58 protein-coding genes and 4 pseudogenes (1 of these 62 only partly in view) are annotated in these 51,906 nt (G+C 44.9%); 36 read left to right on the top strand and 26 right to left on the bottom strand.

Annotation, left to right across the window (positions count from 1 at the left end; all coding sequences use genetic code 11):
- The coding region (locus HH682_RS15995; RefSeq protein WP_250318498.1) for a transposase at nucleotides 1-85 on the bottom strand (85 nt) is incomplete at its 3' end.
- Between the two features lie 250 nt (nucleotides 86-335).
- On the opposite strand from HH682_RS15995, the gene HH682_RS01425 reads away from it, so the two are divergent.
- The 3 genes from HH682_RS01425 to HH682_RS01415 all read left to right on the top strand — a co-directional run bounded on the left by HH682_RS01425 (nucleotide 336) and on the right by HH682_RS01415 (nucleotide 2,000).
- Nucleotides 336-515: a hypothetical protein gene (locus tag HH682_RS01425; protein WP_214235516.1), complete on the top strand. Its 180-nt coding sequence runs from the start codon at nucleotides 336-338 to the stop codon at nucleotides 513-515.
- A gap of 53 nt (nucleotides 516-568) precedes the next feature.
- Nucleotides 569-844 carry a hypothetical protein gene (locus tag HH682_RS01420; RefSeq protein ID WP_214235515.1) on the top strand — a complete coding sequence of 92 codons (276 nt, stop codon included), beginning with the start codon at nucleotides 569-571 and terminating at the stop codon, nucleotides 842-844.
- 241 nt (nucleotides 845-1,085) lie between these two features.
- Nucleotides 1,086-2,000 carry a bestrophin family protein gene (locus HH682_RS01415; protein WP_214235513.1) on the top strand — a complete coding sequence of 305 codons (915 nt, stop codon included), beginning with the start codon at nucleotides 1,086-1,088 and terminating at the stop codon, nucleotides 1,998-2,000.
- Nucleotides 2,001-2,111: 111 nt separating this feature from the next.
- Here the strand turns inward: HH682_RS01415 and HH682_RS01410 are convergent, their stop codons facing one another.
- From HH682_RS01410 to HH682_RS01395, 4 genes are read right to left on the bottom strand one after another with little or no spacing between them, the layout of a single operon-like run.
- Nucleotides 2,112-2,951, bottom strand: coding sequence for a GNAT family N-acetyltransferase (locus tag HH682_RS01410; protein ID WP_250318474.1), 840 nt, complete (start codon nucleotides 2,949-2,951; stop codon nucleotides 2,112-2,114).
- A gap of 38 nt (nucleotides 2,952-2,989) precedes the next feature.
- Nucleotides 2,990-3,442 (bottom strand): phenylacetate--CoA ligase family protein, encoded by a 453-nt coding sequence (locus HH682_RS01405; protein ID WP_214235509.1) that lies wholly within the window; start codon nucleotides 3,440-3,442, stop codon nucleotides 2,990-2,992.
- 30 nt (nucleotides 3,443-3,472) lie between these two features.
- Nucleotides 3,473-4,861, bottom strand: a complete 1,389-nt coding sequence (locus HH682_RS01400; RefSeq protein WP_275957696.1) for an acyl-CoA reductase — start codon at nucleotides 4,859-4,861, stop codon at nucleotides 3,473-3,475.
- Between the two features lie 58 nt (nucleotides 4,862-4,919).
- A complete protein-coding gene (locus HH682_RS01395; RefSeq protein ID WP_214235505.1) occupies nucleotides 4,920-6,047 on the bottom strand; it encodes a LuxE/PaaK family acyltransferase in 1,128 nt (375 codons plus the stop codon).
- A 572-nt stretch (nucleotides 6,048-6,619) separates the two neighbouring features.
- On the opposite strand from HH682_RS01395, the gene rutR reads away from it, so the two are divergent.
- The 6 genes from rutR (at nucleotide 6,620) to yjjJ (ending at nucleotide 13,231) form a co-directional block, all read left to right on the top strand.
- Complete coding sequence (rutR, locus tag HH682_RS01390) at nucleotides 6,620-7,252, top strand: HTH-type transcriptional regulator RutR (RefSeq protein ID WP_214235503.1); 633 nt, start codon at nucleotides 6,620-6,622, stop codon at nucleotides 7,250-7,252.
- Between the two features lie 367 nt (nucleotides 7,253-7,619).
- Complete coding sequence (locus HH682_RS01385; protein ID WP_214235501.1) at nucleotides 7,620-8,648, top strand: NADP-dependent oxidoreductase; 1,029 nt, start codon at nucleotides 7,620-7,622, stop codon at nucleotides 8,646-8,648.
- Nucleotides 8,649-8,775: 127 nt separating this feature from the next.
- Nucleotides 8,776-9,945: an MFS transporter gene (locus HH682_RS01380; protein WP_214235499.1), complete on the top strand. Its 1,170-nt coding sequence runs from the start codon at nucleotides 8,776-8,778 to the stop codon at nucleotides 9,943-9,945.
- A gap of 153 nt (nucleotides 9,946-10,098) precedes the next feature.
- Nucleotides 10,099-11,148, top strand: a complete 1,050-nt coding sequence (locus HH682_RS01375; RefSeq protein ID WP_214235496.1) for a glycosyltransferase family 9 protein — start codon at nucleotides 10,099-10,101, stop codon at nucleotides 11,146-11,148.
- Between the two features lie 78 nt (nucleotides 11,149-11,226).
- A complete protein-coding gene (locus HH682_RS01370; RefSeq protein WP_214235494.1) occupies nucleotides 11,227-11,721 on the top strand; it encodes a tetratricopeptide repeat protein in 495 nt (164 codons plus the stop codon).
- 205 nt (nucleotides 11,722-11,926) lie between these two features.
- Complete coding sequence (gene yjjJ / locus HH682_RS01365; protein WP_214235492.1) at nucleotides 11,927-13,231, top strand: type II toxin-antitoxin system HipA family toxin YjjJ; 1,305 nt, start codon at nucleotides 11,927-11,929, stop codon at nucleotides 13,229-13,231.
- A gap of 761 nt (nucleotides 13,232-13,992) precedes the next feature.
- Here yjjJ and HH682_RS01360 read toward each other — a convergent pair.
- From HH682_RS01360 to HH682_RS01330, 8 genes are all read right to left on the bottom strand, one after another.
- Nucleotides 13,993-15,072 carry a secretin N-terminal domain-containing protein gene (locus HH682_RS01360; RefSeq protein ID WP_250318473.1) on the bottom strand — a complete coding sequence of 360 codons (1,080 nt, stop codon included), beginning with the start codon at nucleotides 15,070-15,072 and terminating at the stop codon, nucleotides 13,993-13,995.
- Nucleotides 15,073-15,079: 7 nt separating this feature from the next.
- Nucleotides 15,080-16,174, bottom strand: a complete 1,095-nt coding sequence (locus HH682_RS01355; protein WP_214235491.1) for a zonular occludens toxin domain-containing protein — start codon at nucleotides 16,172-16,174, stop codon at nucleotides 15,080-15,082.
- A complete protein-coding gene (locus HH682_RS01350; RefSeq protein ID WP_214235489.1) occupies nucleotides 16,175-16,516 on the bottom strand; it encodes a DUF5455 family protein in 342 nt (113 codons plus the stop codon).
- Complete coding sequence (locus HH682_RS01345; protein WP_214235487.1) at nucleotides 16,516-17,745, bottom strand: attachment protein; 1,230 nt, start codon at nucleotides 17,743-17,745, stop codon at nucleotides 16,516-16,518. The genes HH682_RS01350 and HH682_RS01345 overlap by 1 nt, the downstream gene beginning before the upstream one ends.
- 47 nt (nucleotides 17,746-17,792) lie before the next feature.
- On the bottom strand, nucleotides 17,793-18,032 hold the full coding sequence (locus HH682_RS01340) for a major coat protein (RefSeq protein ID WP_046359125.1): 240 nt from the start codon (nucleotides 18,030-18,032) through the stop codon (nucleotides 17,793-17,795).
- Nucleotides 18,033-18,156: 124 nt separating this feature from the next.
- Nucleotides 18,157-18,243 (bottom strand): tail virion protein G7P-2, encoded by an 87-nt coding sequence (locus tag HH682_RS16070; protein ID WP_420826171.1) that lies wholly within the window; start codon nucleotides 18,241-18,243, stop codon nucleotides 18,157-18,159.
- A 9-nt stretch (nucleotides 18,244-18,252) separates the two neighbouring features.
- The gene (locus HH682_RS01335) at nucleotides 18,253-18,531 is read right to left on the bottom strand and encodes a single-stranded DNA-binding protein (RefSeq protein ID WP_214235485.1); all 279 of its coding nucleotides are present in this window, start codon (nucleotides 18,529-18,531) and stop codon (nucleotides 18,253-18,255) included.
- A gap of 12 nt (nucleotides 18,532-18,543) precedes the next feature.
- Nucleotides 18,544-19,659 carry a phage/plasmid replication domain-containing protein gene (locus HH682_RS01330; protein WP_214235483.1) on the bottom strand — a complete coding sequence of 372 codons (1,116 nt, stop codon included), beginning with the start codon at nucleotides 19,657-19,659 and terminating at the stop codon, nucleotides 18,544-18,546.
- A gap of 143 nt (nucleotides 19,660-19,802) precedes the next feature.
- Between HH682_RS01330 and HH682_RS01325 the strand changes: the two genes are divergently transcribed.
- The 4 genes from HH682_RS01325 (at nucleotide 19,803) to HH682_RS01310 (ending at nucleotide 21,269) form a co-directional block, all read left to right on the top strand.
- The gene (locus HH682_RS01325; RefSeq protein ID WP_046359129.1) at nucleotides 19,803-20,018 is read left to right on the top strand and encodes a hypothetical protein; all 216 of its coding nucleotides are present in this window, start codon (nucleotides 19,803-19,805) and stop codon (nucleotides 20,016-20,018) included.
- Between the two features lie 109 nt (nucleotides 20,019-20,127).
- Nucleotides 20,128-20,550: a hypothetical protein gene (locus HH682_RS01320; RefSeq protein ID WP_078005114.1), complete on the top strand. Its 423-nt coding sequence runs from the start codon at nucleotides 20,128-20,130 to the stop codon at nucleotides 20,548-20,550.
- Between the two features lie 7 nt (nucleotides 20,551-20,557).
- Entirely contained in the window at nucleotides 20,558-20,905 is a 348-nt protein-coding gene (locus HH682_RS01315; protein ID WP_214235482.1) for a hypothetical protein, read from the top strand.
- A 19-nt stretch (nucleotides 20,906-20,924) separates the two neighbouring features.
- Complete coding sequence (locus HH682_RS01310; protein ID WP_214235480.1) at nucleotides 20,925-21,269, top strand: hypothetical protein; 345 nt, start codon at nucleotides 20,925-20,927, stop codon at nucleotides 21,267-21,269.
- Nucleotides 21,270-21,634: 365 nt separating this feature from the next.
- On the opposite strand, the gene HH682_RS01305 is transcribed toward HH682_RS01310, so the two are convergent.
- The 5 genes and pseudogenes from HH682_RS01305 to HH682_RS01290 all read right to left on the bottom strand — a co-directional run bounded on the left by HH682_RS01305 (nucleotide 21,635) and on the right by HH682_RS01290 (nucleotide 23,528).
- A complete protein-coding gene (locus tag HH682_RS01305; RefSeq protein ID WP_214235478.1) occupies nucleotides 21,635-22,018 on the bottom strand; it encodes a hypothetical protein in 384 nt (127 codons plus the stop codon).
- Nucleotides 22,009-22,326: a peptidoglycan recognition protein family protein gene (locus HH682_RS15945; protein WP_338049289.1), complete on the bottom strand. Its 318-nt coding sequence runs from the start codon at nucleotides 22,324-22,326 to the stop codon at nucleotides 22,009-22,011. Before HH682_RS15945 ends, HH682_RS01305 begins: the two co-directional genes overlap by 10 nt.
- Before the next feature lie 71 nt (nucleotides 22,327-22,397).
- Entirely contained in the window at nucleotides 22,398-22,631 is a 234-nt protein-coding gene (locus HH682_RS15940) for a peptidoglycan recognition protein family protein (RefSeq protein WP_275957694.1), read from the bottom strand.
- A 27-nt stretch (nucleotides 22,632-22,658) separates the two neighbouring features.
- Entirely contained in the window at nucleotides 22,659-23,141 is a 483-nt protein-coding gene (locus tag HH682_RS01295) for an Hcp family type VI secretion system effector (RefSeq protein ID WP_214235476.1), read from the bottom strand.
- A 26-nt stretch (nucleotides 23,142-23,167) separates the two neighbouring features.
- Nucleotides 23,168-23,528, bottom strand: a pseudogene (locus HH682_RS01290) (helix-turn-helix domain-containing protein).
- Between the two features lie 51 nt (nucleotides 23,529-23,579).
- On the opposite strand from HH682_RS01290, the pseudogene HH682_RS01285 reads away from it, so the two are divergent.
- Nucleotides 23,580-23,855 (top strand): annotated as a pseudogene (locus HH682_RS01285) (Tn3 family transposase); the annotation flags it as partial.
- 203 nt (nucleotides 23,856-24,058) lie between these two features.
- Here HH682_RS01285 and HH682_RS01280 read toward each other — a convergent pair.
- Nucleotides 24,059-24,487 carry a WapI family immunity protein gene (locus HH682_RS01280; protein ID WP_214235474.1) on the bottom strand — a complete coding sequence of 143 codons (429 nt, stop codon included), beginning with the start codon at nucleotides 24,485-24,487 and terminating at the stop codon, nucleotides 24,059-24,061.
- Between the two features lie 8 nt (nucleotides 24,488-24,495).
- Nucleotides 24,496-24,750 (bottom strand): hypothetical protein, encoded by a 255-nt coding sequence (locus HH682_RS15660; RefSeq protein ID WP_250318472.1) that lies wholly within the window; start codon nucleotides 24,748-24,750, stop codon nucleotides 24,496-24,498.
- 430 nt (nucleotides 24,751-25,180) lie between these two features.
- Here HH682_RS15660 and HH682_RS15990 point away from each other — a divergent pair.
- The 4 genes and pseudogenes from HH682_RS15990 to HH682_RS01265 all read left to right on the top strand — a co-directional run.
- Nucleotides 25,181-25,444: pseudogene (locus HH682_RS15990) on the top strand (hypothetical protein); the annotation flags it as partial.
- A 155-nt stretch (nucleotides 25,445-25,599) separates the two neighbouring features.
- Nucleotides 25,600-25,847: pseudogene (locus tag HH682_RS15655) on the top strand (recombinase family protein); the annotation flags it as partial.
- Nucleotides 25,837-27,138 carry a M20 family metallopeptidase gene (locus HH682_RS01270; protein WP_214235472.1) on the top strand — a complete coding sequence of 434 codons (1,302 nt, stop codon included), beginning with the start codon at nucleotides 25,837-25,839 and terminating at the stop codon, nucleotides 27,136-27,138. The pseudogene HH682_RS15655 and the gene HH682_RS01270, both read left to right, overlap by 11 nt.
- 155 nt (nucleotides 27,139-27,293) lie before the next feature.
- Complete coding sequence (locus HH682_RS01265; RefSeq protein WP_214235470.1) at nucleotides 27,294-27,992, top strand: acetolactate decarboxylase; 699 nt, start codon at nucleotides 27,294-27,296, stop codon at nucleotides 27,990-27,992.
- Nucleotides 27,993-28,026: 34 nt separating this feature from the next.
- On the opposite strand, the gene HH682_RS01260 is transcribed toward HH682_RS01265, so the two are convergent.
- Complete coding sequence (locus HH682_RS01260) at nucleotides 28,027-28,758, bottom strand: SDR family NAD(P)-dependent oxidoreductase (protein WP_214235468.1); 732 nt, start codon at nucleotides 28,756-28,758, stop codon at nucleotides 28,027-28,029.
- A 303-nt stretch (nucleotides 28,759-29,061) separates the two neighbouring features.
- Here HH682_RS01260 and HH682_RS01255 point away from each other — a divergent pair, with 303 nt between their 5' ends.
- Both HH682_RS01255 and HH682_RS01250 read left to right on the top strand, forming a co-directional pair.
- Nucleotides 29,062-30,957 carry an NAD(P)-binding protein gene (locus HH682_RS01255; protein ID WP_214235467.1) on the top strand — a complete coding sequence of 632 codons (1,896 nt, stop codon included), beginning with the start codon at nucleotides 29,062-29,064 and terminating at the stop codon, nucleotides 30,955-30,957.
- Nucleotides 30,954-32,150, top strand: a complete 1,197-nt coding sequence (locus tag HH682_RS01250; protein WP_214235465.1) for a cytochrome c — start codon at nucleotides 30,954-30,956, stop codon at nucleotides 32,148-32,150. The genes HH682_RS01255 and HH682_RS01250 overlap by 4 nt, the downstream gene beginning before the upstream one ends.
- A 34-nt stretch (nucleotides 32,151-32,184) precedes the next feature.
- Here HH682_RS01250 and eco read toward each other — a convergent pair whose 3' ends face one another.
- Nucleotides 32,185-32,679 (bottom strand): serine protease inhibitor ecotin, encoded by a 495-nt coding sequence (gene eco, locus HH682_RS01245; protein ID WP_214235463.1) that lies wholly within the window; start codon nucleotides 32,677-32,679, stop codon nucleotides 32,185-32,187.
- Nucleotides 32,680-32,857: 178 nt separating this feature from the next.
- Between eco and hpxO the strand changes: the two genes are divergently transcribed.
- Entirely contained in the window at nucleotides 32,858-34,015 is a 1,158-nt protein-coding gene (gene hpxO, locus HH682_RS01240) for an FAD-dependent urate hydroxylase HpxO (RefSeq protein ID WP_214235461.1), read from the top strand.
- A gap of 4 nt (nucleotides 34,016-34,019) precedes the next feature.
- Here the strand turns inward: hpxO and guaD are convergent, their stop codons facing one another.
- The gene (guaD, locus tag HH682_RS01235; protein WP_214235459.1) at nucleotides 34,020-35,339 is read right to left on the bottom strand and encodes a guanine deaminase; all 1,320 of its coding nucleotides are present in this window, start codon (nucleotides 35,337-35,339) and stop codon (nucleotides 34,020-34,022) included.
- A gap of 174 nt (nucleotides 35,340-35,513) precedes the next feature.
- Here guaD and ydfG point away from each other — a divergent pair, with 174 nt between their 5' ends.
- From ydfG to HH682_RS01220, 3 genes are all read left to right on the top strand, one after another.
- Entirely contained in the window at nucleotides 35,514-36,260 is a 747-nt protein-coding gene (gene ydfG, locus HH682_RS01230; protein WP_214235457.1) for a bifunctional NADP-dependent 3-hydroxy acid dehydrogenase/3-hydroxypropionate dehydrogenase YdfG, read from the top strand.
- Between the two features lie 79 nt (nucleotides 36,261-36,339).
- A complete protein-coding gene (locus HH682_RS01225; protein WP_214235455.1) occupies nucleotides 36,340-36,675 on the top strand; it encodes a DUF1283 family protein in 336 nt (111 codons plus the stop codon).
- Between the two features lie 15 nt (nucleotides 36,676-36,690).
- A complete protein-coding gene (locus HH682_RS01220; protein WP_214235453.1) occupies nucleotides 36,691-36,966 on the top strand; it encodes a DUF1161 domain-containing protein in 276 nt (91 codons plus the stop codon).
- A gap of 32 nt (nucleotides 36,967-36,998) precedes the next feature.
- Here the strand turns inward: HH682_RS01220 and bioD are convergent, their stop codons facing one another.
- On the bottom strand, nucleotides 36,999-37,676 hold the full coding sequence (gene bioD, locus HH682_RS01215) for a dethiobiotin synthase (RefSeq protein ID WP_338049288.1): 678 nt from the start codon (nucleotides 37,674-37,676) through the stop codon (nucleotides 36,999-37,001).
- 338 nt (nucleotides 37,677-38,014) lie between these two features.
- On the opposite strand from bioD, the gene HH682_RS01210 reads away from it, so the two are divergent.
- The 6 genes from HH682_RS01210 to HH682_RS01185 all read left to right on the top strand — a co-directional run bounded on the left by HH682_RS01210 (nucleotide 38,015) and on the right by HH682_RS01185 (nucleotide 45,196).
- A complete protein-coding gene (locus tag HH682_RS01210; RefSeq protein WP_214235451.1) occupies nucleotides 38,015-39,235 on the top strand; it encodes a sugar transporter in 1,221 nt (406 codons plus the stop codon).
- A gap of 106 nt (nucleotides 39,236-39,341) precedes the next feature.
- The gene (locus tag HH682_RS01205) at nucleotides 39,342-40,283 is read left to right on the top strand and encodes a LysR substrate-binding domain-containing protein (RefSeq protein WP_338049287.1); all 942 of its coding nucleotides are present in this window, start codon (nucleotides 39,342-39,344) and stop codon (nucleotides 40,281-40,283) included.
- Between the two features lie 382 nt (nucleotides 40,284-40,665).
- Nucleotides 40,666-41,418 carry an FNR family transcription factor gene (locus tag HH682_RS01200; protein ID WP_214235449.1) on the top strand — a complete coding sequence of 251 codons (753 nt, stop codon included), beginning with the start codon at nucleotides 40,666-40,668 and terminating at the stop codon, nucleotides 41,416-41,418.
- A gap of 125 nt (nucleotides 41,419-41,543) precedes the next feature.
- Nucleotides 41,544-42,464 (top strand): universal stress protein UspE, encoded by a 921-nt coding sequence (gene uspE, locus HH682_RS01195; protein ID WP_214235447.1) that lies wholly within the window; start codon nucleotides 41,544-41,546, stop codon nucleotides 42,462-42,464.
- Nucleotides 42,465-42,633: 169 nt separating this feature from the next.
- Nucleotides 42,634-43,587: a DUF1471 family protein YdgH gene (gene ydgH / locus HH682_RS01190; RefSeq protein WP_214235445.1), complete on the top strand. Its 954-nt coding sequence runs from the start codon at nucleotides 42,634-42,636 to the stop codon at nucleotides 43,585-43,587.
- A gap of 211 nt (nucleotides 43,588-43,798) precedes the next feature.
- Nucleotides 43,799-45,196, top strand: coding sequence for a basic amino acid/polyamine antiporter (locus HH682_RS01185; RefSeq protein WP_214235443.1), 1,398 nt, complete (start codon nucleotides 43,799-43,801; stop codon nucleotides 45,194-45,196).
- A gap of 35 nt (nucleotides 45,197-45,231) precedes the next feature.
- On the opposite strand, the gene HH682_RS01180 is transcribed toward HH682_RS01185, so the two are convergent.
- Nucleotides 45,232-45,633, bottom strand: a complete 402-nt coding sequence (locus tag HH682_RS01180) for a hypothetical protein (protein WP_214235441.1) — start codon at nucleotides 45,631-45,633, stop codon at nucleotides 45,232-45,234.
- 167 nt (nucleotides 45,634-45,800) lie between these two features.
- On the opposite strand from HH682_RS01180, the gene rstA reads away from it, so the two are divergent.
- The 6 genes from rstA to HH682_RS01155 all read left to right on the top strand — a co-directional run bounded on the left by rstA (nucleotide 45,801) and on the right by HH682_RS01155 (nucleotide 50,979).
- The gene (gene rstA, locus HH682_RS01175; protein WP_214235439.1) at nucleotides 45,801-46,529 is read left to right on the top strand and encodes a two-component system response regulator RstA; all 729 of its coding nucleotides are present in this window, start codon (nucleotides 45,801-45,803) and stop codon (nucleotides 46,527-46,529) included.
- Nucleotides 46,526-47,851: a two-component system sensor histidine kinase RstB gene (rstB, locus tag HH682_RS01170; protein WP_214235437.1), complete on the top strand. Its 1,326-nt coding sequence runs from the start codon at nucleotides 46,526-46,528 to the stop codon at nucleotides 47,849-47,851. The genes rstA and rstB overlap by 4 nt, the downstream gene beginning before the upstream one ends.
- On the top strand, nucleotides 47,848-49,332 hold the full coding sequence (locus HH682_RS01165; RefSeq protein WP_214235435.1) for a carboxypeptidase M32: 1,485 nt from the start codon (nucleotides 47,848-47,850) through the stop codon (nucleotides 49,330-49,332). Before rstB ends, HH682_RS01165 begins: the two co-directional genes overlap by 4 nt.
- A gap of 125 nt (nucleotides 49,333-49,457) precedes the next feature.
- Nucleotides 49,458-49,916: an acid resistance repetitive basic protein Asr gene (gene asr / locus HH682_RS01160; RefSeq protein ID WP_214235433.1), complete on the top strand. Its 459-nt coding sequence runs from the start codon at nucleotides 49,458-49,460 to the stop codon at nucleotides 49,914-49,916.
- Between the two features lie 77 nt (nucleotides 49,917-49,993).
- Nucleotides 49,994-50,074, top strand: a complete 81-nt coding sequence (gene ydgU / locus HH682_RS16200) for a small membrane protein YdgU (RefSeq protein WP_476705554.1) — start codon at nucleotides 49,994-49,996, stop codon at nucleotides 50,072-50,074.
- 92 nt (nucleotides 50,075-50,166) lie between these two features.
- Nucleotides 50,167-50,979, top strand: coding sequence for a trypsin-like serine peptidase (locus HH682_RS01155; protein ID WP_214235431.1), 813 nt, complete (start codon nucleotides 50,167-50,169; stop codon nucleotides 50,977-50,979).
- Nucleotides 50,980-50,992: 13 nt separating this feature from the next.
- On the opposite strand, the gene hrpA is transcribed toward HH682_RS01155, so the two are convergent.
- Nucleotides 50,993-51,906: the 3' portion of an ATP-dependent RNA helicase HrpA gene (hrpA, locus tag HH682_RS01150; RefSeq protein ID WP_214235429.1), read on the bottom strand. 2,989 nt of this gene lie beyond the right edge of the window; the window shows 914 of its 3,903 coding nt (coding positions 2,990-3,903); the start codon falls outside the window, past its right edge — the gene reads right to left on this strand; its stop codon occupies nucleotides 50,993-50,995.

Here is a 51,906-nt window from a genome sequence, read left to right as displayed (position 1 = left end):
GGCACAGTTCAGGAACCGGAGTACCCGCTTCAGCTTGCTTGAGAATGGCAATGATCTGGCTGTCAGTAAAACGTGATCGTTTCATAGAAATCTCCCCTGAGTTCAGGTTAGTAGAAAATTCTACTTATGAACACACCGATTTTTCGGGGGGATTACCCAATGACCATCATACTTGTTCAAACATCCGGTAATACTTTTGGTAGAAGCGCTTTCCGTATACAGGATGAAAGAGTTCATGGTGTTCTGGGGTGGGCTTCTGAAGGTTGTATCATCATAGGGCCGGGAACACGTAGACGCATCCTTGACTCAAATGATACTCGTCTGGAAGTGGTAAGATGAGGCGCTTTAATACTGCTACATTAGCATTATTATTTTCATGTGCCAGCCATGCTATGGCGACGAACCCTTTTAATTTAGATGTTGTTATTAATAGTGTTAGTAGAGGTGATCATAAAGCGTTAAATGATGTTCCATCATTAACTGAAAAATTAGCATCGAAAAAAGCAATGATTTAAGAAATGCGCTTTCTCATTCACTTATCATATCCACACCTGAAACACTTGATGCTTTGAATGTAATTGATAAGAATATTTCTGAAAAAGGTCATTCTTTTTTAAGGGATAAGTTCGGAACTGACTCTATTTGTTCTTATGTTATTGATAGTAAAAAATATGATAGAGAGTCATTTTTCAAATATTATTCGAAAGCTAGGTTAAATCTTGAAAAAATTGGTGGTAAAGGTAAGTCATGTCTTGATTTAATGAATTCGTCAGTAGAGGAAATAACCAACGAAGAAAAACAGGGTAAAATAAAATGGGGTGTTGATAAATACAATTTTGATTGAATAAAATCCCCAAAAGGGGCTTTCGTATTAAGTTGACTATCACCTGATTGGCGACAGGTTGATGTGATTCGCGTCGAGTGGTTGAGAAGGGAGAGCACATAACTTTCTGCAAGAAACTTCGCGAGATCTTTCGATTTCATGCAAGCTCTCCATCAGTTAAGCTAATTGCACAATAATAAGGGATAAGCGCAACGGCTGACCGCGCTAACCTTTAGCTCTTCTCAAGTGTTAGGAACCCGTGATGATTGTTCGTCCCCCACAACATTGGTTTGTTCGTCTTTTCACCTGGCATGGTTCGGTAATGCCGCAAATTTTATTCCGTTTACTGCTTAACCTGGGCATGTCACTCATCGCCTTGTTGCTCTATCCATGGCTTACCCAATTAAATGCTCATCTTACCTTGCCCCCCTTTAGTTTATTGGGGATTGCGATCGCCATCTTTTTGGGTTTTCGTAATAATGCCAGTTACAGTAGATACGTTGAAGCCAGAAAAATCTGGGGCTCCATGATGATTACGAGTCGCAGTCTGATTCGTCAAACACTCTGTGCGGTAAATGAAGGGCAAAGTGCAAAATTAGCCGCCAACTTACTGATTGCCTATGCGTGGTCGCTCAATCACAGTCTACGCGAGACCTCTGCACGGGAAGATTTACAGCGGTTAATGGGACACTCACAGGCTGACGCCATACTGAGTCGGCATTCACTGGCCAATATGATGTTGCTAAAGATCGGTGAGTTTTATGCTGATTTATTACGGCAAGGCAGGGTATCAGAAATTAACTATCGCAATATTGATGAAAATCTTAACGAATTATCTCACTGCTTGGGCGGTTGCGAGCGTATTGCCACTACGCCGGTTCCTTTTGCTTATTCTCTGATTCTACAACGCACTGTTTACCTATTTTGTACGTTATTACCCTTGGCGTTAGTCGCGGATTTACATTGGCTCACCCCCTTTGTATCAGTCTTTATTTCCTATACTTTTTTGTCGTGGGATGCGGTTGCCGAAGAGATGGAGCACCCTTTTGGTGAGGGGGCCAATAATCTTGCGCTCAATGCCATTTGTACCGGTATTGAGCGCAATCTTTTAGAGATGACGGAACAACGCCCATTACCGCCATTAAAACAGGTCGACCGCTACTATAATCTGACCTAAGCAGCGAGTGACATTGTCACTTATTCTCACTATCAGGCTCTCAGCCAAGGCACCACTGGGCTTTGGGGAGCAATGAAATAGTAAACGTTGCTAAGTAGCCATTTTAAATGGCTACAAGAATAGCTGGTTTTGCAACATTTGGGCTGTAGGACAGCATAGCTGGAGGTCATGTCGCCTGAAACCGCGCTGAAATAACCAAAACCAGCCTCCCTTGTTATCAGGGATCAGGCCCATATCTCGATACTCCGCCCGATAAAGCGTGGGAAGAGCCTCTGCCAGTGCGCTGTTGAGCCGAACACGGAGATAGATAAGTCGGCAGCGCGGAAGACGAGTTATCTCATCTATCATCTTGCGTGTCAGTTGGTGGAGGGTGACTTCTATGCGATCGCTAACGTCGGTAATGTCAAGAGGTAAGATAGTCTGCAGGGAAGGAGAAGGTTGCGTATTGCCAAAATGGGAACTAAGGCGTGATAGCCAGAGATACTGTCCTCTCATTTCCACTATCTGAGGGACTGGTCGTGGCTGTAAAGCCAGAACGCCAACTATAACGCTTTCACGATCGTCTGATTTGAATGGCGACACGACGTAATCCCGTAACAGGGCTGTGGTATGAAAACCCAGATTTTTCGCCACCCGTTGTGAATAAGGATGGCTACATACCATTTTTATCGTGAGTGTGGACAATTGCTGTTTACGTGCCTCATGACAGAGATACCTCCCCAGTTTCGTGGCTATACCACAATGTCGGGCTTCAGGATGAGTAGCAAACATAGCCAGTTCGGCACAGGAATCATTATCATGCAGCCATAAAGCTGCATGCCCTATGATGCAGTTGTTTTTTACTGCTACCGCGCTGCGCCAGTTGTGTTGTGCGTTGTTCCACTCGATCATAGTCGGTACGTAAAGGTCAGAATAGACGTAGCGATCACCGTATACTTCACGAAACAGCATGCTGATACCCTCAGCATCCTTTGCCTGGAAACTCCTTATTACGAGCATTTTTCCACTCCAGTTGTCATATACGTGCGTCTGTCTATGACCCGCTGTAATTTTCCGGTACGGGAGTTGCAGATAAGCTCATCCTGTCTGCACCACTCAATGATCAGGCGTAACTGACCTGCCTCACACAATTCAGCAAGTGAGTGATCCTTTTCCAGTATAGAATTACACAGAGCATCCGCATCGTTATCACTGCCGGTAAAGACAATGCGTAGAGTTAACTGATCGCAATAATCTTGATGATCTAGTACCATCTGCCACTGTTGCCTGCCAAATATTTCGGTAATCAGAGTGTCGAATTCATCAGGAAAAACAGAAGAAAAACCTACACGAATACGTTGCCCGAGGCTGCTCCTTCCTTGCAAAATGAACTTACGCGCGGTTTTTCCCAGCGGTTCACTCCAGGCAGCAATATCGCCAACAGGATAACGAATCAGCGGCATGAGTCGACGTGTTAGATTTGTGACGACCAACTAATCACGATACGTAAAACCGGCCAGTTTAGGTACGCCGCTGCTGCCTCCGCTGCGAAAAAACAGCTTTGCGCTGGGCTGGATCATGTTTTCAATGAAGTCAGATTTATTCATGATCGGCTGAGCGATGGGCAAGTCTGGCGCCCGGAGCGGAAGATCGAGCGTCGCTAATCCGGGTAACGAATCGGCATCAAGGGTGACAGTAACCCGTCGCACCAGTTGGTTTAATGCGAACATACCGTCGTGCGGTTCGCCGCTATAGCTAGAATGCATGCCTGCAAGCGTCGTAATGCGATTAACACCAGCAGCCAGCAGAAGTTGGCTGAGGAAGACCGTGTCATTTGCTGTCGCCGCCAGGCTACAGGTTTGCAGATAAGTACGCCAGGGGCGTAGTGTCTGAATCAGCTTATGACGGGGCATCGGGCGTAACAACAAAGTGCGATAGAGTGGAGAGGGTTCAAGCCCGACCGTATCTTGCAGCAAAATACGCCAGTTTTCACCGCTCCAGCAATGGTTATGGCCATTGTTAAAAATCTTGTCAAGTTCGCTAAAGGCTTGCGCGCTGGTGATATCTGCTGCCGACTTTTCGTCCGGTTGGTTAAAGGACCAGCGTGCGCAACGACGATGCATTGCCTGCGCCAGGTTTTCACCAATTTCTGTTAACGTAGACTGCGACTCGGTATCGACAAATATGACTTGCGAGCTGGAACATGCCAGCTGATTGAAACGGCAAATTTCATCCGCCAGTGCATCAAGCTGTCTGTCTTCAACCGCATTCGGAATCAGCCAGGAAAAGCTAATTTTATGTCCCCATGGGATCCAGCGACAGCCGCCAGGAAGCTGATGACGTATAGCGTTAAGCGCCGCATCACCGCCCCATGCCGAAACGCCATCCACATGGGCCATCAGCAGAGCGAGCTGATCGGCCTCCACTGGCAGAATGGCGAAGTAGTTCGCCAGCGTATTTGTCGCATCGCAGTCAAGAAAGGCCTGTAACAGTTCAAGGGTCAGACCTTGTTCGCTAGTGCTGGGACGCAGCCAGTTAATATTGCCCACCAATATGCTTTCTACTATTGCCAGAAAAGGGAGCGACTCCGCATTAGCCGGAGTGACATGCAACACGACGCCTAGGGGGCGCCAGCTTTCGAAATGCGACTGCGATAGATTAAAACGGCGTAGCGAGAAGGGGGCATCCCCCAGCTCATGTTCAAGCTTGAAGCGCAATGCATCTGGCTGGCAGAACTGGCTCACATCTTCCCTGACCACAGCATCAAGTCGGGGTAAAAATGCACTATCTTCCAGCCGCTTCACAAAACGTCTCGCACAGGCAAACAACGCATCTGTCGGCAGCGGCTGGCTCAGCGTATCGTGCAGCGTCTCTGTCAGCATGCTTAGCGCCTGTTCCGTAGTGGAGGAGGAGTAGCATTTACCATAAATAAAATACATATTACTTTCCTTGTATTAACTCCGAGGCCGCTAATGCACAGCTCCGGGCTGTATGCTGACTGGCGCGGCCAAGCAGTTCAAACCAGTCTGTATCAGTTCCACACCCGCATTCATGGGCGCGATGCAGGATGGCTAAATCGCTCATCACAATACTATGGGCCGGGCTGGAGGTAATATACGGCGAGACAAATTGCAGAAATCCCCTCGATCCGTAGCCTTTAATCTCAAATGTGCGGGTATCGCGGATCCATGCTCTGGCATATACCGGGATATGAAAGTGGTGATGGGCGCATTCGACATAAGGAACACAGTGTTCAACAGAGCCATAGCCATCCCGACAATAGGCATCAGGTAACCCCAGTTGTTCACCAAGCCGTGCATATAATGTTGCCTTTGGTATTTCTTTGTCCGCATGCGTTTTCCAGCCGCCGCCGAAAAATGTTAATGAACCTGGCGGCAGGGTGAGCGGCGGCAAATTCATCTCGCGCATTCTTTCAAGAACGAACCACATAAACGCAGGGAACCCTAGAATACGTACGGGTGCATCATCCCGTGAGAAGGTTTGTAGCGCCTGAATAACACCAAATGGATCGAACTCATGACCTTTCCCGGTATCTCTCAGAGCATACACAGCCTGTTTGACTGGCGCATATTTACATAAAAATTGGTCGGTGTAGGCCGTACCTAACGTAATGATATCGTTAGGTTCGTAACTCAGCAGGAGATAATTACAGGGCGTATCTGGTTTAACCCAGCCATAGTGATGAAAGATATGGTCGACCATACCTTGTGCGGCTTTTATGCTACGCTCGTCAAAACGCATTCGGCTTTTTTGCCCACTAGTCCCTGAGGACGTCAGTTCCAGCGCGTCCTGGCCGGTATTACTGAGCAAAAGATGACGCTTGAAATAATTAGCAAATATCGGCGGCAGATCGCCCCATGAGTTCAGCTGTGGATTGTCTGGGTTTATGTGGTGATGGGTTAACCATTGCGCGTACCCCGACGTATTTTTCACATGAAAAGAAACAATCTCCAGCATCGCGTTATGGAACAGCTGCTCACTACTTGAATCACACTGATACGGGCGAGTGAGCGCACACAGCCCATCGACGGCAGGGACAGATATCACGTTATAATTCCTTTATAGTTGTTACGTCCATTGATTAATCAGAAGTTATGCGGTTGAGGAACAATGTTAGCGTTATCTCTATGTCGTAGTAGTTTACTGATAAAACAAGAACCAAAAAATGATGGGATTACTACGGCAATGATGTAGCCGCTCAGACTATTGACTGCCCCAGCTATCGTCAGCAGTGATCCGCCTACACTAATGGAACCACTAAAATTAACACCCCATCACTGGTTCAGGCCATAGGAGTTATTCATACGATAGACAGTATTTGTGTAATATCACCAGCAATTACGCAGGTGTCGGATACCCGTGTAGCAGCTCTGACACGCTATGCTTTAACGACCAAAACAACAGCAATTCAGCGATTGTCAGAAAAAGGAAACTGGCTACTCTCGTTTAAAAAAGCCTTATCGATGAGAGTGTTAATCATTTATACTGCTATTCATTGGAGCATTTGGTCTAAACTAGACCGTTTGGTTAAACCGTAACGCACAATTATTGCACCGCAATGGGCAAGGGCGGTGCAGTCAGCTGCTAACCCTTAGCCTAGCGTAGAGAGGAGAGTGTCTGTGAGTGAAACCAAAGTCAGTAATTCACGGCGTTCACGCGCTGCAAATCAGAAACGTCGCACCATTCTTTCCGCGGCATTGACCCTGTTTTCCCAGTTTGGGTTACATGGCACATCCTTAGAGCGTGTAGCCGAAAGTGCCGACGTTTCAAAAACCAATCTTCTTTACTATTTTCCTTCTAAGGAAGCCTTGTACATTGCGCTGTTGGAAGATTTGCTGGAGGTGTGGCTGGCACCTTTAAAAGCGTTTGAAGCAGACCAGCACGCCATCCCTGCCATTGAGCACTATATTTTGCTGAAGTTAACTGTCTCGCGGGATCACCCCGAGGCCTCCAAACTTTTCTGCTTGGAAATGCTGCAGGGCGCTCCGTTGTTAACACAGACACTCCATACTGCCTTGAAGAAATTGATCGACGAGAAATCGGCCATTATTCAGGGGTGGATCGATGCACGGCAACTTGCGCCCATCGATCCGCTGCATTTATTATTTACGCTGTGGGCGACCACACAACACTATGCTGATTTTGGCGTACAAGTCGCGGCCATCAGCGGTAAAACGTTGGATGATCCTGAGTTTTTTCAACAGACTTTTGAGAATGTAAAAAAAATCATCCTGCAGGGTATCGCCTGTTAATCAGGTGTTGACACAACACGATCCATACGTTTGGAAGGCGATAAAAGGTTTGCTGAAGTCTAAGCTCGTCATCGACGCCATTCTCATAGGCGAAGAAGGTATATCGTAGCCGCCATCCCGTGATTAGCGTACTAATTCTCGCCTGTTCACTGATCGTTGGATCAGTCCATTCAGAAAATACCAAAATCGGGGTATGGCATATCAATATCTTACGCGAAGTGTATCGTCACCCGTAAATCCCTAAGACTCATTAGTAGTGCAGAGCGCCATATTCGCTGTCGCATTAAAGGATAAGCGCTCTCGCTAGCGGGTAAGCAGAAATTTCGCTAGGCTTGAAAGATATTATTAATATTCTTAAGGAGTCACTATGTCCACTGCAGAAAAAACCTATCAGGGCTGGCAGCTTACTCAACGCCCTAGTGGAGAGCCTACTGAGCAGTGCTTCTCGTGGGTGACTGGTGAGCGGCCGAGCCCGAAACAAGGAGAACTACTTCTTAGTACCGAATACCTTTCGTTAGACCCCTATATGCGCGGCAGAATGAATGACGGTGAATCCTATGCTCCGCCCGTTCAACTCGGTGAAGTGATGGTCGGTGGGACAGTATCACGGGTGGAGCTGTCCACCGTGGAAGGCTTCGAGGTGGGCGATTGGGTCCTGTCTCAAGGAGGCTGGCAGAATTATTCTCTCGCCAAACCGCAAGAGGTGGTGAAGCTTGGCCAAACGCTAGCACATCCCTCCTATGCGTTAGGAATACTCGGCATGCCTGGCTTCACCGCCTATATGGGGCTGACCGATATTGGTAAACCGAAGGCCGGTGACACCTTAGTGGTAGGTGCCGCAACGGGTCCGGTTGGCGCGACCGTCGGTCAATTAGCGAAACGCTTCGGTTGCCATGTTGTTGGGGTCGCTGGTGGCGAAGAGAAGTGTCGCTATGCAGTAGAAGTATTAGGTTTGGATCACTGTATCGATCATCGTGCTGAAGATTTTGACCAGCAATTGGTAAAAGCCTGTCCACAGGGGATCGATATTTACTTTGAAAATGTGGGCGGAAAGGTGTTTGAAGCCGTGTTCCCTCGTTTAAATCCTCGGGCTCGTGTTCCCGTCTGTGGCGCAGTCTCTTATTACAACCACACTGAGTTACCTGCTGGTCCAGATAAAACGCCTTACATCCTTACGCAACTCATTAAGAAGCGTATTTTGCTACAAGGCTTTATTATTTTCGCGGACTACGCTGATCACTACGCCAATTTCTTATCAACCATGACGCCTTGGGTTGAGGAGGGCGAAATCCATTATCGTGAACAAGTGATCGAAGGCCTCGAACAGGCTCCAGAAGCATTGAACAAGGTTTTACGCGGCGAAAGCTTCGGTAAAATGGTCATTAAAGTTTCGTAATCGCTTATTTTAGTTTATTCCTTGCCGTTGCAGTGAATACTGGCAACGGCTTACCTCACAGAGCACAAATTTTCTTCCAAGCGGCTCATTGATCCGCTTATCGACCTTTTCACGTTAGGGTACTCTTATGTCTTACTCTTCGCAGAGACCAAACTGGCCTGCAGTGTTCGCTATTGCATTTTGTGTGGCCTGTTTAATTACCGCAGAGTTTTTACCGGTAAGTTTACTTACGCCGATGGCAGCAGATCTTCATATCAGTGAGGGGGCAGCCGGGCAAACCGTAACAACCACGGCGTTAGTGGCCATGTTTGCCAGTATCATTATTACATCATTAATAAAGAACACCGATCGCCGTTATGTGGTCATTGCCTTTGCGATATTACTCTCCTTGTCCAGTTTAATTGTCGCATTCTCCACTAACTTTTTCTTACTTTTAGGTGGGCGTGTAGTATTGGGTATTGCACTGGGCGGATTTTGGGCGCTGGCGGCTTCGGTCACCATGAAACTCGTTCCTCCCCATGCGTTAGCCAAAGCACTTTCTGTGGTGTTTGGCGGTGTATCCATTGCGATGGTCATTGCTGCACCCATTGGCAGTTTTTTGGGAAATATTATTGGCTGGCGAAACGTATTTATCGGCGCGGCAGTGCTAGGAGGGGTCTGCAGTGTGTGGTTAATGAAGGTGTTACCCGCAATGCGTGATTCATCGGTAGAAAAAGAATCCATGCTAGGGATCTTTAAGCAAACTGGCGTCATGGTTGCGATGTTGGCCATATTCCTGACTTTTTGTGGGCAGTTTTCTTTCTTCACCTATATTCGCCCACTTTTGGCCACGGTTTCCGAGTTAGATGTCAACCAGCTCACACTCATTTTTTTAGGATTTGGGATTGCCAATTTTATCGGTACATCTTGTTCTGCGATCGTCTTAAAAAAACATTTAATGCGGACGTTATTTCTTGCGCCTACCACACTTTTCTTCTGCGCGGGGCTTTTCATTATCTTTGGCCATATCCCATGGGTTGCGTCGATGATTATGGTTCTGTGGGGACTTACTTTCGGTTTTATTCCCGTCGCATGGTCTACTTGGATTGCTCGTAATCTGTCTCATCAAGCGGAGAATGCCGGGGCAGTACAGGTGGCGGTGATACAGTTTGCCAATACCTTGGGGGCTGCGCTGGGAGGATTACTACTCGATGGCCAAGGGATCCTCGCACCCATAACGCTATGTGGCGGGCTTATGTTAGTGACTGCAGGTCTAATAGGATTTGCACTGCCCAAACATACCGCCACTCATCAGTAATAGATTTCAGGTGGGGGAAGCTTCTCTCACCTGATTTTATTAAATACTTAAAGTTTGAAACTACTGTGTATAGTGTGTTGAACATTTTATGCTTAGCGCGGTCAATTATGTAATTCCGATACTAAAAGTATAATAGCTTGGTAGAATACAAAAATGTCCATATTGAGAAATTTAGCCTTTCGCTTTTTCGACTATAAACCACAGCCTTTGGTTGCCAAAAATATCCATACCGTAGTATTGCATATCCCCGATCAAATCGGCGATGCCATGGCGACCTACCCACTTATTCGTTCTTTAGAAAAGCAACAGATCGCGCATCTCATCATTATCGCCTCAACCCTTAATCATCATGTGTTCGAGGCGTTAACATTATCTAACACCCGTTTAACCGTAATGACCACTCAGTTTCAGGATGTCGCCCGTTACAGTGAAATCAAGGCATTGGCCCAGCAGATCCGCGCAGAGTACGGTACACCCGATCTCTGTATTGAGGCGATGCGTAAAAAAAATCTTAAAACCTTACTTTTTGTGAACACCTTACGTGCGAAGGCTAATTTACAAGCCGTAGGACTAAAGATGCGCTGTTTTTCGCCCTATTGCCGTATTGCTTCGCGTATGGACCAAAAATTTCGTGCTCCTGTCCCCATGACGTGGTCTATTCTAATGCGCGAAGCAGGGTTTCCGGTGGTGGAGGCCGGTTTCGAACTACCCATTCCCGAAGCGACGTCGCGGGAAGTTGATTCAGAAATCAACGCATTAGGCCCCTATATTGCGTTGAACCTAGAAGGGAGTGTGGCAGAACGAACTTTTTCACCGGCAGCAGCTGATCAGTTACTCTCGCTTATCCAGCAGGTGACCCCCTTACCCGTCGTGATAGTGCATAGCCCGAAAATGAGTGAGCAGACTAAAAAACGTGTGGCTGAATGGCAAAACATCTATATCTTATCGCTCGAGCCTTCTATTCTCCGTAGCGCCGCGGTGGTACGCAATGCCTTTTTAACGATTTCTCCCGACACGTCGATCGTGCATATGGCCAGTGCTTATAAGGTACCCGTCTTAGCAATCTACTCTAATTTTAAAACCCGCTGGCCGCCTATGCAGACCCTTGCTGAAACGGTGGTGGTGGGCAGAGAAATTAGCCACTTTCATGCAGTGGAGTTCAGCGAAAAGCTCCAACGGCTAATCACCCGTATCTCCGCATAAAAATTCCATTATCTTAGACAAAAAAGCACAGAAGCGCTAAGCTATCGGTAACCCTCATTGAATTGAGTTACCGATAGTATGACAGATGCGCACCTGCTGCCCTATGCGATAACACTACGAAAAAATAAGCACTATACACAAAGCCGGCAAAGGCTTTTTTCATTACTGACGACCGCCTCTGTTAAAGGGCTACTCTTTCTACATATTGCTTGGGCTTATGATAATGAAGGAAGAGAGGAGCAGGCCTTCGACTATTATCAGCGGGCACTGAGTGAACCGCTTAGCGCCGATGATGAATTTGAGGCTACTTTTGGTCTTGCGTGTACTGCCCGGTGTTTAGGTAAACTCTCTGAGGCTGAGACACTCTTCAAAAGGTTGTTAGCACGTTACCCTGAACGCAGCGAAATTATTCCTTTTTATGCGCTCTGTGCAATGGCCTTGAATAAAGCTTCGCTGGCGAGTGATTTGTTACTGAGCTTAATAATCAATCATCCCCCAACCGAGGCGATTGCCGTTTACCAAAAGACTCTTGCAGGGTATTGGGATAGCGTGGCATTTCGTTCGTCTACTTAAGGTGATCGGTTTACGGCTAAAAATAAATTGGATTACTGCAGTTTGCCGGTAAGCGCGGCATGCACGTTGCCATCAGGATCTGGACTATCGTGGGTTACGCGCTTCATGCGTAGAGAACGGCCATTAAGGTGACATTCCCCCGCACGCATGATAGGTTATCTATTCAAAAAGCTATTCATTAATCTATTCAAATTGGTGCGTACCCATGAAAAATCGCGCAGAAGCCATACGTTATTACCTTCAACAATCGCCAATGACGGTTAGGCAACTTACTGATAATATTAAGGTTAGTCAGCCAACGCTCTCTCGTGCACTTAAAAGCATGGAGAGTGAAATTATCAGAATAGGTGCAGGGCCTTCTATTCATTACGCCTTAATACATCCTTATCGTGGGTTTCGTATTGCACCGATCTACCGAATTTCTGACCAAGGAAAAATCAGATTGTTGGGTAACCTCATTCCGGTATACCCGCATGGATTTGTGATGCACCAAGCTGATGGGAGAGCAAACCATAGTGATGGACTGCCTTGGTGGCTATTTGATATGCGACCGCAAGGTTATCTTGGCCGTGCGTTTGCGGCGGCTTTTTCAACTGAGTTACGCTTGTCATCGAATCCGGAAGATTGGCAAGACGACGAAGTGATTAGAGCCTTATTAGTCCATGGTCATGATAGCGTGGGTAACTTATTGATTGGTGAAAGGGCGAAAACACAATTTTTAGCGATGCCAATTCCTAGACCGATAGACCGTGACCAGCACTATCCGCAACTTGCCTTATCGACCAGTTCGGGCGAGGTACCAGGCTCATCAGCAGGTGGAGAGCAACCTAAATTCTGTACTTACAGCGAACGCGGTCATGTACTGGTCAAGTTTACTGCGCTGGAAGATAATCCAGTGAGTGAACGTTGGCGTGATCTGCTATTGGCTGAGCATTTGGCCTTACAGGTGCTGGGTGTTGAAACGACAGTGATTGATTTAGGCACACAACGATTTTTAGAAATTCCTCGCTTTGATCGCCAAAATGAACTTGGCCGGATAGGTATTTTCTCATTACGCGCGTTGGAGGCGGAATTTATTGGACGAGCCAGAGAGCCTTGGCCAAATCTCGTTAAAGAGCTCGCCACCCAGCAACATGTTGTTCCCAGCGCGGTGCAAGAAGCGGCAAAACTCTGGGCATTTGGTGTACTGATCGGTAACACCGATATGCACCATGGGAATTTATCTTTTATCAGTGATCATGGTCGGCCTTACCAGCTCGCACCGGCTTACGATATGCTACCGATGGGCTTTGCGCCGAAATCAGGAGGCGAACGGGTAAATACGCTACGACCAGCTACTTTACTTGATACGATTGACGAACTGAGTTGGCACGAGGCACTGCAAATGGCTGAAGAGTTTTTAAGGCTGGCCCGCGAGTGTAATCAATTCTCCGATAATTTTATGCCTTGTCTTACTGCATTAGCGACGCATTTAGCTGATGCACGACAACGTATTGCTCGACTAGGGTAACTCTACTATTAAAGGATCGTTAGGGGAGGGCAAGGATCCTAAAGAATAGGAGGTATAGGCGTTCTTACTTGCGTATCCACTTCAGTCAATATCTTTGGTACGACAAAATACTGTTGACTATCAGTGCGAGTTTATCAAACACGCACTCTATAATCCCGTTTGTCATGCTAATGAAGAATGACGCAGGTTTTACAGTAAAGCGTTTAGCCAAATATGGTTTGTTAAATTTACCTTAAACAAAAAATGCATGACAGGTTAAAGCCTTTAGCGCGTGTTGTTACTTGAGTCGAGTTATAGGGTAACTTGTCGCCAATACCGGAAACTGAAAAACTATCATGTCAAGGTTCACTCACTGGATTATCTTCCAGCGCAGTAAACTTGTCCATTAGAGGTTCAAAGAAATTTTTCGTTGAGTAATTCTCTATATCAACAATTGCGTACTGAGAAAGCTCATTGGGCGAAGTACAGTATTCGGTGAATAGGGTGGCGTTAACGATAGCTTGAATAGAACCTAAGGAATGACGAAGCGGCTATAGGAGCTAGGGTAAAATAACTGACTTATAAACCACAAATGCAATTTAACATAATATACATTATGCGCACCAATGCGCATGTAGATGGAATGTGCCGTGATTCGTTGACACTGGTCGTCAACTGGCTACTATCGATGATGATTCTACGTTACCCGTTTCTCCAGACGAACCAGAATCAAATGCAGTAAATGAACGGCCTGACTTCACCACTCAGGCTTGTTCATCCCATCACTCGCCCTTTATCGTTGGTAAATCATTAGTAATAATATCGGATGCCTGTTCATCATTGCTAATTGAGTCAGCGCGGGTATCAATCGTAAGAACAAGCTGACCGTTCCCCATGACAACAGGCGTCACCTTTAGAGACACGCCAACATCATGACGTTCGATAGTCTGGAATGGATTATTTACCCCAGCGGATTCACCCGTAACCTTGCCTGTGATAAAGGGTACATTTTTACCAACAGAAATGTACCCGGTCTGGCCAGACTGGGTAAGAATTCGGGGCGTCGAAATCACCTTAGAGCGGGAGTTACTCTGTACCGCACGCAAGGATAAGGCCAGTACATTACCATCAAAAATGCCAAAAGAGCCGCCCGCCGTCGACAATGCACTACCCAACGCCGAAGTATTAAAGCCCCCTGCTACCTTATGCCCAGATGCAGAACCCGCAGCAAACGACAAATCAACACCATCGGACAAGCTGGTTTCAAACATCAGAGACTGAATTAAAACCTGATCACGAGCAACGTCTACGGAATTGATAAAATCAGTCAGAACTGGCAGTAATTCGTCCGGCGCAGAAACGAGAAGCGAATTATTGCCGGGATAGTCGACGACATTCCCCCCGCCATTAGAATCGAGGTAAATTTTTACCAGTTGCTGAATATCAGACGATCGTACTTTTGTCAGCTTAAAATTTCTGACGGTAAAAGCCACAGAAACGGGTTGAGAAGATGAATCGGATTGTATGGCATCATAAAGATTATTATCTGTATCATCTGGTTCAGCCGCCATCTGTGATGGTAGTTTAGACGGCAAAGATACCAAAGCAGGATTACCGGAAAGCATCACAAAGCCGTTGGCATTTAATACTGATTTAAAAAAATCATCAATATTGGTCGGATTTACATCTGCATTAAAAACTGTCACGGCTCCTTTAACATCCGGATTAACTATAACGGGCTTACCCGTTTTTGATGAATACCATTGTACAAAAGAACGAACAGATGAATTATTGAGATTAACAGTTTCAGCAGAAATACAAAATGAACAAAAAAATAAAAAAACAATAAGAAGTGAGCGCATTGTAATATTACTCCTGACAAGTTACAGTCTGTAAATAACGGTCTTTTCTGATGTCAATCCGGCAAGGATCTTTAATATCAACGGAATAACCATCTTTGATTAAATCAAAATACTGGTATTTCATACCCCTAGCATCAATAAAGGTAACGGAAACATCAAAACCAAGTTGAGTGAAAGAGTTGATAGAAAGTCTCGGTAAATCATCGGCATTATTAGGCGTTACCGCCCTCGCCTGTTCAGCTCTAACAGATTTAATAGCCGAAGTTTGATTAGTAATCTCCTCGGATTTTAGCCAGAAACCTATTCCAAGCCCCAATATCAGAAATGAAAGTATTAATATTAATCGATTGGATTTGCGAAAATAAATTTTCGTCAGGCGCATATGGTATTTAAATCCTCTATTAACTGAAAACTGACCATGAGTGATGAAAGGAGGTAGATATGAGTAAGCACCGAGAGAATAATTGTCTGTGAAAGTCTGCTTGGTGTTATAAGCGGAGTAAAGAGATTTACCAGTATATATCCATTTGTCAACAGTGATTGAATTTACATTGTCGCCATATTTAACAATACCAAAATGTACCTTTAGTAAAGAGAAACGTGAACCTGAAAGAAGATTAATAAGAGAGCCAATAATAGGTATATTTAATTTATCCGATCGACGACAATAAACAACATGTTCAGCAAGAGCTAATCGCGCCTGTTTATCCATGATGGAAACATCCTGGATGAGAAATATGATGTCCCAACCTAATTTACGGGCATGTAAAAACCAGTCAATAACAGGTTGTCTATCCTTGTCGCCCCATGAACGGGAATTAAACCAAGTACCACATTCATCAAGCACTAAAAGACCATTACGGGATTCATCATAAGACGTATTGCCTATGCCAATTGCCAATAAATCATTTAACGATGGTTTATCAGGAATGCGAATGACGCGCGTTTTTTTTGCATAGCGACCTACCATCGGCATATTATGTAATTTAAGGTCTAAATTGGTGGCAACAGGACATCCCTTAGCTAATCTTTCCTGTATTCTGGACACGCTGACCAGTGTTTTACCTGAGCCTAATTTACCTGTTACAACATGAACCGCCATTTATATAACCCTATTCGCATAATCAAGGAATTTTTGTTTTAAGTCGAAGACGAAAACACTAATACGAGTAACCATAATGACATTAATGCAAGCCTGAAAATGGTCAGGTAATACAGATGCCATTAAATGGGAAAAATCAGCAGGAAGACCGTTGTACATAACCTCGGCAAGATATTGCATTAAGAGCGTCACAGTAGTTGTAATTAATGCAACAAGTGCAAAAGCAATCAACCCTGTTTTAGTTGCAAGGCGAGCAATAAAACTCGCCACATAGCCAATCAATAAAGGAACAAGACCAATAAGAAAACGTAACAGTGCTGGAATACCCAATAAGAAAGGCATTACTCATCCCCTTTACGAAGTAATGAAGTTAAAGATGTAAATACATACCAAAATGTAAGGCAGTAAAAGATCCATGAAAGTGCATCTTTAATAGAAAGTAATTTATCGCATTCGATATCAATTTGATAAACCTCTCCTGGAAAAATAATTAAGTCAGAACAACCATTACCATTAGGTAAATTAGGCAGCATCGCACCTTTATTTAAAAATGCTTCCCATAATGCCCCATGAGATTCTTTAGCTATCCCTAATTCAGATTCTGCCAAATTTGAAGCACTATCTAATTCAGAGTCACCTTTTCCATAACGGGAGTCACCACCGGAAGCGTCAGCAAAACGCGCAGCACCACGGGTAAGATTATTTATAGAGTCACCAAGACGATTTATATTATTTTTAGTCTGTTCATCAGACGTTTTTTTATCATCAGATGAGGTATCTTTTTCCGTTAGCTTGTCATAAATTTCACTGGCGACTTTAGGCGAAGCGCCCTCCATAGCTGACTGAATATCATCTTTGGTAAGATTTGAACCATTACTACTGCCAGAACTGCCGCCTGTATCGCTACCTCCATTATCGCCACTATCCGCCTCATCTCCTCCGGTGTCACCGCCATCGCCAGCAGGAGAAGAAGGTTTATCGGATGAGTCCGCTACCGTTCCGGTTGGCTTCCACGTTGCAGCGCAAACAGAGCTATCACTCTGGCAAACAATAACGCCAGTGGCTTCGTACTCGCAGCCATTATAATAAATATAACGATCACCAGAATCAGAATAGACATTATTGAACACACCATTTTCAGGTGGTTTTGCTTCACAAATTTCTTCTGGCGTAGGTTCGGAAGGTTTTTCATCGGGAATAGTGCGTTGAATATCGCCAACGATATAAGCAGCTAAAGACCAGAATTTATCTTGCTGGCCGGGAGAACCATTATAAGTACAAGCATCAGCCGTAACGAGACGAAATTCAGAATCAGGCCAAACGCCCTGATAGGTTACTTTGACCTGTTCAAATACACTTTTAGCACTGTCTTTAGCAGCCTGACAAGCTGAGGACTGCATAGCGGCATCAATATAATATACAGTGGTTTGAGTACCATCCTGATTTACTATTTGCTTGCTTTCTGAATATGCAGAGCTTTGATAGGTAGATTTAGAAACGCTTTCCCATGAGTCAGCATGTGAAAATGAAGGTAAACAAAGAGCGGAAAGAAATAATATTTCCCTTTTCATAATGGCCCGCTTTAATTTAAAGGGGCAGCAAGTGCCCCTGATAGATATTAAACAGCTTTTGAGGAGAACTTTTTGAAAAGACGGATAGCCAGACCAGCTCCGACAACAGCGACTACAACAGGCCAGACTTTAGCAATAAGATCGTTAGCCTGAGTTAACAGAGAGTCCATAGCCTGCCCGGCATAATCAGTAGATGCACCTTCACCCGCTGCGAAACAGCTTGCAGAAACAAAAAGTGCAGTTGAAGCAACAGCGATTTTTGATTTTACGGTAGATAAGATTTTCATAAAAATAACTCCATTGATTACATAGAAAACTACATTAGACGGTCAGTTAATGATTTAAATGAACCGACCGCATAGAAAAGAGCTAAGCCAAAGGCATAAGCCCCAAAGAAATAGGCAATATACATTAGCGAAGTACCCCCGCCGTTATTGCTCCTAGCCCAAAAGAAATGACAATACCGGATGCTATAAGAATCTGGGTTAATTCATCCATATTAATAATCTACTTAGATGAATCTTGATAAGGGACAAGTACTATTTTTCCGACTCTTAGTTTTTGAAAGTCACCTACATAAATACTGGACTCATGAAGAGAGTAAAGCCCTGCCGGATATGGAGGTTGTCCGTTCTCAAGATTAATCTTGAACATCTGTGGATAGTCACCACCAAGGAAAATATACGCTGATTGCTCAGGGATCGTATAAGCTTTGCCAGTTGTTTTAGATACACCGCTACGAGTGTCGGCTACAGCTTGTGATGGTTTAATTTCAATTTTAATCATTACATATCTCCATTAAGCAACTTTTACATGTGATGGCTTCAAATACCATGATGGAATAACACAATCTTTAACTTTAATTTCTCTGACTTCTCTGGTGATAACAGGTGAAAACTTAGCTACATTGCAGCGCTGCGCAATATCGATACCAATTCTTCTAAGCCTTGCTCGATGAATCTTTACAGCGGACTTTGAAAAATCGAAAGAGTGACCATGAAACCATTGAATGGCATACATAGAAGTTGTATTAGCCGCTCTTACCGTATCAACAATACCCTGTGAGATTAAATGTTCGCTTATAGTTTCAAATTCCATAGCATTCACCGATAGTTTTTCATCTAAATTCAAAAATGTATTATATAACTCGTTTAATATGGAGTAATCAGATAGCCCCCAGAATAAAAGATTATTTTTCTGCAAATAACGTGATTTTAATTTCTGTTCAAAACGAACGATTCCATTCTCTTCGCAATATTCAATTACTTTATTAATATGTTTCACTTGCTCTGAATCAGAACCAAATTTATTTTTTATTTTAGTCAGGGAATGTAATGCAAGTTCATGCCCTTTATTATAAACAGTCGGGTATATTAAGTTAACATTACCCTTTTTAGACAACGAATCAACTGACTTACCATTACTATGAAGTCTAGGAACACTATTTCTATAAGGTTGCGTTGATAAGCCTGATATATATTCATCCTCATTGCCTTTTCCAGTGGATTTATTTGAGGTGATATGTAGCTCACGAATAATTGCACCATCAGAAATAAGCGTTACTTTTTCATTCTCTTTAGTTTGGCTAAAAAAAGTTTTTGTACATTTTGTAAAAGGCGGTAAGCCCAAATCAAAGAGGATGCTGTTATAAACAGCGACACAAGCATCAACAGAAGTCAGACCAAAAAGGTTATCAAGTCTGTTCCAGCGTGAAGGATTACCCGTAATCTTAAGTACCGAGCCTCTTATAGAGACTGAGACAACATCGCAAAATGAACCCTTATGCTGAAATACTGGCTGGGAAAGTGAGCTACCCTCACCCGTTTCAAGGTGAATGCGCTGATATGCAACATCACCAAGAATAGGAAGCTGATAACCAAAATCCTGTTCAATCGAGAGCCAGTCGTAAAACACCCAAGAACCCCTATGCATGTATGCATGTATGCCGTAAAAAAATAACATCGCATGTGAATGCATGTATGCAAGCATAACTGCATGGGTATTTGGTACGCATGTATACTCACATACAAATGACCTTCTATGATCCAGGTGAACAAATGCAAAAACCTAAAAGAACAACAATGGCCATTACTGCTGAGCGGAAGATGAAGCTGGAGAGGATGGCGATAGATGCCAGTCAGAAGGCTGGATCACAGATCTCATGGACAGACATTGTTAATCATCTGATTGATGATTATGCAAAAGAAGCCGCAGAAGAGCTTACCGAGAGAGCACGAGTCGAGCGGGAAATCATGACAATGCATCATCGGTAGTATGGGAATCCATACCAAAGTTCGGGTGTCACAGAACCCCGAACCGCTTCGCGGCGATGTGAAGAATTTTAGCGGCTAAAATTTCTATGCAAAAAAAAGGATGAAAGAGATGAGTAGGAGTAACGAAACAAATGGTGTAGAGCTGGTTTTCATCGGTGTGGCTGTTTTTCTTTTGGCGGTTATAGGATGGCTGATGAAAACATTCGATGTTGGATGGCAAACGGCTCTGGAAACGGCCCCAAGCCTGATTGTCTGGATTCTTGCAGTAGGAGCCGGGATCTTCTTCGGGATCAAAATGGAAACTGGCCTTGTTCGCTGGGGAGCGCCATTGGCAATTGCCCTTCTGATTCCGGTTTTCAAACCGATCCTTAAAGAAGCTGCTGGAGTTCGTGACGTTGGCGGATTGGTTTTCGATGATATGGTTTCGTGGTACGGAACTGGTTGGGGAATGTCCCTGATGTTCTTCGGGATTCTTATTGTAGGATATGGGCTGCTTTATTGGTGGCACAGAAGAAATTCATATTACTGGTAATAATAGTATGGATTACAACATTATATTAGGGGTTATCGGGGGGTTAGGGATAGGGACTATGTTAAATTCAGCCATTACCAGCCTCTTAAATAAAAAAACAAAAAAAGATGAACGGTTATACGAAGAAAAAAGAAATGCATATTTAGGGTTATTGTCATCCATTCACAAGTCTGCAATTTCCCCATCGGAAGAAGCATCAAAAGAATATGCACTATGGCAGACGCATTGTTCTTTGTTTGGCTCAAAACAGGTCGTCCACTATTCGCAAAAAATTGTCGATACGAATGATGGACCAAGAGAAGAAAGACACGATGCTTTTAATAAACTAATAGAATCAATGCGAAATGATTTATAAAATTAACGCGGCGGCATAAATGGCTAAAAAATCAAGGGTTTATAAAGTAAAGGTTAGAACTGCACATGGCGGTGAGTATATTTACAATATGCCTGTGCCGGGTGCAAGCAAAGCGCATGTTTTTTCTGAAATGAATTCGCCTGACATGGCTGTATTAGACATAACATATCTTTACTGGTGCGACATTCAACTAATCGGTTATGGATCTGGTGATTACTTCTTTAAATTGACAACAAAAAAAGGGCATGAGTTCACCTACGAAGCAGGTGATTTCGGATGGAGTCATCTAAACTTTCAATTTAAACAAGATGTTGATGCGATGATTGATGAAATTGAACGGAGCCAAGGTCGTCATGATTATTAATAAATAATTGGTTCGCACAATGACATTATGCTAAAGAGGCCGCTGCGGGAGATATTTTCGCAGCGGCCTTTTCAACATAATGCGTCGACATTATGCGCACCTAGATAACGGTACGCATAATAGTTGAAATGTCTTGCGGCCTTAGGTCTGATTGTGTGCTGAATTCTTATTACAAGGAAATGATGTCAATTTTCAGGCTACAGGTAGACAGATTTCAGGTAACACAGCATTTCGCCAGGCAATATAACTGTCAACTTTTCACCATCAGCCATTTTACACTCCTATGATTTACCATAACGTATTGTGAAACGTCGCTCTAAATAAAACTTGAATAAAGCCTGTTTTTAACAGGCTTTATGTATTGTCTATTCTTTCTCCCAATCATTGTCAGTAAAGTAGAAATATCGTCTTGTTTTATTAATAAAATCCACCCATCCGAGTCCACTGGAATGTATTCTCCACGCACCTGAATCTCCATCCTTAAAAGTAACTTTACCAGATGCAATACAAGGCGAATAATACTCATTTATCCAGTTACCACTGGAGGATGATTCCTGAGCCTGAGAGAAATATTGGATTAGTTGTTCTTTAGTCGGATTAAATGTCTTGCAACCTTCTTTTTCATATTCAGCTCTGTTATCACTATCCCAGGCACCTGTTTCCATTATATTTATCTCATTTACTACCCTTGCCTGAGTAAATGTGGGGATGAATAAAAAAACAAGGAATACTATCTTCTTTATTTCCATTCTGCTGTACCCGCTTCTGTTTCATTTTTCCGGCCTACATCAGGGTGTCTGTAAATTTCAGTCATAGAAACTTTGAATGTTGAAGCAAGTTCAGCAATCAACCATCTAAGAGAATCATTTTGTTTATCATTAACCGCTTCATAGACAGGCTCTGGTTTACCTTTAACATCAATAGCAAGTCCAACAATTTCAATTCCAATACTATCGGTATTGCCTGGGAATCGGTCAGGAAATTCTTTCCCTTTTTCTATATCAGATATTTGTTGAGATATTTTTCTCTTCCAGTAACTTTTAGTATGTAAAGCCAAAAGATTAACCTCTGTTGGTTTACATTTTTTTTTCAAAAAGCATCTGGATTGCATCAATCCTACATGCCAGGTTACTTTAACAAAGATGCTGTCTGATAAATCTTACCGTCTTTGTCTATTAAAAAATGAGCGCCATTCGCTGAGGTTTGATTGTAGCTGTTGAATGTGCTTTGGGCTGTCGGACTGTTAGTCTGATGAACGATTATCCCGTTCACTTTGTCCAGCTTGCCACGCTCTATTGTACTGAATCGCTTGACAATAATTCGCTCTGCATCCACTAAACCATTTTTATCAACGAATAACATAATTATATTCCTTTATATTGCCTGTACTTAAATAGCTGCATTGGCTTTAATGTCATATCCCATGGAAACCGTACCTGCTGTACTTCCCTCTGCATTCTGCAACACATAGTCCATTTGTACTCTGGAGAACGCCAGGCTTACCGCCTCGCGTGGTACACGCATGGTGTTGTAATAAACAGGATGTACGGCGGTGATGATAATTTCCTGAAGGGTAATGCGCAGATATTCCAGCGGTGAGCCGCCCGCTTTTCTGACTGTTAATACTGCTTCGGGAATATGCTTTCCGGTCAGGCAATACTGAAGAAGGTTAGTACTGGATTTGTCGATATAGTGCTCAAAATGAAAATCCTCAACAGTACATTTTCCCGCCCCTCCACCACTACCAGAATGCATATTTGATGTCTGACTAACGGACCAGTCCCAGTTAAGTACCTCAATATCTCCTTTATGGGTGGAATCCTGAGATTCACCTTCGATACCATCAATTTTTATAAAAATATCCTGAGCCATAATTCGTCCTTGTTTAAATAAAATGATTACTGCTTTTCTCTGCCTCGTATAAGCGTCCGGTAAACGGTCGGCCGCGATACTGAAAACAGTTCTGCCAGATCACTGATAGAATGTTCCCCTCTACCGTGCATACGACACAGTTCCTGCTGCTGCTTCTCTGATAATTTTGGCTGTTTACCTTTCAGCTTGCCTTTTGCTCTGGCGATAGCCATACCTTCTCTGGTACGCAGACGTATCAGATCACCTTCAAACTCGGCAAACGTCGCCAGCACGTTCGGTATAAATTCGGTCCGAGGAGACGCCCAGGCTGACGAGGGCTTCCTGCTGTGCGGCCAGGTCCTGTCGGTCAGTAGAGCAGCGTGCATAGCCAATGCGTATTTCAGTCATAAATGTACGTTTGAGGGGCCATCAAAGAGATTGATACCGTACCATTGATAGAAGCTGACGGGCCAGAATGACATAGAGCTCGAAATCAGCAATCAGTGTGGCCGGCTACTCAGCATCGTGATTATTTATTATAACTCAGCCCTGTTATCGCGATTGTTGCAAAGATATGAAGCAACCGGTAACACCCGGGGGCTGGAGTTCCTCAAACGGATGTCGCCCGTCGCATGGCAGCATATCTTTTTAAACGGGCATTACACTTTTATCACTGAAGGGAAAGAGATCGATCTGGACGCGATGATTGACGGACTGACACTGTCATCAGGCTGAAAGCTTAAGAATGGCAGACGCCACAAAATTTTGGCGGGTTCCCGCTTACAACCCCTGTACAGTATGGAGTTCTAACTCATTCGCTTTATTATAAACGAACCCTCCCCATTCCGGTAAACCCCATTCTACCGGAATGGCTCAGAACCCTTTTGTGACATAGCGTCATACATTATGCGCACCAGTGCGCAGACAAGCTATTCCTGTCAGTTTTGCCAGTTAATCATCTCGTCAAGGCCGGACTGCAACGCCGGAAAGTAGCTCTGGTCAAGATAAAATGTGTCGGTGACTTTGACACTGTCTGCATTATCTTCTGGTTTCATCACAATATTTACTTCTGCAATATCATGATGACTAACTTGCCTGAACTGTAAACTAAAATGATGTTCTAAACTGTCAAAAAATATATCAGGACGAGGCTCCTGTTTAATCAGACCTTCATAGAAAGATTGAATTTCTTTCTTTAACTCAATAAGTTCAGGAACCGTAAATGCAGTGCTGTACTGTGTCGTTAATACTGGCAGCTTATATTCAACAAACGTCTTTATCGAGTCGTCTGATAGGTCCTCTTCGGCATGTTCTCTTTCATAAGGTGACAGTTGAAATTTCAGTATCCCAACTTCAATATCAATCATAATTACCTCTAAAAATACTGGAAATGACTGATTGTCAAGTCTTTCTCACGAACAAGGACTTCGAGAGTATACTTTTTGTAATAATATGTTCCTTTAGCTTGTTTGTTCTCAACAAGTCTATACATTTCAGTCTCATAGCGAAAAAGCCCTGGTTTTTTCTTTGGATCAGGCATTCGTCTGCCATAACGGATAGCTTTTTCCTGAATTTGTAAAGGGACATAGCGACCGGGGTTCTGCATGTGCTTCGCAGCAGTTTCTGTCATTTTAAGACTGCGAGCTGAGAACCCCGCCTTCAATCGCCCACGTAGAAAACTGACCGTACTCTGACTAAGTTTTACAGTGATGGCCGTTCTGACTCCGCTTTGCAGTAACACCCTGCTAGCAAAGAAAATGCGGAAAACACCTGCTGCGAGTAACGCAATATCAGTCGGCTCAATCTGCGGTGATTCTAAAGGCGCTTCTTCCAGTCTGACAAAAGTACCATCGGTGTCATAAATTCGCCAAAGACCGGGAGCCTGTGAAACGGAGTAACCTTTACCTGATGCACCGAAATCTTATAACATTTTTTAATTGTTGTACATTATGTGCACTAATGCGAATGCAGGGGGAATCTGGCGGCGAGCGTTGACTCTGGTCGTTAACTGGCGACTATCACAGTGATTCTACGTTACCCGTTTCTCCAGACGAACCAGAATCAACACTAGGCGTAACGATACAAATGGTGTAGAGCTGGTTTTCATCGGTGTAGCTGTTTTTCTTTTGGCGGTTATAGGATGGCTGATGAAAACATTCGATGTGGGATGACAAACGGCTCTGGAAACGGCTCCAAGTCTGATTTTCTGAATTCTTACAGTTGGAGCCGAGATCTTTTTCGGGACCAAAAAGGAAACAGTCCTTGTCCGCTGGGGAGCGCCCTTGACAATTGCCCTTCTGATTCCGGTTTTCAAACCGATCCTCTAGGAAGCTGCTTCTTCAGAAAGAAACAAATTCGGCAATAAATGAAATGAAGGCTGAACTGGGTGCTCGTCTTGTGAAGAGATCATGGTTATGTATAAGGGTACACTGACGCCATAATCAAAACGTGACAGCACACGATGAATGACGTAACGTAAATGCTTATCGACCTGATGGCCGTAATGTCGCATCTGACGCCAGCGGCAGAAATAGGGAATGGAGCGGGCACATACGTTGGGTAGTTACTGCAGAAAATAGGCCGTTCCCGAACAGCACCAGAAAGTGTTGTACTATCGGCAGGTAAAAACTCAGTATCCGCGATACAGCAGATACCACAGGTTACAGTCCCTCACCGACATATCAAATTCAGGCTCTGTACAGCCCGGAGAGTAAAAATGAAAGCTAAAATATTATTTCTGGTATTAATACTGTCCAGTCTCAGCAGCATCACGGCAGTAAATGCAAGGTTAAATTCAGATGATAGCGTTTTAATCAATTACATTGATAAACATAAAACAAACCAACTAAAACTGCTCGAGGACTTGGTTAATATCAATAGTGGTACGGGGAATCGTCGCGGAGTTGAAAAAGTTGGGGAGCGATTCAGAATTGAATTAGATGATTTGGGTTTCAAAACACAGTGGGTCAATCTCCCCGCTTCTATGAAACATGCCGGTAGTTTAGTGGCTACGCATAGCGGTCCGGGAAAGAAAATTTTGATAATTGGCCACCTGGATACCGTTTTTCCTTCCCATAGCCCTTTTCAGTCATTTACGCTTTCGCCAGACCACCTATCAGCAACAGGACCGGGAGTCATTGATGATAAAGGGGGCCTCGTCACGATTTTATATGCACTCAAGGCGCTGAATCAGGCCGGAAAATTGAAGTATGCCAATCTAACGGTAGTACTTACCGGGGATGAGGAACAGGCAGAAAAACCAACCTCCATCTCACGTAAAGCACTGACGGAAGCCGCTCAGGGCAGCGATATTGCACTGGGATTCGAATTTTCGCTTACCGAAAATCAGCTGGTGACAGGAAGACGAGGATTGAGCGAATGGTACCTTTCCAGCAGTGGTAAATCAGGACACTCCTCCAAAATATTTCAGGCTGCATCAGGGGATGGTGCCATCTATGAAACGGCACGGGTGCTAAACAGTTTTCGAACTGTCCTTTCAAATATTCCGGGGTTAACGCTTAATCCAGGCATTATTCTCGGAGGGCAGACTGTTAAGGAAGATACGCAGCAAAACACCGGTAACGCCAGCGGTCAGAAGACAATCATTGCAGCTCAAACACTTGTGCATGGTGATTTACGGTTTTTATCAGATGAACAGAAATGTATGGTTGAGCAAAAAATGCGTGAAATTACGATGTCCGCGTTACCACTAACCTCCAGCCAGTTGATATTCAACAATATAATGCCAGCTATGTCGGAGAAAAATGAGAATAGGCAGCTTTTAGCTGAGTTCAGCGATATTAGTGTGGCGTTGGGGGGATCGAGCTTACAGGCTGTGTCGGCTGCTGAACGTGGGGGGGCAGATATTTCTTATATTGCACAATATGTTAGCGCCAGTCTTGATGGCCTTGGCCCTTGGGGAAAGGGAGCTCATAGTCAGAGTGAGACTCTAGAAGTCAAGTCTCTCCCTGAAGTGACTAAAAGAGCGGCTATTTTTATTAATCACTATTTGAATTAGTAATTTAACTAAGTTTCATATGTCCGCTTAAGTTCAATGATAAGCCTAGTCAAATTGCCGAGGTGATACTACGCTTATTCAGTAAAAAAAACAGAGATATCGCTGGCATTACCTCGAGTATTGATCACTATTTATTCGCTAATAATCGGAGAGTTATGAGTAAAATTACACAATATTCCACCATCGGTGCGCTGATGTCAGGTCACTTTGCTGGCGATTTTTCCGTGAAATCTACCCATAGCCCAACGCTCTTTGGCTTGGGATGCTCATGTGGCATTAGTGGCGAACTCACGGTATGTGGAGGAGAGTTTTGGGAAGCGACGGCAGGTGAGTCACTTCACCAGCTTGACGATCGTCAACTACCCTTTTTACAAGTTACCGACTTTGTGGCAGAAAACTCGTTAAAAGCCACGGGTATTAACGATAAAAACCTCGAGCATCGCTTATCTGAACAGCTTGCTATCAACAATATTTTTTTAGCCGTTAATGTTAAGAGCCGCTTTGATGAGGTGGTTATCCGGCGTCCACAGCGTGATGAATCGCAAACCCGTACCGTTCAAGAGATGTCGGACTCACAACAAGTTGATACCCATCACAATATTGCTGGCCAATTAATTGGTTTTTGGACTCCAGCGTTATTTGGTCGTATTTCAGTGCCCGGCTTTCATTTTCACTTTTTAAGTGATGATCGAAAAATTAGCGGCCATGTCTTGTCGTTTACTGCCGCTAACGCAGTGGTTGATTATCAAGTTAAGCACAGTATCGAGATCAATAATCCCACTAGCGAAGCCTATAACACGCTTGATATAGATGTAGCGCAATTAGACCAACTGATAAGTCACGTGGAAAAGTAAAGCATAGGCATCCAAGGATGCCTAATGTTAAAGCTTAGGCGAGTAACCCACCGTCTACCGGCATGGCAATGCCAGTAATATAACCGGCCTTCTCACTTACCAAGAATCCCACGGCATTCGCAATATCGTTAACTTGACCGTAAGCGCCGGTTGCCACAAAACTGCTGAGATACTGAGCGTCCTCGGTGTTCGCTGGGTTCAAGTCTGTGTCGATCGGACCCGGCTCCAACACATTAATCGTAATGCCTTTTTTCCCGAGATCGCGCGCCACCCCTTGTGCGAACCCACGTAATCCTGCTTTGGTGGCAGCGTAGACCGAAAGACCACCAAAAGGAACACGTCCCGCAAAGGCTGAGCCCATTAATACAATTCGGCCCCCTTCACCCATCACTTTTACCGCCTCGCTGGTCTCAATCATCATTCCGCGTAAGTTGAGGTTGAGCACCGCATCAATATCGTCACTGGTGACTTCAGTAATGGGTTTATGATTACCAATACCCGCATTACAGACCAATACGTCAAGCCGACCTAACTGCTTTACCGTCTCCCTAACCACTAACTGATTACCTTCGACTGTCGAACCGTCAGCTTGAATCAACGCGACCTTGCGGCCTAATGCTGAGATTTGTTCAGCGACTTCGTTAGCTTTTACCTTATTACGCGCAAAGGAAAGGGCAATATCAAATCCTTGCTCGGCCAATTGGCGAGCAATGGCTGCGCCTATCCCACGGCTGCCGCCAGTAATCAGTGCAACTTTACGTGTCATGGTTTACTCCTCATGCAGGGTGTAGGGATACCTCACCGACAGTGACGTATCATTGAACTAAAAGGGTAACATTTTTGAACGATAAAACGAGGTGATAAAAGTGTTAATTCCAGTCATTAATCCTATACAACGATGCTAATCTATCTCCACCCACTCCCATAAACTGAGCGAAACTCTCTAAACCTGGGGGTTAATTGTATTCAAGCGTCACGTTTATCACAGACTGGCTGGAACCCAGCGTGGAAAATCGGTACCCTTGGCGGCAAAATATATCGATAACTATAAGAAGCAATGGAGAATGACATGCCCATTACTCGGCGTGATTTTTTAAATGGTACGGCTATCACCTTAGCTGCCGGCCTAACACCATTTAAACTCAGTTACGCGGCGATGACCACAGAAAATAATCGCTATTACCCACCAGCGTTGATGGGGATGCGCGGTAACCACCCAGGATCCTTCGAGATGGCGCATAAAATTGGGCGCGAAGGAGTGCTTCCGGCGGTTAAAAAATTATCCCCTAAAGAGCATTACGATTTGGTGATTGTCGGTGCAGGATTGAGTGGTCTGGCTAGCGCACTCTTTTGGCAACAAAAGATGGGTAACGATCAACGTATCCTGCTATTGGATAACCATGATGACTTTGGCGGCCATGCAAAGCGTAACGAGTTTTCAACGCCTGAAGGAACCATTATTGGTTACGGTGGGAGTGAGTCTTTTCAATCCCCTACCCATATTTACAGTCCGGTCGTGTTGCAATTATTGAAATCGCTAAATATTGATATTCAGCAGATGGCGAAAGATTTTGACGTTAATTTTTACCCTGACCTCAAGCTAAGCCGTGGTGTCTATTTCGATAAAGCCCATTTTGGTGAAGATAAGCTAGTCAGCGGTGACCCGGATGGCGTGGTGGCAGATGATATCCCTGCCAATCGTCGTAATGGTCGCCCTATCACGGACTACATTAATGACTTCCCCCTTTCCTCGGAAGATCGCCAAGCGTTGATTTTATTGCATACGCTACCTAAAGATTATTTATCAGGCATGGATACCCAGCAAAAAATAGACTGGTTGGCTAAGCACAGTTATTTAGAATTTCTGAAAGATAAGGTTGGCCTATCTCAAACCGCCATCGCCTATTTCCAGCAAATGACTAATGATTTCCAAGCCGTCGGTATTGATGCAACAGCATGTAATGATGCACAACTCTGTGGTTTACCTGGTTTCGAGGCCATGGGACTGCCGGCGCTTGACCCAGAAGAACAAGCCGAACTTACTGACCCCTATATTTACCACTTCCCGGATGGCAATGCCGGTCTGGCGCGTATCATGGTACGCCGCCTGATCCCCAGTGTGGCACCGGGCGATACGATGCACGATTGCGTTACGGCGAAATTTGATTACTCACAATTAGATCGTGACGATCACCCTGTGCGGTTACGTCTTAATAGTACCGTGGTGAATGTGACCAATCACGATACGCTTGCTGAAGTGAGCTATTTCGAGCATGGCGAACTGCATAAGGTGTCTGCCAATAAAGTCGTCATGGCTTGTTATAATATGATTATTCCATGGTTGATGCCTGAGTTACCAGAAGCCCAAAAAGTAGCATTACATCAGAATGTTAAAGCCCCCTTAGTCTATTGCAATGTGGTCATCCGTCAATGGCGTGCCTTCCAGCAATTAGGTGTCCATGATGTCTATTCGCCGGCCGCGCCTTTCAGTATGGTTAAACTCGACTTCCCGGTCGATATGGGCGACTACCGCCACCCCCGTGATCCTAATAAGCCAATTTGTCTGCATATGGTTCACGTTCCTACACTGGCGGGTAGCGGGTTATCCAATCGCGAACAATCGCGTAAAGGCCGGGCGTGGTTATTAGGAACGCCTTTTAGTACGTTTGAAACGATGATCCGCGAGCAGCTGCAAGGAATGCTCGGCCAAGCTGGGTTTGATCACCAACAAGATATCTTGGGGATTACCGTAAACCGTTGGGCGCATGGCTACTCCTATATCGTTAATACCCTATATGATGATGAAGACGAGGCCGAGAAAACCATCAAGACCGCGCGTCAGCCGTTTGGGCATGTGGTAATCGCTAATTCGGATTCAGATTGGAGTCCTTATGCTCACGCTGCAATTGACCAAGCATGGAGAGCAGTCAATGAGCTATCCGTACCTCAAGGAGCAGCATCATGAAACTAAAATTAGGATTAGCGACCTTATTCCTATTTTCCCTGCAAAGCTATGCAACAGAAAATACTGCACTGATCTCACAGGGTGAATATCTGGCTCGCGCGGCGGATTGCATGGCGTGCCATACACCAGATAGTGGAAAGCCTTTTGCTGGTGGCGTGAAGTTTGCTTTACCTATCGGCACGATCTATTCGACCAACATTAGTCCAGATAAACAACAGGGTATTGGCGATTACAGTGAATCCGAGTTCTCCCGTGCGGTACGTGAAGGAGTCCGCAAGGATGGCCAACGTCTCTATCCGGCCATGCCTTATAATGCCTATGCAAAGCTGAGTGATCAGGATATTCACGCGCTCTATACTTATTTTATGCAGGGTGTTAAAGCGGTCGACCAGCCGAATAGTGGTAATGATATCCCTTGGTACCTCGCCGCCCGCTGGCCATTACGTATTTGGAACGCCATCAACGCTCCCAATCCGACTAACAGTGCAACCTCGACCAGCGATAGCGATCCGATTAAGCGTGGTGCGTGGCTAGTGGAAGGTCCCGGACACTGTGGGGCCTGTCATACTCCCCGTGGTTGGATGATGCAGGAAAAAGGATTAACGGCAGCGAGTGAAAGTTATCTCTCTGGGGCTGAAATTGAAGGATGGTTCGCCCCTTCGCTTCGCCAATTACCCTACGACGCAGAGCAAACCGCCTTAATATTGAAAACCGGTCACAATGCCACCAGCGCGATTACTGGACCGATGTCCTCAGTGATCACTCACAGTAGCCAGTATTTGACCGACAGTGATGCCAAAGCAATTGGGCTTTACTTAGACTCTATACGTATTGAGAAAAATCAAAGACCGGCAGCGCTGCAAGTTTCATTGACTGATCCAGATAAAAACTATCTGCGTTACTGCTCGACATGTCATGGCAAAGAAGGTCAAGGCACACCTAACGTTATTCCTTCACTGCAAAATAATTTACTGGTAATGGCGGACAATCCCGCAAGTCTGATTCAAGTTATCGCTCAGGGCGCACAAACCCCGCAAACGCTGGGACAGCTCTCTTGGTCAATGCCTGGTTATCATCATGTCCTCAACGATGAACAGCTCGCGGATTTAACCAATTATGTACGAGGGCGTTTTGCTGGTAAGGAAGAAAAAGTGACAGCGTCACAAGTCAAGACGTTCTTGGCTACACATTAATATCGATTGAGCGCCCCAGTTTAGGGCGCTCTGCTTACTTTTGCTCAGCAGTGGATATCGTAGTGTTAGCCTGCCAAATTCGATACTTCACTTCTAACTCTTGCGGTGCATACACCACAATGGGTAACTTACTGTTATAGCGAACAAAGCGTTGTGATGTGTCTAAAGGTAATGTGATAAATTTTTTCTGAAGCGTTTGAGGCAAGCATGCCATCTTGGTCGAGATTCGTCCCGGCTTAACCTTCACCTGATAATAATCATACCCCCACCCTTTGACTGTTTCAGAAGTCAGTGTCCCCAATAGCGATGTCGCATTACAGTCCACCTGCTCTTCTTTTCCAATAATCAGTTCGACCTGCTGGTTGGCCTCATTGTTGAGAACGGGGAGTTGAATAACGTGACGTTGTAACCCAGGTAAAGAGGTTGGATAAGCCTCAAGTGGCTCACTGGCACGCGCTGTAGTAGTGAATATGCCGCTTGAAACGCTTAATCCGATCAATATGAGTCCAGATAACCTTAATTTTTTCATTGCTCTGTCTCCTAAAAAGTTATCCCTACAATAGTGCAATGTCCTTTATCAGTGCAACAGTCTCCCCGACGTAAGGCAGAGAAGTTTCCATACTAGCCAATGAAACCAAAAAAACGTCAATACTTAAATTGGTACAAAAGTTGCAACTATCCCCCTATCTGTTAGCAAGGGGTTTACTATGAAAGCAATAATAATTGGTGCGGGTATTGGGGGGATATCAAGTGCGATAGCCCTTGAGAATAAAGGCATCACTACCCAAGTTTTTGAAGCAGTGAAAGAGATGAAGCCCGTTGGTGCGGCCATCTCTATCTGGCCAAATGGGGTTAAATGTCTGAATGCACTTGGTTTAGGCGAGAAAATTAAAGCGATTGGCGGCAATATGCGTACCATGGCATACTTTGATTACCGTCACGGCTCACCGCTCACCCAGTTCAGTATGTCCCCTTTAGTGCAACGTGTTGGTGAAACGCCTTATCCCGTGGTACGGGCAGAACTGCAGAATATGCTCATCGATCACTATGGTAAAAGCCGTATCCAGTTCGGTAAGCGACTGGCGACTATCGACCAAAATAGGGAAGGCGTGACAGTCACCTTTGAGGATGGCACTCAGGCACAGGGCGATTTTTTAATCGCCGCCGATGGGACGCACTCTGTCGCCCGGCCCTATGTTCTAGAAAAAGCACTGCCTCGACGCTATGCCGGGTATGTGAACTGGAATGGATTAGTCGCCGTGGATGAAACGATTGCTCCCGCTTCACAATGGACCACATACGTTGGAGAAGGCAAGCGGGTGTCACTCATGCCCGTCAGTCATCATCGTTTTTATTTCTTTTTCGATGTGCCCTTACCCTTGGGGTTAGCGGAAAATCGAGAAACATTGAAAGAGAACCTCAAAAACTACTTCGCTGGCTGGTGTCCTGCGGTACAGACATTAATTGACACCCTCGACCCCTCCACCACCAATCGTGTTGAAATCCACGACATTGATCCTTTTGATCAGTTTGTGAAAGGACGGGTAGCACTATTGGGTGATGCCGCACACAGTACGACGCCCGATATTGGTCAAGGAGGGTGTGCAGCCATTGAAGATGCCGTCGTACTAGCGGATATTCTGGCCAGTCACTCTCTCGGCATTGAAGATTGTTTGCAGCGTTACCAACAACGTCGTACGGTGCGTACCCGTGATTTGGTGTTGAAAGCGCGCAAACGCTGTGATGTCACGCATGCTATCGATCCACAACAGACTGAGGCTTGGTACCAAGAGCTCCGTTCGGAAACCGGCGAACGTATCCTCGCCGGCATGTGTGAAACAATTGAAGGGGGACCTCTGGGTTAAGACATCAGCTCGAAATATTATCGTGGCGTTGGAATGCACAACGCCCATTAACCCAAGTTTGACGGATATTGCGCTCATCCCCTAAAGTCATTAACACAAAAAGACGCTCCCAAATATCTCGGCACCGCGATTGCCGTAGCGTCTGCAAAGGCGTTACGGCTAAATCTACGACAATAAAGTCTGCATCCTTACCGGGCATAAAGCTGCCAATCTTATCATCCAGTGCAAGGGACACCGCTCCGCCCAAGGTAGCATGGTAAAAGGCTTCCGTTACCGTTAATGAATAGTGTTGTAATTGTTGAACCTTATAGGCTTCAGATAAGGTGCGTAACAAGGAAAAACTGGTTCCTGCGCCAATATCGGTACCCATTCCGACTTTAATGTTATGTTGATGTGCCTTACGTAAATTAAACAGACCACTCCCTAAAAATAGATTAGAGGTGGGACAAAAACTAATGGAGGAGTGAGTTTGCGATAAGCATTGCCACTCAGCGTCTTCAAGATGAAGGCAATGTGCAAACACACTTTTTGGACCGGTCAACGCATAATGGTGGTAAACGGACAAGTAGTTTGGATGCTCAGGGAACAGTTCTTTAACCCAAGCGATCTCTTGCGGGTTCTCACTTAAATGCGTTTGCAGCCAGACGTCAGGGTATTCACGCTTAAGCTGACTGACCACGCTGAGCAGCGCGGGAGAAGATGTCGGCGCAAATCGAGGGGTTAATGCATAGTGGAGTCGACCTTTGTTATGCCAACGCTCAATTAACTGTTTAGTTTGCTGATAACTCTCTGTGGCTTCCTCACACAACGCTTCTGGAACGAAACGGTCCATCATGACCTTTCCAGCAATGATCCGCATCTCACGTTGTTCAGCTGCGGCAAATAACGCCTCCGTCGACCCTGTATGGACTGATCCAAATATGAGTGCAGAGGTTGTGCCGTTTTCTAAACACTGGTCTAGAAATAGTGAGGCCATCTGTTCAGCAAATGCGGTATCTTGATATTCACTCTCCGCTGGGAAAGTGTACTCTTCCAGCCATGCTAATAGTTGCTCCCCCCAGGAGCCCACCATGCCAATTTGTGGAAAATGGATATGAGTATCAATAAACCCGGGCATGATAAGCTTTCCACGTAGATCATAATAAGTGTAGTGTTGCCATTCAGCGATCTGGTCACGATCTTCCCACTCAATCAGTGCATCTATTTTACCCTGATTAATCAGCAGTAGTCCTTCTTCAATATAGCGTGCGTGCTGACTGGCTTGGGTCATATCGTTCAAACGAGACGTAAAATCGAAAAACGCCGCTCTGATTGCATAACGCATGAAAGTTCCTTATTCGAAATAAAACATTGAGCTGCAAGCCCAATGCCAACTTATGCCCTTATCGGAATTCCTCCCACATTGGCGATATCGCCATATTTTGTAAAGCAAAAATAGAGCAGCTTAAGAAAATGGATGCTATGTTAAATCAATAACTCATTCCTTAAGGGAGCAAGCATGGTTATTTTAGTGACAGGTGCTACGTCAGGTTTCGGTGAAGCCATTACTAAACACTTTATCAAGCAAGGCCATAAAGTTATTGGCACAGGGCGTCGTGAAGAGCGTTTACATGCCTTGAAAACTCAATTAGGCGATGATTTTTACCCTATGGTGCTTGATGTGAGAGATTTCGGTGTGATTGAGCAACAACTTTCAACCCTCCCTGATGCATGGCAGGACATTGATGTTGTCGTTAATAATGCAGGCTTAGCGCTAGGGCTTGATCACGCTCAGGAAGCTGACCCGAAAGATTGGGAAACCATGGTAGATACCAATACTAAAGGCGTAATGTATATGTCACGAGCCGTGTTGCCCGCGATGGTCAAACGCAATAAAGGTCATATTATTAATATTGGTTCTACCGCCGGCAATTGGCCATATGAAGGGGGTAATGTTTATGGTGCGACCAAAGCCTTCGTACGCCAATTTAGCCTAAATCTTCGGACTGATCTGCACGGCACAGCGATTCGTGTCACCAATATCGAACCGGGATTAGTGGGTGGAACTGAGTTTTCCAATATTCGCTTTAAAGGCGACGACGATAAAGCCGAAAAGGTATATCAAGGCACCCAAGCACTGACCCCTGAGGATGTGACTGAAGCCGTCTATTGGGTGGCTACTTTACCTGCTCATGTCAATATCAACACGCTTGAAATGATGCCAATAAGCCAATCTTATGCCGGGTTACGCGTCGACAAATCTTGAGCTAGCGCCGTCTTCAATGAAAGCAAGTAGACTCAACTGATTGAATTAGCATCGTCGTAATAACTGAGAGGTAAAAACAATGAAGAGTACAACTAGGATGTTACCTGCAGCGTTAATGTTAAGCTTCTTATGCTCAGTGGCTCAGCCGGTGTTGGCTCAGACAGAGCACCTTATCATTGATAATGGCCATACTCATTACAGTAATGAGCTCTCACGCGAGCATAAAGAACAGTGGGATGACACCCGGTCACTACGTAAGAAAATTAATACTCGTAATGAAAAAGACTTTAACCGAATCGACCGTGCCATCGATTCGAAAGAAGCCTGCCAACAAAGTCTTAATCTTAATGCCTATTGGGAACCGACGACATTACGTTGTCTTGATCGCCAAACCGGACGCCCCATTCAACCTTAATCTGAGGAAAGGATTATGAAAAAATTAGGCTTAACGTTGTTGACAGCTATTGCGCTGGTTCCAACGCTAGCGCATGCATCATGCGATTCGGTTAAAGCGGAAATCCAACAAAAAATCATTCAAAATGGTGTCGCTGAATCAGCCTTTTCATTAGACGTTGTCCCTAATGATCAAGCTGATCAACTAGGTGGATTAGTGGTAGGGCATTGCGAAAACGACCAACAGAAAATAGTGTACAAACGTAATGGCGATGATAACTCTGGCACGGCTACACAATCCGTTTCCCCATAAGTTGACGAAAACAGGGCTTAACGCCCTGTTTTTTAGTGACTGAAAAAGTGAGCAAGGGGATCAATATTGAAATAAGAAGCAAGATTTTTTTGGTGCGCATGGGAAATGTAAGGTATTTCCCCAATCTTAGGCGCTGAAATATGTTGAGTCAGTAAGGCAATAAGCTGTTGATACTCTTCTAAGCCAGGATTGATACGATTCGCCACCCACCCTACCAATTCTCCACCTTGCTGTAAGATTGATTCTGCCGTCAAAATAGCGTGGTTAATACACCCTAATTTTATCCCCACCACCAGAATAACCGGTATTTTATGCTTAATGACCCAGTCAGATAACGGATTCTGAGTATTAATTCTGCTATGCCACCCACCCGTCCCCTCAATGACTAAACGCTCGACCTGAGTCTCAATGTACGACATCCCTTCGGTGAGGTTTTGTTCATTGAACGTGGTTATCGACCCAGTACTGACCTCACTTCCCGTAAAAGGATAAGGATTAACCCTGTCATAATGCAGCTCAATAGTTGAAGCTTGCTTGAGTAACTGCGCATCTGCACATTGTAACCCCTGCTCAGTCAGCTGTGCATTTTGTGATAAAGGCTTATATCCTGCACAGACGATCTCTTGTTGTTGAAGCATTTGCAATAATGCGAGTGAGACTACGGTCTTTCCTACGGCAGTATCAGTCCCCGTGATAAAAACTTTGTTCACTATTTTTTTCCCTAAATGCCAGTCGAGAGGACGTTAGTCTAATTAATTCTTCTTAAGCGGGAATTGCGTTAACGCAAAGTTTACTTAAATTAACGCGTTAGCGAGCGTTGAGGATTCAATGCATGGGTTGCACCAAATCTCTCCACTTTATTAAAAATAACGTTAGGTAAAAGATTAAAATCTTTTGCTAACTTCAAGTGAGACACTCTCTGCAGGGAAGAGTACAAAGATGGCGCATAGTGACATATTGATTATACTGATTACAGTAGATGTTGAATCTGCATCACTCACACTATACTGTGATCTATATCACGTTAATTTGGGCAAATAAAATTTCTATGATTGTAGAACCTTCAATAACTTCCTCTCAACAAGAAAATATTCCTCCCGTTCCACGCAAAGTGGCATGGCTGCGTGTACTCTTGTTGGCGATCTCGGCATTTATCTTTAATACTACAGAGTTTGTGCCTGTCGGATTACTCTCCGATATCGCCACTTCTTACCAGATGAAGACGGCCGACGTCGGGATTATGCTGACTGTCTATGCATGGTGTGTGGCGCTACTCTCCTTACCGTTAATGTTAGTGACGCGTAATATTGAACGCCGTTTTTTATTAGTGGTGTTGCTTATTTTCTTCACCATTAGCCATGTATTGTCGGCTTTCGCTTGGGATTTTAATGCCTTAATCGCTTCGCGTGTCGGCATTGCCATTACCCATGCGATATTCTGGTCAATTAACGCATCATTAGTGATACGTATTGCGCCGCAAGGCAAACGGACTCAAGCCCTCAGTATGTTAGCAACGGGGACGGCGCTCGCGATGGTTTTGGGCGTTCCTATAGGACGGATTATCGGTCAATATCTGGGGTGGCGAGCAACATTCGGATTAATTGGCGTATCATCACTTGTACTAATGATCATGCTGGCCCGTTTGTTACCTAAGCTTCCTAGCGAGCACACAGGGTCATTAAAAAGTGTGCCAGAGTTGTTTCGTCGACCGCCTCTGGTCTGCCTCTATCTACTGGTCACTATCGTGGTAACGGCGCACTATACGGCTTACAGCTATATCGAGCCCTTTATCCAAGCTGTTGCCTTACAGAGTGCTAACTTCACCACCCTACTGCTTCTTCTGTTTGGCGGTGCGGGTATTTTCGGTAGCACATTGTTCAGTGCATTAGGTAAAAAATTTCCATCCGGCCTTCTGCTTGGTGCGATTTTCCTTATTACCTTATGTATGGCGCTGCTCTATGTCACCGCGGGTCATAATTTTGAAACCATTCTGCTCTGTGTCGTCTGGGGCATTGCAATGATGATGATAAACCTAGCCCTACAAATTAGGGTGTTATCACTCGCTCCCGATGCGACAGATGTCGCCATGTCACTGATGTCCGGCATTTACAACATTGGTATTGGTGCAGGCGCGTTACTGGGTGGACAAATCAGTAATGTATTGGGACTGTCAGTGATTGGTTACGCCGGCGCGGCATTCGGTTTAGTGAGTTGTCTATGGTGCGCTTGGATCTTAAAACGCTATCCAATCTTACGTTCGAATCAATAATTTAGCGCCATTCGTCAATAAAGAACCCGCATTTACAGGCGGGTTTTTTTCTGTCATAACATTGTGCCTACCGATAACATACAAATATGTAACATGGGGTGGGCTGGTGAATATTCAACGCTTTAATCAAAAGATCCGTCTTAGACATTTTCATGCTCTGGCGGCAGTGGCACAACAAAAATCGATCAGTACTGCGGCTAAAACGCTCTCAATTAGTCAGCCAGCGTTGTCTAAAACCCTTGCAGAATTAAAACAGCTGTGTGGCTATGACATTATTATTCGCCAAGGCCAAGGGGTAAGGCTTAGCCATGAAGCCCAGCAGTTGCTTCCACATGCTTTGCAGATACTCAACACCTTACAGCATGCCACCGACAGTTTGTTTGCAGTGGAAACCTCACCCATTCAAGTCATTCGCTTAGCGGCGTTAACGACGGTGGCCATGGGGATCCTACCAAGAATTATTGATGCATTTCATCAACGTAACCCCAATGTACAACTACAGGTATCGACACTTCATAATAATGTTCTGCTTGCCGCCTTACGTGCACGAGAATATGACCTAGGCATAGGCCGCCTTGCAGAAACGACATTTATGGAAGGTCTAGAGTATGAACTGCTGTTCACTGAGAAAATAAAACTCGTTGTGAATCCTGCCCATCCACTATTAAAAGGGAATGTAAGTCTCGCCGCCGCAATGAACTGGCCAGTAGTAATCTCACCAGAGGGTACCGCACCTTGGCGTATTGCCCAACGCATCTTAGAAAGTCAGCATTGTGTGTTACCTGAAACGCGTATCGAAACCTCGTCGACCTCTTTAGCGCGTCAGTTAGCCCTTCATTACAACTATGTCTGGTTTGTTCCATCTGGGGCAGTTCGAGAAGACTTAGTACACCAAGCACTTTCCCCCCTTCCCTTACTTTTCACCGATCCCGGTGAGACGGTGGGTATCATCACGCCTAGCGATGCTCTGTTCAATACAACCGTTGAGCGGTTAAGAACAACGATACGGGAGCAATCTCAAACCTTAAATGAAAACACTTATTTATGAACATAAAATATCTTTTACCTATCTAAACCATGCACTTATGTTAAACAATAGATTGATATAATCCTATACATAACCAATAGGAATAATATACAACCTAATGTAATTAATCTGTCGGAAAAGTAATCACTTCAGCCGTTATTTAGCCTGCGTATTGTTAGGTAATTAATATTAATTAATTTGATATATCCACTATTATGAATGTATTTTTTTGTAAATTACAAATCTGAATGATTGTTATTATTACCTTATATTATTGATTTTAAACAAGAGTAATGTAAGTATTTTTAATAACTAGCTAGCGATAAATTGATCGTGGATAAGACCTTTTTTTCTTCGCGAAAAATGTTAAAGTACCCCCAGACAATAATGTGGAGAATTCATCATGCTGAGTGAAAAAAGATTAATTAAACGCGTCCCCGTCAATGGTAGCTCTATTCATTGCCAAGATTGCAGCATTAACCAACTGTGTATTCCATTCACCCTCAATAATCATGAGCTTAATCAGCTCGACAATATTATTGAGCGTAAAAAACCCATTCAAAAATCGCAGTCGTTGTTCAAAGCAGGTGATGAATTAAAGTCCCTCTATGCTCTTCGATCCGGCACGTTGAAAAGCTATACCATTACTGAACAGGGTGATGAGCAAATTACAGGTTTCCACCTTGCGGGCGATGTGATTGGGTTTGATGCTATTACATCAGGTCACCACCCTTCTTTCGCCCAAGCGCTGGAAACCTCAATGGTGTGCGAAATCCCTTTCGATACGCTAGACGATTTGGCCGGTAAAATGCCTGCCCTTCGTCACCAAATTATGCGACTAATGAGTGGCGAAATTAAAGCTGACCAACAGATGATCCTGCTTCTTTCTAAGAAAAATGCAGAAGAACGTTTAGCAGCTTTCATTTGGAATCTCTCGCAACGTTTTGGCCAGCGTGGTTTTTCTCAACGTGAATTTCGACTGACGATGACCCGTGGAGATATCGGAAATTATCTTGGCCTTACTGTGGAAACAATCAGCCGTTTATTAGGTCGTTTCCAGAAAAGCGGGATGCTCTCTGTGAAAGGTAAATATATTACTATTGAAAACCACGATATGTTGAATGCTCTAGCAGGCCATGCACAAAAATGCGCTTAATAATTATCTAGATAAGCGAAACCGGATCCGCTATGTTACTGAGCAATGATGATCCGGTTTTTGAGCGCTTTACGAGTAAATCCGGACTATCCTTAGGTTAACTAAATGAACTGAGGGGTTGTCATATGACGCAGTATCAAAATATTCTCGTAGCTATTGACCCAGATCAGGATGACCAACCCGCTCTTCGTCGCGCGGTGTATCTGAATCAACGACTGGGCGGCAAAATCACCGCATTTTTAGCGATTTATGACCTCTCTTATGAACTGACGACGGCTCTTGCGACAGAAGAAAGGGAGAGTATGCGTCAAGAAATGATCCAACAACGTACTGAATGGTTAAGGTATCAATCGCGCGTCTATCTTGAATTCGGCGTGGATATTGCGTTGAAAGTTATTTGGCACAATCGCCAACAAGATGCCATTTTACAGGAGATTGAAACGGGGAGTTATGACCTCGTTTTGAAGATGGCTCACCAAAATGACCGATTAGAATCAGTCATTTTCACCCCCACCGATTGGCTAATATTACGTAAAAGCCCTTGTCCCGTATGGATGGTAAAAGACCAACCTTGGCCAACTGACGCTACGGCGGTCGTCGCCGTTAACTTAGCCAGCGACGACCAACAACATGATGATTTGAATAGGAAGCTGGTGCGTGAGACCCAAGCTTTAGCGTCACAATTGAATCACACTGCAGTACGAATAGTAGGAGCCTATCCTCTTACGCCTGTAAACTTAACCATTGAACTTCCTGATTTTGATGCACAACGTTACAGTGATGCCGTTCGAGGGCAGTATTTACTCGCGATGAAAGCACTGCGTCAGCCCTTTTCCATCGATAGCGCAGACACTTATGTAGAACAAGGAGAACCTGAAGAGGTCATCCCCGAAATCGCCGCTAAGCTTAACGCCGGTGTAGTGGTGTTAGGAACTTTTGGGCGCAGTGGATTTTCAGCGGCATTTTTAGGTAATACTGCTGAACAAGTCATTGACCATTTACGTTGTGACCTCTTGGTGATGCGACCTGACGTTCTACCTGAATAGCACTTTCCTTTCGCAGAGTAGCTTTGGACATCCCTACTCTGCACATCGACTTCTTTTTAATAGACATTTGTCAAACAATTGACTAAGACAGCTTGTCTTTTCCATGTAATAATCAGCCCTCAACAACCAACAATAAATTCTATTTTCTGTGCAAGCTGAAGGACGTTTTATGAAATTTAATGCTACAGTTTTAGCCACAGCGCTGATTTCGCTAGGGCTATCTACTGCCTTTGCCGCTCAAGAACTCAGTCCTCAAAAAGCCGCAACCCTTGCGCCTTACAAAAGAATTAATTTTTCAGGCCGCTACAATTCGTTAATTGATGTGAGTAATGCCGTCTCTAAACGTGCTGATGATGCGGGTGCCGCAGGGTTTTATGTCGTGTCAGTGCACGACAGTAACAGTAATGGTGGTAATTGGCGCATCACCGCCGATCTTTATTTACCCGATGCCGCTCCTGCGCCTAAAAATCCACACTACCGCTATATCAACGGTATTAAAGCGTTACCTAAAGCTGAAGCTTACCGTCTAGAGCCTTATGATACCGTAAGCATTAGAGGTTTTTATCCTAGCCAGCCACAGGTCGAATATGCTATTTCGCGTGCGGCCAAGGCGAAGGATGCCGATGCTTTCTTTATCATCCGGCAAATTGCCGCCAACAATGGCGGTAACCAATATGTCACTGCCTACGTGTATAAAGCGGATGCCCCAAAACGTATTGTACAAAGCCCTGATGCGATCCCAGCGGACTCCCAAGCAGGAAAAACCGCGATTGCCGCCGGCGGAGCTGCTGCCAAGAAAGTTGAAATTCCTGGCGTTGCCTCTTCAGACTCGGCCAGTGAAAGTGTTGGACGTTTCTATGAAACCCAAACATCAACCAACAAGCGTTACACCGTTTCACTGCCACAAGGTGGCAAAATTCAAGAAGTCAATGATATTACCGCCGCGCAGATGACCCCCTTTGATACCGTGACAATCACAGCGCACTTTGGTAACCCGACCGAGATGTCGACCGCAATTGCGCGAAGAGCCGCGGACAAAGGTGCGAAGTATTATCATATCACTCGCCAATGGCAGAATCAGAGTGGGGGTAACCTTACGGTTACCGCAGAACTCTTCAAGTAAGCATTAAAGCACCTTTGGGTGCTTTTTTTTGGCTGCCTTATGCATAAATAATCATTTTTTCGCATTTATACTCATTGCATTCTTAACGCTCAATTCGTAGAATCAGCGCCCTAACTCGATCCATGAAATATGCTGTGTTGTTTTCTTTTTTTAGCATCACCTGCTGTTTTAATAATCTTATCGAGACATTTTAGCAAGTTAGTAGGTGTTTATGACGGGTAAGAAAATAGGCGTTGGTGCACTCACAGCGTTAGTCCTCAGTTCCATGCTCGGCGCGGGTGTTTTCAGTCTCCCTCAAAATATGGCCGCAGTCTCAGGATCAGAAGCCTTGATTATCGGCTGGTCAATCACCGGCATCGGTATACTCTTCTTGGCCACAGCCATGCTCTACCTCTCCCGGTTACGGCCTGATCTTGACGGTGGTATCTTCACTTATGCAGAAGATGGCTTTGGGAAAACCATAGGTTTCCTCTCCGCATGGGGCTATTGGTTGTGTGCGGTCATAGCCAATGTCTCTTATCTCGTCGTTGTCTTCTCTGCGCTGAGTTTCTTTACCGATTCTCCCGGACATGTGGTCTTCGGTAACGGAAATACCTGGCAATCGATGCTGGGTGCGTCGATATTGTTATGGATTATCCATGCAATGATCACACGGGGCGTACAGACTGCCGCAAGTATAAACTTGCTTGCGACGCTCGGTAAACTTGTCCCCTTAGTGCTGTTTATGGTGGTCGGGATAATGCATTTCGATTATCGCCAGTTTTCATTTGATTTTTCAGGAACCCAATTACACCTGCCAGTGTGGTCACAAGTTAAGCAGACCATGCTCATCACACTGTGGGTCTTTATTGGGGTTGAAGGCGCGGTGGTCGTATCCGGACGGGCAAAAAATAAAAACGATATCGGTAAGGCCACACTTTTTGCCGTGATTTCAGCACTGATTGTCTATCTATTAGTCACGATACTGTCACTGGGGATCCTTCCTCGAGAAGCACTTGCGACAATGAAAAACCCATCAATGGGTGGATTGCTGGTGCAAATGATTGGACCCTACGGTTACTGGATAATCGTGGGGGGAATTATTCTCTCCGTATCTGGCGCGTACCTCAGCTGGACCATTATGGCCGCAGAGATCCCTTTTATTGCCGCCAAGCGCGGAGCATTTCCAAAAGTGATCGCTACGCAGAATGACACAGATGCCCCTATTGGCAGCCTGTGGATGACCAATATTAGCGTTCAGCTCTGTTTGGTTGCTATTGCGCTGTTCCACCTCGATTACAGCACTTTATTAATCATCGCATCGGAAATGGTGCTGGTGCCTTATCTATTGGTTGGCCTGTTCTTAGCAAAACTCAGTTATCAAACACGAAGCTATCGACCGCTACTCATCGGTTTAGGGGCTACGCTATACGGTCTTTGGTTGATTTACGCTTCCGGTATTGAGCATCTATTGATGTCGCTAACCTTATACGCACCGGGTTTAGTGGTTTTTCTTTATGCTGGATGGCAGAACCGCCAGCACGATCAACTACGTGTCGCCGATAAGTTGATCATCATCGCGATCATCATCAGTGGAGTGGCAATAGGGCTGAGCAAATTATTGAGATAAAGGGGAGTCCAATTTTGGGCGACCTCTTGTCCTCCTTAGCAGGGCGAGAAGCGGACATATAGAGAGTCGTTGTCTTGATGCAGAGTGACTGACTTACGATATTCTAAATATATAAGGGAGATTTGATGTTCAGACAGCGAATAAGGTAATTGAATTGTAAAATTTTTGATATTTTGTTGTTCGGCAAGAACCAGCAACCGAGCAATATTCATTTCATCACTGACTTGGGTCGAAATAATTTGTAACGCCAGTTCTTTAAAATATTCGACAGCTTCCAGCTTATTATGCGCCGATTTGCGTGTCACCACTCCGAAAATAGGCAAAACTCCATAGATCGCATCAACGAATCGCCATTTCTTCTTACATGAAGCTGAGAGTAAGCTGCTGTAATTGAATGAAATAGAGTCATTTTTTTCCATTATTGATGTTGATGGCATCGGCACATCATCCCCCAGTGGTCGTCATTATTCCTACTTATCTGCGGCGCGTATAGTCGCATATAATTACGTTATTATACCAGCAAGAGATGCCTTTTTCGTGATAACGTAGTTATAATTCCCAGTAACGTTGTTTTATTGTTAAATAAAAAAGAATTTTGTTAAAAATGAATAAAATAGTTTACGTTGAAGATGAAATTGAAGTCGGCGAATTAATTTCTGCTTACTTAAAAAAACATGATATTGAAGTGATTATTGAAACACGTGGCGATCGTGCTGAAGCGACTATTTTAGCGGCTAAACCTGACCTTGTGCTACTCGATATTATGTTGCCGGGGAAAGATGGCATGTCTTTATGTCGAGATCTCCGTACTCAGTGGCAAGGCCCTATCGTTCTGCTCACCTCGTTGGATAGCGACATGAATCATATTTTAGCCCTGGAGATCGGCGCGAATGATTATATTTTAAAAACTACCCCACCCGCTGTTTTACTGGCGCGATTGCGTTTACATCTACGTCAAAGTCAGCCCTCTACCCCATCAGAAGAACGGGCGAGCTCCCCTCGCCAAAGCCGTATCGTTAGCTTTGGTAAACTCACTATTGATATGTTGAATCGTCAAGTGACTTTAGACGGCGAGATCATTGCACTCTCGACAGCAGATTTTGATCTATTATGGGAGCTTGCTAGCCATGCGGGTCAAATTCTAAACCGTGATGTGTTACTTCAAACACTGCGGGGTGTCAGTTATGACGGTATGGACCGTAGTATCGACGTCGCCATTTCACGATTACGTAAAAAACTCTACGATAGTGCTACTGAACCCTTTAGGATTAAAACGATTCGTAATAAAGGATATCTGTTTGCGCCACAAGCGTGGGAAACCGATTCAGAATGAAAAAATTATTCATTCAATTCTACTTATTGTTGTTTGTCTGCTTCATTGTGATGACCTTATTGGTTGGGCTGGTCTATAAGATGACGGCAGAACGTGCTGGCCGTCAGTCAATGAATGACTTAATGGCCAGTTCGCTCTCCTTGATGCGGAGCGAATTAAGAGAAATTCCGCCTAAAGATTGGAACAGCACCGTAGATAACCTCGACCTTAACCTCTCTTTCAAGTTACATATTGAGCCCCTCACCAATTACCAATTACCGGCTGCAGATATGCGTCGGTTACACTCTGGCGAAATCGTGGCGCTTGACGACCAATACACCTTTATCCAGCACATCCCTCGCAGCCACTATGTGCTCTCCGTGGGTCCAATCCCCTATCTATTCTTCCTCCATCAAATGCGCATACTCGATGTGTTGCTATTAACATTCATTGCCATGTCTTTAGCGCTTCCAGTGTTTATTTGGATGCGACCTCATTGGCAAGAAATGTTGAAATTAGAGAAGATGGCTCAACGATTTGGTGATGGCGATTTGGATGCGCGCACGCAATTCGAGAATACTTCCAGTCTTTATCGACTCGGGGTAGCGTTTAACCAAATGGCAGATAACATTAAAGATTTGGTGGCGAGTAAAAAACAGCTTATCGACGGTATTGCTCACGAATTGCGTACCCCACTTGTTCGTCTCCGCTATCGTTTGGCGATGAGCGATAATTTATCGCAAGTGGAGTCCAATGCATTAAATCGCGATATCGGACAACTCGAAGGTTTAATACAAGAACTACTGACTTTCGCTCGCCTTGACCGGCCGCAAGTCGCCCTCTCCTTACAACAGATCGATCTTCGCGAATGGCTGGTTGAATGGGTGGATGATTTGCGCGTGATTCGGGCGGATAAAACCATTCAACTCGATGTGCCTACACAGGCGCAGTGTCACATTACCGATAGCCGCTTAATGGAACGTGTCCTCGATAATCTCGTTAACAACGCCCTTCGCTATGCAGAGCAACGTTTACGAATTAGTTTGTGGTTTGACTCCCAATGTGGTTATTTACAAGTCGAAGATGACGGGCCTGGCATCCCCGCCGAGCAACGGGCCAAAATCTTTGAGCCTTTTGTTCGCCTCGACCCAAGTCGAGATCGCGCAACCGGGGGATGTGGCTTAGGTTTAGCTATCGTCCACTCAATTGCTCAAGCTTTTCAAGGCACTATTCGGGCAGAAAGTAGCCCGTTAGGCGGAGCCTGCTTACGTTTTAGTTGGCCTCTTAATTCATTCACTCCAGAACCCCCACTGCTTACTTCTGCGCGTAAGGATAATTTATGAACGCTTACCAAGCTCTAACTGAACGTTTCCAACGCTTAGCTCGTCTCGATCATCTGTCGGCAATTGCCGGATGGGATATGCAGACTATGATGCCAAGTGGAGGTAGCGATGCGCGGGGAGAAGCTCTGGCTGAACTCAGTGTGATGCACCATGAAATCTTGGTCCAATCCAGTACTGCGGAGTTAATCGCCCTGGCTCAACAAGAGACATTGAATAGCGATCAGCAGGCTAATCTCAATGAAATCTCCCGTCATTATGCTGATGCTGCCTTGCTGCCTACAGAGTTAGTGGAAGCAAAAGCCTTAGCAGGCAGCCGTTGTGAGCAAGCGTGGCGTCAGCAGCGAATAGAAAATGATTGGCAGGGTTTTCAGCGTAACCTGACTCCGGTCGTTGAGCTTTCCCGCCAAGAAGCGCAATTAAGGGCGAAGGCGCTAGGCTGTTCACCTTACGACGCTCTACTTAATCTTTACGAACCGGGAATGACCAGTCAGCGACTTGATACCCTCTTTGGCGAGTTAATTCAATGGTTACCCGAGCTCTTACAACAGATTGTCGCGAAGCAGCCCGCCTCATCGACTGTACAAACGCATCGTGTTTTCCCCCTTTCACAACAAAAAGCCTTGGCTGAATCCGTAATGCAATTACTGGATTTCGACTTTACTCACGGCAGACTGGATGTCAGCGCCCACCCATTTTGTGGAGGTGTTCCCACTGATGTACGAATCACGACGCGTTATAATACTGACGAATTCCTGAGCGCATTAATGGGCGTTATTCATGAAACGGGCCATGCACGCTATGAACAAAACTTACCCAAGCAGTGGCCCGGACAGCCTATCGCTTTAGCCCGCTCAACGGCTATCCATGAGTCACAAAGCCTTTTTCTAGAGATGCAACTCGGTCGTAGTAAGGCCTTTTTACAGCGTTTACACCCGCTTATCTGCCAACATTTAACGGCAGCCACTGACCTGAGCCTTAACGACTTAGTACAACAAGTCCAACATGTTAGTCCCGGTTTTATTCGCGTGGATGCTGATGAGGTGAGTTATCCTGCTCATATTGTTCTGCGTTATGAGATTGAACGGTCGTTAATTAATGGAGAAGTTGAAGTCTCGGATATCCCAGAATTATGGGATGAAAAAATGCAGCGTTATCTGGGCTTAAGTACAGCAGGCAATTATCGCAATGGCTGTATGCAAGATATTCACTGGACAGACGGTTCGTTTGGTTATTTTCCGACCTATACTCTGGGCGCTATGTATGCAGCACAGCTTTTCAATACCTTGCAACAACAATTACCAAATCTTGATGAAGCGATTACCTTAGGGAATTTAGCGCCTATTTTTGCTTGGCTTAAAGAAAATATCTGGAGTAAAGGCAGCCGTTTCCCAGTAGATAGCTTAATTCAGCAAGCCACAGGAGAAACGCTTAATCCTAAATGGTTTAAACAGCATTTGGAGCGCCGTTATCTTGGTGACTAGAAGAATTGTACATACCGTTACATACCGATACCAATCACCAACGGACAGTATTCAGGATTCCTCATATAGTGCTTCTACCGGCTCCGCAGTGGGCTATCCGATAATGTGATATTGAGGAAATTCAAATGAAAAAGCTTTTCGCACTGGTAGTTGCCGCGGCTATGGGTATCTCTTCAGCAGCTTTCGCTGCAGAAACCCCAGCTACCCCAGCAGCATCTGCTGCTAAGACTTCAACAACTGCTGCACCTGCTAAACATCATGCTAAAAAGCATCATGCTAAGAAAGCAAAACCTGCTGCAGAGCAAAAAGCGCAAGCAGCTAAAAAGCATCACGCTAAGAAAGCAAAACCTGCTGCAGAGCAAAAAGCACAAGCAGCTAAAAAGCACCACGCTAAAAAAGCAAAACCTGCTGCAGCGCAAAAAGCACAAGCAGCTAAAAAGCACCACGCTAAGAAAGTAAAACCTGCTGCAGCGCAAAAAGCACAAGCGGCTAAAAAACACCACGCTAAGAAAGTAAAACCTGCTGCAGCGCAAAAAGCACAAGCAGCTAAAAAACACCACGCTAAAAAAGTCACTAAAAAATAAGTGAGCCTAAAGCGCTACTAGCGTCAAAGTGATACAAACACCCGGTTCTGCCGGGTGTTTCTTTACGGGGTCTGTCCATGATGCGCCGCTACCGTTATGAAATTATTCTTCTGACCGTCATTGTTTGCGGCATTATGGCTGCGTGCTGTTTTATCTAACCTCATCCACTGAGTGACAATTACCTTCCCTTTTATTAGTTGATACGTCTATAGTGTCGCTATGAAATTTTTATGCTGCTGTTGAGAACATTATGCGCTTCAAAAGATTGTGTTTTTTCGCCCTATTCTGCTGTAATTTTCATGTTTACGCAGAGGACGATTCGCTTAGCGCAACACAGATAAAAACACTCTTTTTCGGTAAAGATCATCGCATAGAGATTGATAAACCTCAAAATCATCCATGGGATGCAATCGGTCAACTGGAGACAGAAAGCGGTAATCTCTGTACAGCCACGCTTATCTCCCCTCATATCGCGTTAACTGCTGGCCATTGCTTATTAGCCCCGCCCGGTAAATTTGATCCCCCTGTAGCGTTGCGTTTCATTACCACTAAAAAAGGTTGGGTATACGAATTACACGATATAGATGCCAAAGTCGCACCGGGTTTAGCGGGAAAATTGAAAGTGGCGGGTGAAGGCTGGATCGTACCGGCGAAAGCCGCGCCCTCAGACTATGCAGTGGTAATTCTGCATAATCCACCCTCTGCGATTACACCCATTCCTCTTTTTAGCGGAGCACGAGAACAGCTGATGGCCGCGTTAAACGCCGTCGATAACCAAGTCACCCAAGCTGGCTATCCTGCGGATAACTTAGATAATCTCTTTGCCCATATAGGCTGTAAAATTACGGGTTGGTCGCAAACCGCGGTGCTCTCGCACCAATGCGATACCCTACCGGGCGATAGTGGTTCACCGCTGATGATTAACAGCAATAATCAGTGGCAGATCATCGGCGTTCAGAGCTCGGCACCCTCACCCGAAGATCGTTACCGAGCGGATAACCGTGCCATCGCGGTCAGCTCGTTTAACAGCAAAATACCGATCTTGACTAATAATATTCAATAAGTCACGCCGAGCGTCAGCTCGGCGACTCTTCCAGTAACTGCGTGATACGCTTTTCCGAAACGGGATAAGGCGTACCAAGTTGCTGAGCAAAAAGGCTAACACGCAATTCTTCAGCCATCCAACGGGCGGACATCACCTTTTGATTTTGCTGTTCAGCTTTCGGTAATTTATTACGATAACGCTGTATGGCCTGCTCGACTTGCTGCACACGCAACATTCTTGCTCGGTCACTATGCGGATCGACCGGTAGTTTATCTAATCGCCGTTCGATGGCTTGTAAGTACCTTAAGGTATCCGCAAGCTTCTGCCATCCATTTTGCGTAACAAATCCGGGATAAACCAAGTGAGACAGCTGCGCTTTAATATCACTGAGCGCAAGGGCTAACGCCATATCAACACGACCTTTAAGCCGTTTATTAATCGCAAATACCGTTGAAAGAATCTGCTCCACTTGCTGAGCAATCTCGACCACCGTCTGATTAAGATCCGCTTTTACTTTTCCGCGTAAGGTCATAAAGTGCTGCTCATCCCAAACCAGTCCTCCCTGTTGCGCCATGATTTTGTCGATACCGCAATGGATACAGTCATCAATTAACTGTAAGACTTGACCATAGGGATTAAAATACAGCCCGAGTTTTGCCTTATTGGGAAGCTTTTCATGGAGATATTTAATTGGCGAAGGAATATTCAACAGTAATAAACGACGTTGCCCTTGCCACATTGCCTTTAGCTGTTCCGCTTCAGTATCAAATAATTTTATTGCAACGCTCTGCTTCTCATCCACCAAAGCAGGCCATGCTTTTAAGGTAAAGCCTGCTTGTTGACGACTAAAAATCTGTGGCAATTCGCCAAAATCCCACTCTGTCACACCCTGCTTTTCTAGGCCAACATCAGCCACCTCAGAGAGGGTTTCACGTACTTTACCTT

Origin of the sequence: Rosenbergiella gaditana (assembly GCF_018494065.1) — a bacterium.
GTDB classification, from domain to species: Bacteria; Pseudomonadota; Gammaproteobacteria; order Enterobacterales; family Enterobacteriaceae; genus Rosenbergiella; species Rosenbergiella gaditana.
The sequence above is the reverse complement of the archived record's forward strand: the minus strand, read 5'-3'. Positions and strand labels throughout refer to the sequence as shown.

Bases quoted from the DNA above. Each gene is read 5' to 3' on its own strand.
- HH682_RS01305 (WP_214235478.1), bottom strand. From the start codon at position 22,018: ATGGAAATAAAGAAGATAGTATTCCTTGTTTTTTTATTCATCCCCACA.
- asr (WP_214235433.1), top strand. From the start codon at position 49,458: ATGAAAAAGCTTTTCGCACTGGTAGTTGCCGCGGCTATGGGTATCTCT.
- HH682_RS01350 (WP_214235489.1), bottom strand. From the start codon at position 16,516: ATGCCTTTCTTATTGGGTATTCCAGCACTGTTACGTTTTCTTATTGGT.
- HH682_RS01340 (WP_046359125.1), bottom strand. From the start codon at position 18,032: ATGAAAATCTTATCTACCGTAAAATCAAAAATCGCTGTTGCTTCAACT.
- HH682_RS01200 (WP_214235449.1), top strand. From the start codon at position 40,666: ATGCTGAGTGAAAAAAGATTAATTAAACGCGTCCCCGTCAATGGTAGC.
- HH682_RS01355 (WP_214235491.1), bottom strand. From the start codon at position 16,174: ATGGCGGTTCATGTTGTAACAGGTAAATTAGGCTCAGGTAAAACACTG.
- rstA (WP_214235439.1), top strand. From the start codon at position 45,801: ATGAATAAAATAGTTTACGTTGAAGATGAAATTGAAGTCGGCGAATTA.
- HH682_RS01320 (WP_078005114.1), top strand. From the start codon at position 20,128: ATGAGTAGGAGTAACGAAACAAATGGTGTAGAGCTGGTTTTCATCGGT.
- HH682_RS01165 (WP_214235435.1), top strand. From the start codon at position 47,848: ATGAACGCTTACCAAGCTCTAACTGAACGTTTCCAACGCTTAGCTCGT.
- eco (WP_214235463.1), bottom strand. From the start codon at position 32,679: ATGAAAAAATTAAGGTTATCTGGACTCATATTGATCGGATTAAGCGTT.
- HH682_RS01325 (WP_046359129.1), top strand. From the start codon at position 19,803: ATGCAAAAACCTAAAAGAACAACAATGGCCATTACTGCTGAGCGGAAG.
- hpxO (WP_214235461.1), top strand. From the start codon at position 32,858: ATGAAAGCAATAATAATTGGTGCGGGTATTGGGGGGATATCAAGTGCG.
- HH682_RS15940 (WP_275957694.1), bottom strand. From the start codon at position 22,631: ATGTTATTCGTTGATAAAAATGGTTTAGTGGATGCAGAGCGAATTATT.
- HH682_RS01265 (WP_214235470.1), top strand. From the start codon at position 27,294: ATGAGTAAAATTACACAATATTCCACCATCGGTGCGCTGATGTCAGGT.
- HH682_RS01250 (WP_214235465.1), top strand. From the start codon at position 30,954: ATGAAACTAAAATTAGGATTAGCGACCTTATTCCTATTTTCCCTGCAA.
- HH682_RS01270 (WP_214235472.1), top strand. From the start codon at position 25,837: ATGAAAGCTAAAATATTATTTCTGGTATTAATACTGTCCAGTCTCAGC.
- HH682_RS16070 (WP_420826171.1), bottom strand. From the start codon at position 18,243: ATGGATGAATTAACCCAGATTCTTATAGCATCCGGTATTGTCATTTCT.
- HH682_RS01415 (WP_214235513.1), top strand. From the start codon at position 1,086: ATGATTGTTCGTCCCCCACAACATTGGTTTGTTCGTCTTTTCACCTGG.
- HH682_RS01385 (WP_214235501.1), top strand. From the start codon at position 7,620: ATGTCCACTGCAGAAAAAACCTATCAGGGCTGGCAGCTTACTCAACGC.
- HH682_RS01255 (WP_214235467.1), top strand. From the start codon at position 29,062: ATGCCCATTACTCGGCGTGATTTTTTAAATGGTACGGCTATCACCTTA.
- guaD (WP_214235459.1), bottom strand. From the start codon at position 35,339: ATGCGTTATGCAATCAGAGCGGCGTTTTTCGATTTTACGTCTCGTTTG.
- rstB (WP_214235437.1), top strand. From the start codon at position 46,526: ATGAAAAAATTATTCATTCAATTCTACTTATTGTTGTTTGTCTGCTTC.
- ydfG (WP_214235457.1), top strand. From the start codon at position 35,514: ATGGTTATTTTAGTGACAGGTGCTACGTCAGGTTTCGGTGAAGCCATT.
- HH682_RS01375 (WP_214235496.1), top strand. From the start codon at position 10,099: ATGTCCATATTGAGAAATTTAGCCTTTCGCTTTTTCGACTATAAACCA.
- HH682_RS01155 (WP_214235431.1), top strand. From the start codon at position 50,167: ATGCGCTTCAAAAGATTGTGTTTTTTCGCCCTATTCTGCTGTAATTTT.
- yjjJ (WP_214235492.1), top strand. From the start codon at position 11,927: ATGAAAAATCGCGCAGAAGCCATACGTTATTACCTTCAACAATCGCCA.
- HH682_RS01260 (WP_214235468.1), bottom strand. From the start codon at position 28,758: ATGACACGTAAAGTTGCACTGATTACTGGCGGCAGCCGTGGGATAGGC.
- HH682_RS01360 (WP_250318473.1), bottom strand. From the start codon at position 15,072: ATGCGCTCACTTCTTATTGTTTTTTTATTTTTTTGTTCATTTTGTATT.
- HH682_RS01295 (WP_214235476.1), bottom strand. From the start codon at position 23,141: ATGGCTCAGGATATTTTTATAAAAATTGATGGTATCGAAGGTGAATCT.
- ydgU (WP_476705554.1), top strand. From the start codon at position 49,994: ATGATGCGCCGCTACCGTTATGAAATTATTCTTCTGACCGTCATTGTT.
- HH682_RS01210 (WP_214235451.1), top strand. From the start codon at position 38,015: ATGATTGTAGAACCTTCAATAACTTCCTCTCAACAAGAAAATATTCCT.
- HH682_RS01280 (WP_214235474.1), bottom strand. From the start codon at position 24,487: ATGATTGATATTGAAGTTGGGATACTGAAATTTCAACTGTCACCTTAT.
- HH682_RS01315 (WP_214235482.1), top strand. From the start codon at position 20,558: ATGGATTACAACATTATATTAGGGGTTATCGGGGGGTTAGGGATAGGG.
- HH682_RS01335 (WP_214235485.1), bottom strand. From the start codon at position 18,531: ATGATTAAAATTGAAATTAAACCATCACAAGCTGTAGCCGACACTCGT.
- HH682_RS01370 (WP_214235494.1), top strand. From the start codon at position 11,227: ATGACAGATGCGCACCTGCTGCCCTATGCGATAACACTACGAAAAAAT.
- HH682_RS01410 (WP_250318474.1), bottom strand. From the start codon at position 2,951: ATGCTGTTTCGTGAAGTATACGGTGATCGCTACGTCTATTCTGACCTT.
- HH682_RS01220 (WP_214235453.1), top strand. From the start codon at position 36,691: ATGAAAAAATTAGGCTTAACGTTGTTGACAGCTATTGCGCTGGTTCCA.
- HH682_RS15660 (WP_250318472.1), bottom strand. From the start codon at position 24,750: ATGACAGAAACTGCTGCGAAGCACATGCAGAACCCCGGTCGCTATGTC.
- HH682_RS01405 (WP_214235509.1), bottom strand. From the start codon at position 3,442: ATGCCGCTGATTCGTTATCCTGTTGGCGATATTGCTGCCTGGAGTGAA.
- HH682_RS01345 (WP_214235487.1), bottom strand. From the start codon at position 17,745: ATGAAAAGGGAAATATTATTTCTTTCCGCTCTTTGTTTACCTTCATTT.
- ydgH (WP_214235445.1), top strand. From the start codon at position 42,634: ATGAAATTTAATGCTACAGTTTTAGCCACAGCGCTGATTTCGCTAGGG.
- HH682_RS01310 (WP_214235480.1), top strand. From the start codon at position 20,925: ATGGCTAAAAAATCAAGGGTTTATAAAGTAAAGGTTAGAACTGCACAT.
- HH682_RS01225 (WP_214235455.1), top strand. From the start codon at position 36,340: ATGAAGAGTACAACTAGGATGTTACCTGCAGCGTTAATGTTAAGCTTC.
- uspE (WP_214235447.1), top strand. From the start codon at position 41,544: ATGACGCAGTATCAAAATATTCTCGTAGCTATTGACCCAGATCAGGAT.
- HH682_RS01185 (WP_214235443.1), top strand. From the start codon at position 43,799: ATGACGGGTAAGAAAATAGGCGTTGGTGCACTCACAGCGTTAGTCCTC.
- HH682_RS01400 (WP_275957696.1), bottom strand. From the start codon at position 4,861: ATGCTGACAGAGACGCTGCACGATACGCTGAGCCAGCCGCTGCCGACA.
- HH682_RS01425 (WP_214235516.1), top strand. From the start codon at position 336: ATGAGGCGCTTTAATACTGCTACATTAGCATTATTATTTTCATGTGCC.
- HH682_RS01180 (WP_214235441.1), bottom strand. From the start codon at position 45,633: ATGCCATCAACATCAATAATGGAAAAAAATGACTCTATTTCATTCAAT.
- HH682_RS01380 (WP_214235499.1), top strand. From the start codon at position 8,776: ATGTCTTACTCTTCGCAGAGACCAAACTGGCCTGCAGTGTTCGCTATT.